We start from the raw sequence: 57671 nt of genomic DNA on the forward strand, positions 1-57671 counted from the left end.
GAAGCGGCTGAGAACGCAGGACAGGCGGCAGAAACCCACTGCCTGGCCGCGTTTATTGCCGAGGTCGCACATGCGGCTCAGATAGTTGCTCAGGTTAGAGGCGTAAGACTCACGGTTCTAGCGGTCGACAATACGCTCGCGTTCCGCGCGGATCGCGATGCCCTGTATTCGGCTCTTGGAAACCTTATCCAAATTGCGTTCAAGTTCACCCGTCCGCGAAGCACAGTCACCCTTAGCGCATACGCGATAGCGGATCGAATCCTCATCGACGTCAAGGACCATTGCGGCGGACTTCCGCCCGACGCGGCACGTGTTATGTTCGAACCCTTTACGCAGCAGTCCGCCGATAAGACCGGCCTTGGGTTAGGTCTATCGATTACAAAAAAGAGCGTTGAAACCTATCAAGGCGTCTTGAGCGTCAAGAACCGACCGGGCGTCGGTTGCATCTTCACCATTGACTTGCCGGGATATACAGCGTAGTTGCCAGAACTGCTCAACCGTGAAAATACCTGACGACTAGAAGCAGCCAAGCGGCCGCACGAGTAGGGGATGGCCATACGGTTGCGATAAAGTGCGATGGGCAACCGCAGTGTGACAGCAGCGCTATCGCCAGCGTCAGGGGTGACGAGTTCGCGCTCTACCTTTGCATTTATAAGTGAAGTTCCGCCGAGGAGCAGCTTGCTAGTCGCGACCTCGCCGTATAGCTGACCGGGCATTACGCCAATGCTCATTTGATTGACCTGGCCCATGCGTTCGCTCAGCGCGCGGCATACCCATTGCTCAATCGTGTTATGCATAACGGCGCTCATTCACGACAAAGAAAGCGCTCGACTTCCTAAGTCTAGGGAGAGAAATGAACACGTGCAGGCCTGTTCGAAACGCGGCGCTCATAAATTTTAAGGAGAACTACCATGGCTGTAGCAACGTTAAAAGATTTGTTTATCCACGCCTTGTCTGACGTTTATAGCGCAGAAAAGCAGTTGACGAAGGCGCTGCCGAAGCTCGCCCGCGCGTCGACCAACCCGGATCTTGCAGCCGCTTTTAAGACGCACCTTGAGGAGACGCAGGGGCAGATCGAGCGGATCGATCAGGTGGTAGCGAGCACCGAAATCAAGCTCCAGCGCGTCAAATGCGTGGCGATGGAAGGGCTTGTTGCAGAAGGTCAAGAGCACATCGAGGAAATCGAGAAAGGTCCGATCCTTGATGCAGCACTGATCGCCGCGGCGCAAAAGGTCGAACATTACGAGATTGCGAGCTATGGCACCCTCGCAGCCCTTGCCAAAAAGCTCGGGTACGCCGACGCGATGAATCTTCTTCTCGAAACCCTGGAAGAAGAAAAAGCCACAGACCAAAAGCTGACGATGCTCGCCGAGCAAGAGCTATCTGAGGAGGAGGCAGGCGCAAAAATCAGCAAGTGAAACGGGCGCGCCGCGTTTGACCTCAGACGCGGCGCCTGACTTGCACGGCAGTTGTAAGCGTCAGCCGCATTGGTTCTGGCTAGCCACGGGCTGCTCTCAGAAGCGCTCGTTGAAAGACCGCCGAGCAGCCGGAGGCACGACGTCCACGCATGACTGATTCCCTGTCACGGCACTGCTCCATCTTCTGGTTCGACTTCGCCCACTTTCTGTTGTTGTGCATGCGCGGGAGGAGCAGGTCCTACCGAGTTCACGGAGCATGAATGACGGAGCACGACAAGAATGAAGGGGGATTGGAGCGGGTTGCGCTCGCACTGCAGGGCGGCGGCGCCATCGCGCCTTAAAAAGCTGCTTTCCTGCAAGCGACGTGCGGCATTGCATCGTCCGAAGCTAATCCGATATGAGGTTTATATGGAACTTTATTATCGCCGTTATCGCCTTATCGTTTTGCAGCCGGTCGATCAGGAAGAAGTTGTGGTACTTCAGATCGTGGACCGGAGTGCGCAGTCGTGGACTCCAATCGCCTTCGGCCTTTCGGATGATATAGACGATGAATACAGGAGAGCGTTTGACTACGGCTTACAAGTCGTCGATGACGCGTGCGCAACCCGACTTGCATACCCAATAGACGAAACGCAACCACAGTATTAGGTAGCCCGGGAAAGCTTCAGTAAGCACCAATAGCTTCTAGCCGAGCGCGACGGATCGATCGGCCGAGCAAACGCAGACATGCTGCGACGATCACGGTGCACTCAAGACCGCTGGGAATGCGTCTCCCGTGGTGTCAACTGCCCGCCGTGCCCGCATGAACAGCGGCGAGCCATGCACGCTTAGCGGACTGTCGAAAGCTTCGTTGTAATGGCGGTAAAAGTAGACGAGAGTTGTGTGGCGAGTCCGCTCACGGAGGTCATGATGCCCAGCGCAAGTACGCCAGCGATCAGGCCGTATTCGATTGCGGTAATGCCGCGCGTATCGTTGAGATAGCGCTTGAAGAATTGCGTCATGATTCGATCCTCGGGGTCAACGTTGTAGTGTCGTTCGCCCGGTGTACTGATCGGTCGTCTGCATCGGTATGCGTCTCTCTCAGTTGACGAATCCGAGGGTTTTTGGGCGCAAAGTCTGATCGGGTACCCGGGCCTATTGCCAGCCTCTATGTATGAAGCATGCTTGGGCACTGCGCCTACGCGATACTCCACCTTCCCGCTATCGGCGCGGCGCGCCAAATCTTTAACGACCTCAACGAACTATTTTTGCTGTAACGCCGAACAACCGCCTCTAACACGAAAAATATCGATGCGTTGCTCAGTTCGCGCAGTATGATCCAACCCTGACCCCTAAAATCCGAGCAAAAGAAGTAATAAGAAAATGCTCGGAAAAGCAACACTGGCTATCGCCATTCCGAAAATAATCGCCAAGTCAGATCGGTATATGCGCGTTTCGGGTAGAGATGGCGGTCAAGAAGCGGATCAGGGGCTTCGATGAAGGAGCCGCCAACGTCGCCGTCAGCCTGCCTTAAATTTGACTCCTCTAGAAGTATTGTCATGTCTTGACCTCAATGCATTCCGTAATAAAAAGGAAACCGTCCGATGATTAAGCATGTCGTGTACCATCGCGGAACGGCTTTCTCAGATCGCAATTCTCGGCTGTGCGCTATCCACAACGACCGTGTTGTTCCGGAACACTTGGCGCCTTGAATGCCGCGTTACGTGACGTGGGTGCGCATCTAGCGACAATTTCGACTGGTTCGGCCCTTGGGCCTTAGCCCTGCGCCTCGCCTCTGCGCATCTGCGATGCCAAAAGAGCGTTTCCGCCGCTTCGCAGGATCGGCGGTTGCACACAAGAATAAAAGGCGAGATCGAATTTTAAAGACCCCTGGCCCGCGTCTGATAAACAGTCAGGTACCCGTAGCACGACGCCTCGCTCTTGTCTTGATGGCTGCCTAAGCGGCGCGGAAAACAAGGACAAGCACGCCCAGCGCTATCACCAAGCGAGGAACGTATGGAACGACGAAATATCGTAGTAGTAGCGGCGTCGACGGGCGGCTTGGAAGCGCTCAAGCAGTTGTTCAGCACGCTGCCGAGGGAGCTGCCCGCCTCGGTGTTCGTGGTGATGCATATCGGCGCCTATCCGAGCATTTTGCCCGCCATCTTACAAACCGTGTGCAATTTGCCGGTGAGACATGCCGCGGACAATGAGCCTTTTGCATTATCGACAATTTACATTGCGCCGCCGGACCGTCACCTGCTGCTCTTAAACGGCAGAACTTTGCTATCCAATGGACCGAAAGAGAACTTCACCCGCCCAGCGGCGGATCCTTTGTTTCGCTCGGCGGCCGTCACGTACGGCCAACGAGTGATCGGCGTGGTTCTGACCGGCGACCTCGACGACGGGGCCGCAGGGATGCGGGCGGTGCGCGCCTGCGGCGGGTACACCATCGTCCAGGATCCCGCTGATTGCCGCTCGCCTAGCATGCCCATCAATGCGCTGCGAGCCACCACCGCCGACGTCGTGGTTCCCATTGCGGAGCTAGGCACGGCCATCCGTCAAGCACTGGAGGCAACCATGACCACTCCAAAGGCACAAAATCAAGCGGACGCATTGGCGGCCGAGTCGGAAGACAGAATGATGCGTACCGGGAAGATCGAGCTCGCTGATCTCGATGCCATTGGCGTGCGCAGCTCGCTGACCTGCCCCGACTGCGGCGGCGTTGTATGGCGCATCGGTAGCGGGATGCCGCTGCGCTATCGCTGTCACACCGGTCACGCGTTTTCCGCGGTGGCCCTGGAAGATGAGCAACGCCGGCAATCCGAGAATGCAATCTGGCAGGCGATTCGGGCAATCGAAGAACGGATTTTCTTGGCACGCGAGCAACTCGAAGAGGGAAAAGTGGCCGGACTTGACGTCTCGCATCTAGTTGCCCGAGTTGCTAAGCTTGAGGAGGCAAAAGCGTCAACTCTGCGCGTCGTGCGAGAGGGCCTGATCGATAGCTGACAGTTGCAACCCCAACGCATTTGACGTGCGTCACCAATGCTCGTCCGCGGCCGGCTCGTCCAGGCCAGAAGCCTCGAAGAGTAAAAGATTGCGACGACGGAATGATCTGCGGCGCGGGCGAACCGACGAGAACGTAATTGAGGGTTTGTCCGTAAGGGGTACAAAACGGACGCGTCGCGCTGCAGGTACGTCCATCGAAGCCCCGCCGGCGATAGGGAAGGCTCTTGCATCGCCTGCTAGCGCCTTTGATTTCCCAAACAGGGACATGTTCCCGGGCTCACGCAATGCTGGGTTAAGTTGTCTTCACTTACAGGGCATACGTCGATGGCACACACTACAGGCAAGCGACCCAAACTAGTCCTCTATCCGACCAAGCCGGTGCCACCGAAAGCAGGCGCAGACAAAGGCGACTTCGTTGTCTATGCGTCGTACAGGGGCACACTGGCAAGCGGTTTTTATGGCACGTTAAAGGTCGTTCGTACCACAGACGGACGGCTGTTGTTTCCCTTTGACGGAGCAGGACCCATTGGTCCGTTTCCCACGAAACAAGAGGCATCGGTTGCCGCCGTAACGCTTGGGACCGAGATCGTCGCAGCAGATCTCGCTTATCCGGAGATATAGCGCACAGCAGCAAGGTAAGCGCGCCGTTGAAATCACGCGCCATCTGACTGACCTTCCAGCTATCGGACAGTGCAAGCACCGTCTGAGCTCGCTCCGACTTGATTATTTTAAAAGGCTGCCAGCATCCTGCCTTCAATTTTTTCCGACCCCGCCTCGGAGCAGTCGAGCAGTCGAGCTCGCCAGTCGACCGTTCGCACGGTGAAACCAACGCTATGATAGGTTGGCGGCTACGGAGTTCTTGGGACTGTCACGCACGCTTAAAAACCGCTTCATGATCGCGCTCGGGAACGTCGCGTAGGAGGACGCAGCATCAGGCCAGACCATAATCATTGGCGTTTGCGCCCGGGGCACGTCGCCGCAAAGGGAAGAGCACGCTGTCGCCCGACCGAGTCTTCCGACCGAGTGAGTCATGGAACAAGATCAACAAAATGCCGGTGATGGCCGCGCGGGGTCGCTTCCACTTCTTCCCGATGCTTCGGCGAGACCGCTGGTCGTAGGCATTGGAGGTTCCGCCGGTGGCTTGCAGGCCACGATGGCGTTGCTCGAAACACTTGGCGCCGAAGCTCCCTTGGCGATCGTCGTGGTGCTGCACCTCTCGCCTGACCATGAAAGCAGCGCGGCCGAGATATTGCAGCGGGTCACACCGCTGACGGTCAGCCAGGTCCGCGTCAGGACGCGCTTAGAAGCGGGACATGTGTACGTCATTGCGCCTGCGACCAAGCTGATCACTGATGACGGGCATGTGCAGCCGGGTGAGGCAAGCCGCAACAGGCCTTCATCCGTCATCGATCTTTTCTTCCGAACCCTAGGCGAAGTGCATGAGGAACGCGCGATCGGCATCGTCCTGTCTGGAACGGGCCAAGACGGTTCACTGGGGCTAGCTTCGATCAAGGAGCGAGGAGGGCTAACGATTGCGCAGGAGCCGGACGACGCCGAGTACGGGGAGATGCCGCAAGCGGCCATCAACACAGGAGCGATCGACCTGGTCTTGAGCGCGGAGGAAATCGGCCGGCGGTTGGTCGACCTCGCAAGAGCCCCCCGAAGCCGTTCGTCGGATTCCGATGCCGCGCTGGCGACGGACGCCGGTGCTGAAGCCGAGGTGGATGACGACACGTCCGACGAAAAAGCGTTGTACGACATTCTGGCGGCACTTCGAAATCGAAACAAACACGACTTCCGACATTACAAACGCGCCACGGTGCAACGTCGCATCGAGCGCAGAATGCGAGTCAACCGGCTGACCAGCATTGCAGAGTATCGCGACTTCGTGCGGCGCAATCCCGGCGAGTTGAGCCCGCTGCTGGCCGATCTCCTGATTAGTGTAACCAGCTTCTTTCGCGACCAGAGCTCCTTTTCCGCTCTGCAAAACGACCTCATTCCGAATCTGATGAATAGCGTCCCAGCGGGAGAAGAGGCGCGCATCTGGGTACCGGCTTGCGCATCGGGAGAGGAGAGCTACTCGGTCGCGATCCTGATTCAGGAATACGCGGACCGGATGCCGCAGCCCCCGCGGGTGCAGATTGTTGCAACTGACATCAATGAAGCGGCGCTTGAGGTAGCCCGAGCCGGCATCTACCCGGCGAACATCTCGGCCGACGTGACCGAATCCCGATTACTCGCCTACTTCGAGAAGGAAGAAGATCTTCGGTATCGCGTGCACCCCAGCGTGCGACAGATGATCGTCTTTGCGCAGCATAACGTGCTAAGCGACCCGCCCTTTTCACGGCTCGACCTGGTCTGTTGCCGCAATCTGCTGATCTACCTTGATCGCACCGCACAGGCGGTGGTTCTCGACATGTTCGCCTATGCATTGAAGCCGGGCGGCTATTTATTTCTCGGCAATGCGGAATCGATCGACGGGATCAGCACGGCGTTCGAGACGATCAGCAAGGAGCACCGAATTCTTCGACTACGCGGTGACGCTGGCGCGAACGCCCGGGGCAGAATCCCATCGAGGTTGATTGCCACCGAAATCCATCCGCGGTCTGGTTCGCGAGGCAAACCGGTGACCCACAGCTTCGATACGCGTCGCGGCAAGCCGCTCGAGGCGCTGCACGATCGTGCGCTCGCCGCCGCGTCGCCCCCGAGTGTGCTCATCAACGCGGATTACGAGATCGAACGAGTCTCGAGAGGCGCCAGTGACTTTATCGTTTTCAGTGCAGGCGTGCCCACGCGTAATCTTTTGAACAATGTGGCACCCGACATTCGGCTGGAGCTGCGGGCCGCGTTGTATCGCGCGAGTGCCTCCCAGCAGCGCGTGAAGGCCGTGTTCAGTCGACGTGACCAAGAAGGCCGCGCCACCGGTCCCGTCATGACGCTTACCGTGGACCCTGTGAAGTCGGCCGACGAGGAGTCGATGTACTGGCTGGTACTCTTTGACCAACCGCCTGAGGCCAGTGCACCTCTTTCAGAGGCAAGCGACCGTGATGTCACCACCTACGAAGCGGCCATCCAGCGCCTGGAAGATGAGAACCGGGCATTGAAGTCGCATCTGCAGGACACGCTTGATCGCTCAGCCGTATCGAACGAAGAACTGAAAGCGTCGAACGAAGAGCTCCAGGCGATCAATGAAGAGTTGCGTTCGGCCAAGGAAGAGCTGGAGACAAGTAAGGAGGAGCTGCAGTCCGCCAACGAGGAGTTGACCACGGTCAACTTCGAATTACGCATGAAGGTTGACGAGGCCGGGCGGAACAACGACGATCTGAGCAATTTGATGGAAGCGTCGGAGATCGCAACGGTCTTTGTTGACTCTGGGATGCGCGTGAAGCGTTTTACCCCGCAGGCGCGCCGCTTGTTTTCTCTCATCCCGTCGGATGTCGGCCGGCCTCTCATGGATGTGACGAACCGGCTTCGTTACGACGAAATCGTGGAAGACGCAACGGCTGCATTCAGGCAGTTGGTGCCCATCGAGCGCAGCGTCACGAGCGTCGACGACGAGCACTATCTTGCACGCATTCAGCCGTATCGCACGAGTCAGGACAAGATCGGGGGAGCGGTCTTGACCTTCATCGACGTGACCGAGCTGCGCGCGGCAGAAAGCCGCGTTCAGCGCACCGAAGAGCGCCTTCGGGATGCCATCGCGTCAAGCAAAGACTTTGCCGTGTTGAGCACCGACCTGCACGGCGTCATCACGACCTGGAACGAAGGCGCTGCAGTCATGTTCGGCTATCGTTCGGACGAAATTAAAGGTCAGTCGATCGACGTCCTCTTCACCCCGGAGGACCGTGCGGAGGGCGCGCCCAAGCAAGAGCGCAGCGCTGCGGCGCGAGCGGGCCGCGCTGCAGATGAACGCTGGCATCTTCGCAAGGATGGAACGCGCTTCTTTTGTAGCGGCGTCATGACACCCTTGAACACCAGCAACGGAGGAGGATTTGTCAAGATTGCCCGGGACGTATCGAATGCGAAGCGCCGAGAGTCGAAATACAATGAACAGATGACACAAGAGCGGCGCGCGAGCGCCCGGGTGAAGGCTGGCTCGGACTTGAAGGATCGCTTCCTGGCTGAGATGGCGCATGAGCTTAAGCAACCACTGAATCTCATACAGGTCAATGCCGAGCTCTTGATCCGTTTGCCGGAAACAAGGCACTCTGCTGCCGTTCAGCGGCTCGGCGGGACCATTATGCGTGCGGTATCGACGCAAGAAACAATCGTCAACGACTTGCTTGATTTTTCCCGGGTTCAGACCGGAAAACTACGACTGCATCGGCAACCGATAGATGTTGTGGAGATTGTCCGGCGCTTGAGCGAAGCCATGGCACCGGACGTGGCACGCAAGGACATCACGCTCCAGTTGCAGGCGCCTGACACGGTGGTGTGCGACTGTGACGCGGTACGATTCGAGCAGATTATCTGGAATCTGCTCGGCAACGCGGTGAAGTTCACGCCCGCAGGCGGCAGCATACGTGTCTCAGTCAGCGTTGATGAGCGCCACGCGACGCTCGAAGTTAGCGATACAGGCATCGGTATTTCGCCCGATTTCCTGCCTAAGGTCTTTGAGCTTTTTAGCCAGGGTGAAGCGGCGGAACCGATTAGTCCGCGCCGGATCGGACTGGGTATTGGATTGGCGCTCGTCAGGGAGCTGGTTCGGGCCCACGGCGGAAGCATTGAGGCAAGCTCGGCCGGTAAGGGCTTGGGCACGAGCTTTCGCGTCAGGTTACCGTTGTCCGCCGCCGGACTTAGACAACCCGACGACTCGCGATCCCCCATGTCCTTGCATCATCGCATCCTGCTGGTCGATGACGACGGCGACAGCTTATCCGCATTCGCAGAGCTGCTTCGCGGCGAAGGAGCTGATGTTGACATGACAAGCAGTCCCAAAAGAGCACTGACCATGCTCGAAGCCGGAGACTACGACGTGCTGTTGTCAGATATCCGCATGACGGAGATGTCCGGGTACGAACTGATCAAGCGGGCGCGAAGTCTAGAAACTCCGAAGCGTATTCGGGCGTTTGCAGTAAGTGGCGAAAGTGGCGAGGCCTCGGTGCGTGAGGCTTTAGCGGCGGGCTTTGACGGACACATCTCGAAGCCCGTGTCGCTTGAGCGGCTTCGGATGAGCTTGGGAGAGGCTTGACGCAATACTTCAAGCCTCCATAGTCACTTCCACCTACAGACGAATACGCTAAGCTGGCTATCAACGGTAACTGACCAGTACCGACGAATGCTCCACGAGCTCTACGCAAGCGCCAGGTTTCATACCGGGTTACGGTGGCGCACGCCGCTTTGCTCATTGCACGCGAGCGTCTGGCCTCAAGCTTTCTCGGCGCGCTTCAATGATCTCGTGGAGTCGGAAGAGCGCCATTTTTAGACTACCTTCCTGCGCTAGCCGATTCGCGATTAGCAAAACTTCATTCTCAAAATAATCCGCGTCGAGGAGGCGCTCCGTTTGAGCAATGAGCGCGATGACGTTGCCATAGAGCTGCTCCGGATATCGGCCAGGGTGCCGGTCCAAAACATTGAGCAATACGCTCCAGCGTTCCGAGACAACCTGCAAGGCTTGCGGTGATAACGCTTCCATAGTGGCCTCCACAACGAACGCAAGTTGTGAATGCTTCAACAATCGTCGTGCCATGAGACGCAGGCCCACTAGGTGAGGCCACATAGCCTTTACCCCTCGCTTCAACTCGGCGCGGCGCGATCACCGGATGTTGCCAGAGAACAGTCAGCTACGGTCACGACCTACCGACTTCGTGGTGTGGCGGACTGTTTCCACTGGCGCGCGATTTCGTGATCGCGAAGAGAGGCGGTCGGCCCGCCAAAGCGGGCCGACACCGTTGCTATCGTGACATGTGCCTAGACCTAGGACACTTGTTGATCTTAGGCTACCGCTTACTGAAAGCCAAAGAGAATTTGCGTCGAGTCAACCGCAGCGGGATCGGCGCAATCAAAGTTACAAATATACGCGAACGTACGTACCACTAAAAAAAGCCGATCGTTAGAGCGGGCTGAAGGAACGTGCCCTTGCGAGACACGATAATCAATCTGCTCTAATGTGACGAAGTCATACTGTTAGGTAACGAACGTGAGCCGTGCCGCAGCCAAAATTCCACACGTTGTAGGTGCCGAAAATGACGCCATTCGGAAGGCGCGAGTCTTAACGAAGCGATTGTCGCAACTCAGGTCTTTCAAGCGCTTAATTGGGCGTTCCAAAACACCTCCTCACGGTGCGCTGTACGGCTACCGCGGCGAGTGGTTCAATGCTCCCCAAACGCTTGCGACGTGGTGAATCGCGTTGAAGTATTCGGAAACAACAAGTGGCTTAATGATGTAAGCGTTCGCTCCTAGTTCGTAAGCCCGACGCACGTCTTCGTGTCCGTTGGACGACGTCAGCATCACCACCGGGACCCTCGAAAGTTCGGGAGCTTGCCGTATTCGGCGCAGGACGTCAAAACCATCGGAGCTCGGCATTTTGACGTCTAGGGTCTGTTTACATTCTCACTAGCGGTCCAAAGGCACAGGCAAGCGAAGCAAAGGCGAGATAGTTGCCGGCGAGCTTGTCGTAACGCGTGGCGACGCGACGAAAATGTTTGATACGGCAGAAAAAGCGCTCGACGATATTCCGAGTTCGATACAGCACTCGACTGTAACGGCGCTGGATCTTGCGATTCGAACGCGGCGGGATGACGGCCTTCGCGCCCGTCGCGCAGACGTTCTCGACAAACGTATTCGAGTCATAGCCCTTGTCGGCAATGACTGCTCCGGTACGCAGATGCTCTACCAGGGCATTCGCGTACGCGTGATCAGAGGCTTGCCCTTCGGTGACGATTAATCTCAGTGGACGTCCACCGTGATCGACGGCCACGTGCAATTTGGTCGTCAACCCGCCTCGCGAGCGGCCGATCGCTTGCGGACCGTTTCTTTTTCGAGCGCCTGATGAGTGCTGGTGCGCGCGTACGATGGTCGAATCGATCAACACATGTTTGATCTCGGAATCGTCGGCTACCGCGTGTATCACACTCTCCCACACGCCCTTGCGGCGCCATCTGGAGAAACGCATGTACACCGTATGCCATTTCCCGAACGCCTTGGGCAAGTCGCGCCACGGACAACCCGTGCGGCCGATCCAGAGAACGGCCTCGATAAACCATCGGTTGTCGGCCGCTGTTCGCCCAGGATCGCCTTCCTTGCCCGGCAACACCGACTCGATTCGTGCCCATATCTCGTCACTTAGTAACGTTCGGATCATCTTGCCCCGCTCGTGCAAAAGACAAGACGTAAAACATTTCATCGAATGTATACCGGCCCTAGCTTCTCTGACATTCGAACCTCCGTACAAACAGAAATTAGCAAATTTTCTGCTGTACGTGAAATCGAGGCATGGTAACTGTCAGGTTGCGTTTTAGGGCAGTATAGGTCAGACTAATGCCCCTCAAATCTGAATCACTGCCCCCTTTTTTGGTACGGCTGCGACTCAATCAAGAGAAGCCTATGAAACGTAAATATTCTGCTGCCATCCTCCCATCGAGCGGTCATCAATTCTGGTTCGCGCGACCAAGCGGCCAACGTTTGAACAGTCGGTGCGCTATCAATCATCGGTCTGAGGCCTCAGAAGGGCATGCTCTTCAAAAGTGCCTCGGTTCTGTCCTGTTTACGCGCGACTCTTCTCCTCGACGCTCTGAGCTTAAAGACGCTTTGCTTTCGCGGTGCGCGTCGCACGCAAGCTTTTGCTGATGTTTTGGCCCGATCCCACAGCACTTCGCGCTTCGTCGTCGGGCCTATTACGGTGAAAGTGCGCGATCGACCGTAATTGGGCTTGAAATTCCATTGGATTCTTGCCGCCGGACGCGACCAAGTCATCTCTGGGCAGTAGCAGCGCTGCCCTGGCTGATTCTACTGAGCTTCTTGACGGGCAACATGGACGGAGCGTTGCGCTTGCTGCGGGACGATGAAGCCGCAGTTTGTCGGCTAACGTGATGAGACGGTGGAAAGATTTCTCTAACCCAACAGCGCTATCGCGAGAGAACCTCTTTCACTATCATGTTTAAAAAGTTTGATTTATTTCTATGCGGACAGGTCAAATTCCGATTCATAAAATTCCAGTGTCTTACGCACTTGAACACACCATGTCGCATAGCCTTGAACGGTATGTAGAGCAAAAACTTCCCGCCGACTTACTGGAGCATGTTGCCGCGAATCGCATCCGCCTCGTAGTGGAGAACCAAGGAAGCGATAGATTTTTGCCGAACCAAATTGACTTTAGTTACAGGAAGACCCACAGAGTGGTTAATAGCTTAAGGCCCACTTGGCATACTCATGTTGATGATGATCAACATGAGTCCGTCATCCTTCGCATTCCATCCGGCTATGATTATATTCGTCATTTCTCATCACTGGTACTGCATTACCTTAAAGCCCGAATATCAAGTCCGCAGGATCTGATTACGATTAGATATGATATTCTCAACGATCGTCGTTATCCGGCCATGACTGGTCTAAATAAACTCGATATCGCGCGGGGTAGCCAAATTGTCATCGGTTGCTGTGATTTGTTAATTGCCGATATGCATGACAAGATCATTTCGTTTGAAGAAAACGATTTTTACATGTGCTGGAAAGCGAAGAATAATGTGGTTTTCCTCGGCTGTAAGTTCAGTTTCTGGGGCCGACTTTCTGGGAGCATCGCGCGTTCTATTTGCGAGAATTTTCGACCTGCTGAAATCATTTACTTCGGTAAACTGGGCGCACTTACAGTGCCTTCCGATATCTACGATAAAATTTTCACACCGTCGCAGTTCCACACGTACAGTTGTTTGACAAGGCTCGGCCCCTCCATCACGTTAAAAAACAGCATGGCACAGTTTAATGACAACGGTTTGATTGGTGTCCACGCGTCAGTTCCTACGATCATAGAAGAAACATTTCAACAGCGTCAGCATTTGGCGCAGTGCGGTGTAGAGTCAATTGACAACGAAATCGCCTTTATTGCCCGCGAGATCCATCGCTACAACGTTCGGACGTGCTCGCAGGTTACCTATTCCCCGATTCACTACGCCACCGATTACCTGAGAAGCCGTAGCGACTGGTCGCTACATGTACACCACGATCTTGCACGAGGGCGTTCCCCCTCATCCCTGCACAAGAAAAAAATCATCATCAGCAAAATTACACGTATCATGAAAAACTACTTGTGGTGATTCATGTATTGTCAGCTTATTTCCGTCCTTCTGAATGCACTCTCTGTGCTGTTGGCTAAGCTCGCCCTTAACCAGGTCAGTGAAAACGCGTTTCTCGCGATCTACGCCCTGACATTTATTTCTCTCGCGTTAATGTATGCTCGCGTAAGCGAATTGGCCCAATATCTCTGCTCCCGGAATGGTTTGGCTTCGGCTCTATTCAATTCGCTCGGTACTTGGTGTTTCTATAAAGGGCTGGAAAAATTGACGCCAGGAACGCACTCCTTTGTTGCGCGCAGCTACATCATTTTCGGCACGCTTATATCAGTGCTATGGTTCCGCGAAAAACTGACAACGACAAAGCTTTTCGTGTTGCTGGCTTGCATCACAGGGGTAGTACTTTCGTCGCTGCCTGCCGCCGCAGGGAGCGTCACCTTCGAGGCGGTGATGCTTACGCTGCTTTCTTCACTACTTTTTGCACTTAATTACGCCGTTTTGAAAAAGAAACCGACAGATATCCATCCCTGTGTACCTCTGGGAACCAACGGTTTTTGTCTTCTGATACTGCTTGGTTGCTTATCCGTTAGTCAAAAGGGATGGCCCTTCAGCGAGATTGCGATTCATGGGATAATTTACATCGTATTGAGTGCCGCATTTATATTCTACTCAATGTTTGCCTACATCAAATCAGCAGGAACCATTGATTTTCATGTTGCTACCGCGCTACGTGCGCTGTCGCCCGTGGTCGTAACGCTGATATCGCTGCCCTTCTTCGGCTATTCAGGGAGTCCGATTCAGATGAATGGTGAGGTACTAATCGTCGTTTCAATTGTTGCTATGGGAATTACACAAAAAATGAACACGGGAAGGTCAGTTAAATGACTATCGAACGCGAACGCCCCTATCTGGCGATTTACTGCATCGTCCGCAATGGCAATCATGTGCTTATGCTCCGGCGGGCAAACACCGGCTATGCTGATGGAAAATGGTCGTTCCCAGCCGGGCACGTTGATGAAAAAGAATCTTTAACCACGGCAGCCAGTCGCGAGTTAAAAGAAGAGACTGGTCTGTCCGTCTTGGAAACGGACTGGATATTTCATTCTATGATGCACCGAAGAACCGCAGATCGTCGGGTCATCGACGTGTTTATGGAAGCGACCAACTGGCAGGGGCAACCCGTCAATACCGAACCACATAAATGCAGTGCAATAAGATTCATGTCTCCGATGGGCCCTGATATTGACCTAATGGATTATATCGTTCCCGTGTTTCTTTCTTTGGCAGGTGATGGAACAGAGCCCTACCTTGAGTGGGGATGGAGCACTCATAATGATTAAGTCGACTGGCCCTCAACTCATCACTGACCAGACAGCAGAGGCATACAGGAGCAGTCTGCTGACATACCGCGACTATTCTGGCACTTCCACTGTGGTGCGTGAATACGAGAAAATGCTGGAAACGTATTTCCAGGTCAATCACGTTATCGCCGTCTCGTCAGGGACTGCGGCGATTCATGCCGGATTGGTAGCTATGGGCATCGGTAAAGGTTGTCGTGTCGCCGTACCAGCGATATGTGCCGTGATGACAGTAGTGCCGGTCGTTCAGCTAGGTGCTATACCCGTTGTTATTGATTCCGATGGCGATAGCTTTTGTATGGATCCGAAGCAACTGGAACGCGAGATGGAAAAGGGTCTGAAAGTGGTCATCGCCTGTGGAATGTGGGGAAATCCCGGTACGTCAAAAGCAATGCTGTCACTTTCTGAAAGGTTTAACGTTCCGATTTTGGAAGATGCCGCACAGTCTCTGGGCGCGTCAACGCCCTGTGGACGGGAAGGATTAAAAGGTCGAATTGGTTGCTTTAGCACTCACGAGTACAAGCTGCTATCAACGGGCGAAGGTGGTTTTATTACAACCAACGATGCTGATATCGCCGAACGCCTGCGGGCATTTATTAGACTCGGTTTTGACGGTAAGGCGTACGGTAATCAGTTTGGTGTGAATTACAAACTGTCTGGATTCCAGGCTATTGCGGGGATGAACGCCATCCGTAACCTTGCCAGCTATCTATCACGGCGCCAGGAGTTATGCGTGGCGTGGGAAGAACATCTATCTGGTGTAAAACATCTCGCACCGATTCAGGTCGCTGATAGCGGTACGAGTGCCCCTTATGCCTGCATCATGCTTTTTGATGACGATACGGATGGGGTGCGGTTTGCGGAGGAACTCGCTGCTAGAGAATTCCTGACTGATCCATACCGATATGAACTGAAACCAATTACGTGTTATCCGGTTTTCTCGGATTATCACCCCGGGAATGGACGGTTACCTAACGCAATATCCTTCCTTCACCGGCTATTGGTTTTACCAGTACATGACAATATCAGCTTGCAGGATATAACCAATGGCGCCCGGATAATAAAGAAAATACGAAGCATATAAGCCATCACAGGTAAATGCCGCTTTGACGCCAGTCCCGATAAGTGGCAACGCCGTAACCAAGCATTCCCACACAAGCATTCCGTGCCGCAGACAATAGGCGCTGTCAAGTTGAAGGCTGGGAATCAACTTGACAAATCCATTAATCGATAATTAGGGTCTGTTTTCATTCGATGAAATGTTTTACGTCTTGTCTTTTGCACGAGCGGGGCAAGATGATCCGAACGTTACTAAGTGACGAGATATGGGCACGAATCGAGTCGGTGTTGCCGGGCAAGGAAGGCGATCCTGGGCGAACAGCGGCCGACAACCGATGGTTTATCGAGGCCGTTCTCTGGATCGGCCGCACGGGTTGTCCGTGGCGCGACTTGCCCAAGGCGTTCGGGAAATGGCATACGGTGTACATGCGTTTCTCCAGATGGCGCCGCAAGGGCGTGTGGGAGAGTGTGATACACGCGGTAGCCGACGATTCCGAGATCAAACATGTGTTGATCGATTCGACCATCGTACGCGCGCACCAGCACTCATCAGGCGCTCGAAAAAAGAAACGGTCCGCAAGCGATCGGCCGCTCGCGAGGCGGGTTGACGACCAAATTGCACGTGGCCGTCGATCACGGTGGACGTCCACTGAGATTAATCGTCACCGAAGGGCAAGCCTCTGATCACGCGTACGCGAATGCCCTGGTAGAGCATCTGCGTACCGGAGCAGTCATTGCCGACAAGGGCTATGACTCGAATACGTTTGTCGAGAACGTCTGCGCGACGGGCGCGAAGGCCGTCATCCCGCCGCGTTCGAATCGCAAGATCCAGCGCCGTTACAGTCGAGTGCTGTATCGAACTCGGAATATCGTCGAGCGCTTTTTCTGCCGTATCAAACATTTTCGTCGCGTCGCCACGCGTTACGACAAGCTCGCCGGCAACTATCTCGCCTTTGCTTCGCTTGCCTGTGCCTTTGGACCGCTAGTGAGAATGTAAACAGACCCTAGAAGAACGAACGCAGGCGAAATCGACAGCCTGTCCTTCCAAGCTCCTCTGCACGTCAGGAAATCGAGCGCTTGCTGACCATCTTCCACCGCGATCATCTTAAGGCGCCGCTCGCTTTTCGCAAGCGCTGCCGTCGTCAACTCACGATCTGACGCGCTGCTATCAACGACAAGCACGGTCCGCACTTTAGCTTCCACTTTCCTGTCCATCTCCGGCACCCTGTTTTGCGGCCAAGAAAGTCTCGGTCGTCGCTCCGCTATTTTAGATGGGCCGACGTCCCCAGACCAACGGCTACTTAACACATCGGGCGAAGCGCTCTGATCGTGAGCATCAATCTTAGGGCGCGGCGGGTGCTGAAGACCCTATGCAAACTTGCTGCGAAAACCTTCTCCCAGCCACTAGTTCGCGTCTGGCGTTTGCAGAGGGCACATCGTTGTCCAGCGCAAAGAGGGGCTCATTCTCGCCGTCGTCATTGACGCGGATCAACGGATCAACACGTCAGCCTACGTGCCCAGATCCGCTGGCTTCGATCCACAATATGGGGATGAGATTACGCCGTCGAGTTGGTCTAAGTCGGCTACACGCAATCGCGCAAGCAGCGCCTCGTGCAACTCCTCCCATGCGCCGGCGGCTTGCCGGTCACGCGAACGACTTCAGGAACTCATGCCACTGCCGTCGCCCACCTCGCGAGGCATTGGTCCCACGCAGGCCCGTCTGTAAGACAAGGAGGATGCCTGTGAGCACCGCTCGATTATCAAGCGGCTTGCGTCCCGGGTAACGGATTCGTCGCGGTTTGGGAGGGGCAGCAGCCGTTCAATGAGTGCCCACAGTACGTCGTGGAGGATCGGCTTAGCCATTCTCGTCGTCGATACAATGGAAGGTTAGGGTGTTCATCGAGAGTAAGTAGCCTGTTCGCGCTTTTTTTTAGGGCTTCTTATAGAAGTGCTCGTACAATTCATTATCGAGAGCGCGAAGTCGGAGCACAGCCATCATCAACTCGACGAAACGTCGCTTGTGGCCGCAGACCGTTGTCGGGTCGAACAATCGGAGAGCGTATGAAGTGGGATGCAGAACTATCGCCTCGATGTGAATTCTGGACGATGCGAAAAAGACGGGGCGTCGCGATGCCTCGCGTGCTCGTGGTTGACGATTTTCGGGATACAGCTGATGCTATTTGTTGCGTGCTGAGCCTGTTTGATATCGACACGACCGTCGCCTACGGAGGGGAGTCAGCGCTTCGAAAAGCGCGCGACTGGCAGCCCGACGTCGCGTTGCTAGATATCTGGATGCCGGACATAAGCGGGCTGGATGTCTCCCAACAAATCCGGAAGTCAGCGCACCTTGCCGACACGATTTTAATCGCACATTCAGCCGCCGCAGAGAGCGCGGACCGTGAACGCGCAAAAAGCGCGGCGTTTGATGCGTTCTGTGCGAAGCCCACTGACGCCGAGCGGCTTGTTCCGCTAGTGCGGTATTTCGTGCGGGAGTCTACTTGAACAAGCACTGAGCGGTTGAAACGTCCCAAGGGTAGGTCAAGGGTCTCGGCAGCGTGGATCCTGAGGCAGCGAATCAGCTTTGCGCGTTTTGTGTCGACGATCGGGTGATTGCGTGACACCGATATCTCGTCCCCTTCCTTAGAACTGGCCAATTTCTTGTTCATCGCCGAAATCGTTTAGTGTGGCTGGGTTTGCGAAAGGCGAGTCGTTGACGTTGAATTCGCGCGGGTCTTCCGAGGTCCATTAGTCAAACTTGGCGTTAGTAAGGCACCTACATGCAACTATGGTGTTGTTGAGGACCATGGATTGCACTCGTGTCGTCGGACTCCTCACCCGGGAGGTGCTATGAATGCAACGCAACGGCGTCCGAGAACGACTCGCTTGCCGAGGAAAGTCGTGCCTCCTGTTGCGGGCACCAGCGAAAGCGACGTCGAGGTCTACGCTTCCTACCGCGGATCACCGTCTGGAGGATTCTACGGAACTTTGGCGGTCGTGCGAAAAACCGATGGTCGACTGCTTTATCCGTTTGAAGGCGCCGCAGAGATTGGGCCGTTCGGTAGCAAGCTAGATGCGGTAGACGCAGCGAAACGACAAGGGCTTGCGATCATCGATGGCGACCCGCTGAGGCCCGAGCTTTAGTATTTCGAGCCTGTCCTTGCACGATCGAATAATGCTGCCTGTTCCGGTAACCCGCTACTTCCACTGCCGTCCGTGTCGGGATCGGAATAGAGCAGGGCCGTGGGGCGGCCGTGCGTGCAAGAAGCGAAATGGCAAACAGCTTTCCGCATGACCGTCGTTTCCGATGTCGGCTTATTCAGGCTGCCAATCGCAGTCTTTGGCACCGTCGTTGCTGAGGGTGTGAAAGGTCTTGCCTCCAGGAAACCACATGTCAAGCGCCGCACTTTTTGCCATCCTCCCGCGTTTGGAGCACGCGCATCTTTAAGCCATTGAACAGGCCTGTCTGCGCTCTGGTCATCGACGACGACGAACGAATCGCCCAAGCGCTTGCTGCAGTACTCGAGGTCGAAGGCTTCGAGGTGAAAATAACCGACTGCGTTCATTGCTTCGAAATAGTCAAGAGATGGCCCCCGAACGTGGTGCTGCTCGACATCGAAATGCCTTTCATGAACGGCTTCGGCGTGGCCAAGGAGCTTCGCAAGCTGAGCCAATGTGCCGACACACCGATTGTCGCTCACACCTCGCTACCCGAAGACGCTGTACTCTTGCAAGGCATACCGGCAGGCATCGACGCCTATTGTCGAAAAGGAAACGCACTGGACGCTTTGATTGCTCTTCTTGGGGTAATGGCGCCGAGCACATGAGGAGGACCTCTCCATCGACAAAACAAGCTATTCGCGCTGCTCCTTTCGTTGCTCAATTGCTTCAAGAACGGCATCTGGATTGGTCGCCGCCTGTAGCGTTTCCGCATGTTGGTCGTGCCGATCAGGTACGTGAGGAAGATCCCGTCGAAGCTCCTCAAGCAACATGATGATCTTGGTGGTTTTCTGCTCGGCCAGCAGATTAATCTGGAGTTCAAGATGCGCGCGGTCTTCCTCGACACGCGCTAAGCGCTTTTGCCGAGTGAGCACCGCCATCGTGATTAGGACGCCGATGAAAGTGATAATGCCTTGCAACAGAGAAAATGGTGGTTCGTCGAAATAGCGATAGCCCAGGTGATGCAACAAGACGTCACTGACAATCCATGCCACGCTCGCACATAGGAAAGTCAGTAGGAACCGTGGTTCGCCAAAGAACACGCTCACTCGCTCAATCACTCTTTGGAGCACGGTGCGCTTCGCATCCTCGCGCTGCGCAAACTGCGAGACCTTCTCCAGATTTTCGTGAATCGCTTCAGAAATGCTCGTGGCGGTGCTGTTGTCGGCCCGTGGATCTAGTGTCATGTCAGCGCTGGAGTCTCGGTTGAAAGTGGCCAAGTCAGGTGGGGGTTCGTCCACCTCCAACATAACGCAATGGACGGACAACGTGTTGCCCTGGCATCGGCATCAAAAAACGCCCGGGAAGCTAAAGGCGGGCCTTTATCCGCTATGTGAGATCGCAAATGCGCTCGAATTCATGTCCAGGGTTCCGTTGTTCACGGCAACCTCCATTCTTTATCGATCGGGACTTGAATGCCTGCGGCTCACTGTATGGCACGGCGTTTGCGGCCACCATAGGCTTGGACAAAATTAAACAAACATCAGGAGGAGTTATGAAACTGCTTACAACCAGCGATGGACTACCACGCTTGTCTTGGGGGGCCGTCATCGCGGGCGTCATCCTTTCAATGATCGTTTATTTGATCATGAGCGTCCTAGGCGCGGCTGTCGGCGCTTCGCTCCTTTCGCCGATGTCTAACCCCGATGCGTTGCACGGCTTTGGATTTGGCTCTGGGGTGTGGGTTATCGTCACCACCGTCATTGCGGTTTTCGTCGGTTCCTATTATGCGGGGCGCTGCGCACCGGTGCTTGGCTGGCTGCATGGCCTGCTCTCTTGGGCAGTCATGACACTCCTGGTTGTCTACGGCATGACTTCGCTCATCTCTGGAGCCGTCAGTACGGCGGGCAGTGTTGCCGCGACAAGCGCGCAAGTCGGTGCGACAGCTGCAAATCAGGCCGGCAGCGGAAATCAAATGGTCGACTCGGCCAAGCAACAAATCCAGGCGGCAATGGCGTCGGCTGCGTCGGCGGCATCGGGCCCGGACGCCGAGCAGAATGCGCGTACGGCAGCGGATGCCGCCGCGCGAGGCGTTGCCCGAGCGAGCTGGTTCTCATTTGCCGCGCTGATCGTGGGCGCGATCATCGCCATCGTTTCGGGCGCGACCGGCTTCCGTCACCAGCCTCCGTTTGAAGAAGGCGGCGGATCGGCAGTCGATCGCGATGTAGCCCCCGCACGTGCTCGCACCGTTCAAGCGGGTCGTCGTACTTGATGGAACTTTCAATGAACTCAAAAATGCCTCCAAACGCTCCGCCGCCGCCTGCTGCCGTGTCTGACGAGGTTCGCCTCGCTGCCGTGCAGGAGGAACTTGCGGTGGACGTCAGAAAAACAGAAACCGGCGCAGTGCGCGTGCGTAAGGTCGTGCATGAGGAAATGCAATCCGTCGCCATGCGGCTGAGGAGCGAACAGGTCGAAGTCAGCCGCGTTGCGGTCAACCGCGCGGTCGACGAGCGCAGCGAACCACGGCAGGAAGGTAACACCCTGATCATCCCTGTCTACGAATACGTGCCTGTGGTCAGGATGCAACTGACCTTGAAGGAAGAGGTACACATTAAGACCACCGAGTCGCAAAGGGACATGGTGCATCAAGTGCTCGTCAACACCGAGGAGCTGATCGTGGAACGGCGCGAAGGTGCGGAGGGCGAGTGGAGGCGCGACCCGACCGTGGATTGACCGTAACCGGGAACAGCGGTTGCGGAACCAGCGCACGCGCAACATTCCCGGCTTAGCGTAGGCCTTTTTATGGAGATGCTGCTATGACTCAAACCATCATTGGGATATTCGATAGTTTTCAAGATGCCGAGGTTGCACAGAGTCGCCTCGAAGCAGAAGGCGTCGCCCGTTCCGACATGAGCGTGCACGCGAACGATGCCGGTTCCACTCTTGGTGCCGAGACGGCCACGCGCGATGTGACGACAGGCGCTACCGGCGAGCAGCACGAAGGGGCGATGGGACGCATCGAACACTTCTTCAAAAACCTCTTTGGCGACGACGATCGTCCCGAGGAAGTCGGCCACTATCAAGAAGCGGTTCGTCGCGGCGGCGCGCTCTTGTCGGTGGACGTGCAGGACGAATCCGCAAGCGAGCGTGTTCGCGACTCGCTGTATGCGGCTGGCGCTGTTGATATTGACTCGCGCGTTGCTCAGTGGCGCGGTGCCGGCTACACCGGCTACGATCGGAGCGCTCCTGCCTACACCGCTGACCAGGTTGCGGCCGAACGACAGGCGTTTCCAGTTGTGCAGGAGTCGTTGGAAGTCGGCAAGCGTGTCGTCCAGACGGGCGGTGTACGAGTGTACTCACGGCTGACGGAGACGCCAGTCAGTGAGTCCGTATCGCTTCACGAAGAGCACGCAAGCATTGAACGGCGGGCGGTCGATCGGCCTGCAACTGCGGCAGACTTGAAGGAAGGGTTTGTCGAGATCAAGGAAACAGCGGAACAGCCCGTCGTTGCGAAGACAGCGCGCGTGGTCGAGGAAGTGGTTGTCGGTAAAGAGGCATCAAATCGAACCGAGACCGTCAACGACACAGTGCGTGGGACTGAGGTAGAGGTCGAACGAACCGCGGGCCTTGAAGGCACGTCGACGACTACTTCTGATACCAAGAAAACACCGCTTTAACCTTGATGAGCCGGCTTGCTTCGTCCTGCACAGGCAGGCCAGGCGACTCAACTCTCGCGGGCGCATACCTAGCGACGCATGTTCCGTCTTAACGACGGAACAAGTTCCGTAACGAGTATGTCATCCAAGGAGTGAATATTCGCCCCAACACCGATCTCACCACATGCTTGGGCCCCAGGACAACGGTTGCGACCAAAATCACGGAAATCAGCTGTGCATAAGGCGACTGAAGAATCACCGGTCCCTGTTGAGCTGGACGTGGGCGCTCGCCGCGCCGGGCTTCGGCAATCGACGAGTTGATATGGTTGGCCGCGATCAATTCAGCCCGTGTCGCGCCCATTCGGACGAGGACCGTCTGTTGGGAGGTGCTAACGTCGTTTGCGCTCACTTCATCGACTCCTTAACTGCCGCGATATCTGCTTGCATTTCGGACCGAAGCGACCTGAATGGCGTTGTTGGTTTTTGTTTCCGCATCACGAGAAATGCGGCGATTGAAACAACCAGCCAAAGACCGGCGATTCCCCAAACGGAAGCAAGAAAGTAGGGCGTCTGCCAAGCGGTTGCGATAATTGCGAAACAAAGGAATGACAGCGTGAACAAGATTCCTATCGCAAGTGTTACCATTGCGATGAGCTCACGCATAACCTTGGCTTTGGCCTGTTGAAGTTCGCTGAGAAACAGCTCGCTGTAGTCCGCCACCCTCGCTGTACAGAACTGACCGACGTTGCGCCAACGCGTGATTTTAGAGTGGATCGACATATGGTTTCGCCCCTGTTCGGTGGCAAGGGGATGACGCCTTGCCGCCGCGCTGCTTGATGACTTTTATAAAGGATCAGTAGTTATCTTCGTCCCCGCGATATCTTGCCGTGTTGCGGCGGGGCGGCGCTGAGCTTGCACTCGCCCAGATTGCGCCCAATAAGAAACCTAGGCCGGCCACGATCGCAAGCGCGGTGAACGGGTTATCAGTTGTCTTATCGCGCACAATGTCGGCGGTGTCGGCGTACAGTTGTTGCGCCTTGCCGCCGAGTTCTTTCGCCTTCCCTGCGACCTGTGTTTCCGTGTCGGCCATTACTGAACCAACCGCATCCTGCACCTTACCGGTAATCTGCTGAACCGTTCCTTCCGCCTTATTCGTTTCCATGTTTCCTCCGCTAGTTGAACGGCGTGCAGCAAGCCTTTACGTTATTGTCTCCCACTCAGATCATGCCTTATGCGGCTAAGTGTTCAGTAAGTTAGGCACCTTCGCACAGGTGCAAGTTGTGTACCCGTAAAATGCTTTTCTTTGGCCTGGCCTCGCTTCCGCGCGAGTTCTCAAGGAGTGGTGAAAGCGGCTCGCCGTCGCACCCTTGTGATTGATGCACCAACCACGCGACTTACGCGACCGCTTCCGCTTCGTCGCCGCGATGCGCCGAGTATTTGGAAGTTTTGCCGATGCCCGGATTGAAGCAGTTGCACGGATCGAGCTTCTATAGAAATCCGCAAGTGCGGGCTTAGCTTCGTACAAGTGCCCCACGTTGGAGTTCAGCAGGATGTTCGGCACCGCGGACATCTGCCACTCGAGCATCTCGTGTTCGAGCGCCACGCAGTCGTGACCCTTCGCGACGATATAGTCCAGGTGAAACGCATGACATAGAAAGTTTCCGTAACACAGCTTGAGCATCACGGCCTGTTCGATTCCCCCGGCAAGCGCTCGAACCAGTTACGGTCGTTGCGTCGAAGCACAATATCCAGCGCGACGATATGTTCTACTTCACGGTAATGCACTGCGAGGTAACGCACCGCCGCGCTGGCCGCAGCGAACCGATGCAGAAACGCCTTGCGGCCTTCGTCGTCGGTACATTCGAAGTAGGCGCCATTCGCGTGCGCGAAGCGTTCCGACAGACACGCCCGCGCTTCATCGGTGCCCGCTGTCGGCACCTTCAACACTAGATGATGTTCGTACCGGCTGTGATACTCATCAAGACGTGCTGGGAGATGCTCCGGCGCTAGGCCGCTGAGCCATTGCAGCACACGATCGGTAAAATGCTTCGGCACGAAACTATAGCGATCAAACACGGCATCGAAACGCGTCTCAATGCAAAAAACATGGGCAAACGGGACGTGCCGAACCGGTCGATGATGACCAACAGGTCCTTGCCGTATCGCTTCGCGACGTCGAACGCATCGCGGTGCATGTACTCGCCTGCATTGGGTAAGTGCGTAGAGCTGGCGAGCCCGTGGCGTCGGATGTCGGTGAGCACGCTCGTGTCGTTGGTCCCTACGCAGAAGACCTTAGCGCCATGTTGCGCCGCAAACGTGTCGAGCCGCACGGCGAAGGTCATCAAAGCGGGTGAGCATTTCGACCCATTGTGCTAGCACCTGCTCCGGTTCGCCTACGTGACAACATTGCGCTTGCCGACGCATTCTTCCGCCCTACATATATCGTCGCAAGCGCGGACGCTTTCGAGCCGTGAAGGGCTACAACGACGGGATGGCAGAACGTAGGGCTTCATGCTCAGTCCGGCGGAATTCGGCGGAGGACAAATAGCTATGCCGGTCAAAACTTTTTGAACACTCCTCAAACAACGTTCTTGAACGCGTAGCTAGGCATCGGTTTTCCATCCTGACATGCAACGCCGTTGGATGATTGCATGATTTTTCTAATGCGAGGTTACCGAGCATGAAGAACTAGCCGCCGAAGCGCGAACAGACCGGCGAGCGTCATCCCCGTTCCAAGTCCTCGCTCGATTTGTTCAAAGGCACGCACAACAACGTCAAGGCGCGTCTCTCTAAGCTGGCGGTCATGCTCGTTGACCACCGCTGTCGCAATTGCCATCTCATCCGTGCTCAATCCCCAACCGCTTAAATTTCCCGACGCGAGGACGCCAGTAAGCGCAGCCTCGGCGGAGGCAAGGCTTCGCTCGTCGATCTCGCCGTGCCCGGCCGCTGCGATTAATCCCGTTAAGGCCACGGCTTGCGATAGGCAACGCAAAGTCGCCGCGTCGCCTTGCCCGGCACGGGCGACTTCAAGCGCCATGCGGACCTGGATGGAAATTTGTGCGACCGAAGCCGGATCGAGCGGAAGATAAAGGACCTTCTTATGCCTTGCCGCTTTTGCGACGCTACGGATCGGTTTTCGCGACTTTGGTTTAGGCACCATTGGGCATTCGAGTCAGAAGAGGATCGGGTATTAATCGGAGACAGCAAATCCCGTTCTCGATTGACTCGAAGAATGCATGAGGCCCAAGTCCGATGTCTCGTTCCAAACTTTTACGACAAGAGATCGCTCGCGCTCCCGTCGGCGCCGAAGCATTGGCGGCCATACTTACCGGCGAAGGACTTCAAAGCTCGTTCTCACTAAGGGCAGCGCCGTGTTCAATGCGCCGTCGGCCTGGACGCCGCATGTCGTCGTGCTCGGTATAGAAAAGCCGATCAGCGACGGCTTTTTCGTCGCTTTATTCATGCGCGGTTCCGCACGGTTCGCCCGGACGCCGATCATTGCGTACACCTCGCTCGCCGGGGCAGAGGTGATCGCGCGCGACAAGGAGGTGGAAATCGATGCCTTTTGCCGAAAGGGGCACTCGCCGCCTTCGCCAGTCGCGCTAATCGAGCATGTTGCGCCTCTCGGATTGTCTTAGCGAAGCGAAGCTTGGCCGGTTCGCCAAGCCGTCTTTTGCCAATGACCAACGATCGAGATGATCTTGCTCCCGCAAAGGCCGCCCGCTGGCGGAGTGCTAAATAACTAGAATATTGGTCAGTTTCCCACGCTTCGCTAGACGCGAGACAGTATCGGACCTCGCAAAAATAGGGACGCACCGCCCGTTGATTTGTCGGGCTAGAATAAGTATGTAGGATATGACGAATGCGGCTGCTGGGATTACCGTAGCTGGTCGACAAGGCAATGCCAGGCAATTCCCCGACGTATGGGGACAGCATGAAAGGACGAGGAACCGCAATACGAGGAGACGGTGAGGCAGGTACATAGATCCCATTGTCAATGGTCGACACGAACCTTTGACCATCGAGCCGTCCTTACGGCCGTCGTCGTTGATGACCAGGAGTTGGTCGCAGACAGCGTGGCGGCGGCGCTTGACACGGCGGGTCTTGAAGCGCACCCGGTGTACAGCGGTCCGGCGGCAGTCGCCTCATGCGCAATGCTGCGCCCACAACTTGTACTGTTAGATATCTCTATGCCGCAGCAAGATGGATTTGTTACCGCAGCAATCCTGCGCCGCACGCAGGCCGCCCGTGACGTCATCATTATCGCCTACACCGCATTCGATGAGACATTCGTTCGTGCCCGATCGGAAGTGGGCGACTTCGATGGCTATTTTCAAAAAGGTCAACCAATCGACGCTTTGATCGCCCTCATACACAGTTTTTCCTCCTCGCCGCGCGTTGCCTAGCGGTAGCGTTTGAGGCATTAACGCTTCACGTCAAACGCATGAAGTCGGTGACTTTCGGGCGCTGGCGGTTCTAAGCTTCCTGCTGTCTTGGAGTGCAGGATGGAATTTGCCGCGATCTTCTCCGACGTCAAAAAGATGATCACAGAGACAAGACTGTCTGCTGACTTCGAGGCGCCGAGCATTTCTTAAATAACGAGGCGTATGGCGTATCGCGTAGGGCTAAAGCGTAGGGCGCATTGCATAGGCCGTCATGGTTCGCTAGCTCGGTGCGAAGCCATCGCACCAAAGAGAGTGAACAAGCGATTCACATCGAGCGGTTTGACAAAATGATGGTCGAATCCGGCCGCCAGCGCTTTATCTTTGTCCTGAGGAAGTCCATATCCAGTCACGGCGATAAGCACCGCGTCGGCGGTCTGCGGCCGGCGGTTGAGCTTTGATGCAAGCTCATAGCCGTCCATATCTGGCAAGCCGATATCTAGAAGGCAGACATGTGGGTGCCAGTTTTCGGTTTCCGCCAGGGCGCCGGCGCCGCTTTGAGCCACGCGTACTTCGTTGCCTAGCGAGTCCACCAACATGGCGAGCGTCTCGGCGGCGTCAATGTTATCGTCCACAACCAGCACGCGTAGACGGCTAAGCGAGGGCGAATCAGTTGTCGGTGGCGAATTTTCGACCATTTGTTCCGAAGCCGTCTCGACATGTTTCAGGCAGACGATGAACCTGGTACCTTGTCCCGGTCCGTCGCTGGCAAGCGCGACTGTGCCGTCGTGGAGTTGCACGAGGCTTTTAACAAGGGCGAGCCCAATGCCTAGACCTCCTTGAGAACGATCCGAGCTTCGCTCTGCCTGAGCGAAAAGGTCGAACGCGCGGGCAGCGACCTCTGGCGTCATGCCAATTCCATTGTCCGTAACCGTGATCCGAACGAACTTCCCCCGTACCGCGACAGAGAAATCAATCGCGCCGCCGTCGGGTGTGTACTTCGCGGCGTTGTTGAGCAGGTTGGCAAAGACCTGCGTGAGCCGTTTCTCGTCCGCTCGAACAAGTGCTGCGGAAGATGCGGAATGGAAACTAAGACGGTGCCTTTTCAACTCAACCAGCGGTCGGACTTGTTCTATCGCGTCTGCCGCAACGCGGTTTGTATCCAAGACCTGCAGATTCAGTTTAATCAGCCCTTGCGTGACCCGTGACACCTCCAGGAGGTCATCGATGAGGCCGGTCATGTGTCGGACCTGTCGCGAGATGATCTCGGACGCCTTGCTTACGCGGCGGGCATTGCTTGGCGCGACTCTCATCAGTTCGGCAGCGCTCGCGATCGGAGAGAGCGGATTGCGCAATTCATGCGATAGCATGGCCAAGAACTCGTCCTTGCGCTTGTCCGCACGCCGCAGTTGCTTTTCTGCGTCTACGCGATCGGTGATGTCGAGTTGCGCCACTACGGCGCCGACGATTTTGCCGTGGTCGTCTTTTATGGGCGCCCCGGTGCTCAGCAGCGTTCGAGTGGCAGGCGGATCCTCAAAGTTCTCGATCGAAACGAGATCCCGCGTGTTTTCGGCACCTTGCAAAACACGCGCCGATGTCCAATCCGCGGCGTTAAGCAATTAGCCATGCTTGTCGGAATGGTCAGCCCAACGCGCTTTCCACATCTGGAAATCGTCGATCTCTGCTGGACGAGGATGTTCCTCCCCCCATAATTTGGCAAACGACCGGTTCACACGCTCGATAGCACCGTGCTCGTCGCTGACAACGATGCCGATTGGTGCGGCCTCCAATACGGCGTCAAGGCGACGTGTCGCTTCAAGTGCGGCGCGCGCAGCGGCGCGCGCGCTGCGCTCGCTTTGGAGCAGACGCTCTTCATTTCTGCGCTGTTCGATGATATCGGAAAACAAGACACCGACTTGGTTTGGGACACTCGCATCAGGGCAAAAGGCATAGATATCGAACCAACGTCTGAGCTGGGAAGCCTCTCGCTGCGCATGAATGGGCTCGCCATTCCTGGCGACTGCGCCATAAATGTCGAAGAAGTGCCGATCGTGGCCCGGGATCAACTCAGATATCGACTTACCCTGCGCATCGGCAAGACCGGTCTGCAACTCAAACGCGGGATTGACCGTGAGAAAGCGGTAGTCGACGGGCTCGTCGGCTTCGTCAAACGATATCTCGATCAAACAAAATCCCTGGTTGATTGCCTCGAAGAGCGTGCGGTACCGTTGCTCGCTCGCGGTGAGCTGCCGCCGTGTCAAATGAGATTCAGTGACATCGTTTGTCGTATGAGAGACGCACAGCATTGTGCCGTCCGCGTCGAAGATGGGTGTGTTGACGGCGCTCCAGAACCGCTCTTCATAACGCGTCGATCCATCCTCGGCGGTCACCCACAAGGGAAAGCGCTGTAGCGGCATCCTTTGCGTCTCGCCAGTCTGAACGGCGAGCGCGATTGATCGGCGCAACGCTTCAACGCCCGTGTCTTCTGCGTCAGCTTCGTTATGACGAAATACTTCAAAAAGGCTCCGCCCCACCATTTCTTCGCGAAGCAAGGAAGAGACATGAAGGAAGGCGTCGTTGACCGCAAGGACGGTCGCGTCTGCTGTGGGGGAGAGTAAGTAGCTGCCAACAGGAGCAGTGTTGAAGATTTCTTCGAAGATGTGAGAAGCCATAAGCGCGGGCGAATGTTGTACGGCAACATCGCTTGGAATGAGCATACGCAACCCAATTGCAACAACCATGCCCCGGCGGAGAGGCTTGCACAACGCCATATCCCATCCCCAGCACATCAAGCGCGCTGTTAATAACTGCGATCTATCAATAGTCTTAGCCCGATATGAGTATATTATCGGGATAAGGTCTTAGGGTAAAATTGGCTATTTCGCAGTTACCTGAGGCGAACGCCCCGTGGCACAAGCCAACCGCGGCCTTTCGGCCAAGAGATCGCCCGCGCGGTCCCTTAGCTTGACGACAGCGTGACGCTCTGGCGTCGTGCGGCCAGTGCATCGCTTTCCGATCCAGCCGCCTCGCCACCTTTACCCATTCGGCCGAGCGGCGTCGAACTCGCGGTGCTGACCGCGCTGGCCCAAAGCTGCGGGAACGCGATCGTGGAGGACCAGCGGTTTTTTGCGGTGCTGGATTTCATTGCGGAATGTCGTGGCGTCACGCTTGTACAGCAGGCGCTGTGGGGTGAGCAGTTTGAAGACTTGTGGCTCGCCGGGCAGTTGCGAAAGGCACGACTGGCGTTCGAATACTCTACTGGACGTGGCCCGCACGATGACTACGCATAGAGCACGACAGGGTGTGGGGCCGCTGACGTTGGCGTTTCGTCGGATAAAGAACGCGTTTCGTCCTCAGGTGCGTTTATATGAGATACCCGGGGGCATCCACGCGGATTGGGATGTTCCCGTGAAGGTTCGTGACGGTACGATCCTGCGCGTCAACGTGTTTCGCCCGTCAAGCGGCGAGCCGGCGCCGGTGATCATGTCGGCTCATCCATATGGCAAGGACAGGATTGCCGCGCATAGTCGAAGCGGCCGCGCCATCGACCTGCAGTATCGGCTGTTTCCTCAGCCGCAGCCGGTTACTATCTCCGAATGGACGAGCTGGGAGGCGCCCGACCCCGGCTTTTGGGTGCCGCATGGCTACGCGGTGGTGAACGTCGATTTGCGCGGCGGAGGCACCGCAGAAGGCGTCGGTGAACTGTTCTCCGATCAGGAAGCCCTAGACTACTTCGACGTGATCGAATGGGTCGGGGCGCAAACGTGGTGTTGCGGGCGCGTGGCGCTCAATGGCGTGTCGTACCTCGCGATCAGTCAATACAAAGTGGCAGCGATGCGCCCGCCGCATCTTGCGGCCATTTGCCCTTGGGAGGGGTTCAGCGATCTGTATCGCGACTTTGCCCGTCCCGGTGGAGTTCGCGAGGACGGCTTCACGATCGTCTGGGACAAGGGACTCAAGCGGGGCGGAGTGGCGACTTGCACCCGATTTCGAAAAGAGATCGTCGATCGTCCGGATCGAGACGAATGGTACGAATCGACGGTTCCCAATCTTGAGCGCATCGAGGTACCGATTCTGGTCTGCGGCAGCTTCTCGGACCACTCACTTCACACACAAGGTTCGTTCGAGGTGTTCCGACGCGCCGGCTCGGTTCTCAAATCGCTCTACACGCATCGCGACGGCAAGTGGTGTGCTTTTTACAGCGAAGAGGCATCTGCCGCGCGGCTGCGGTTTTTTGATCACACGCTCAAGGGCCTCGACAATGGCTGGGACCGCGAGCCTGCAGTACGTCTGGCGATTTACGATCATGGGCCGGAACCGGTCACCGTTGTTGGCGAGGATCACTGGCCGCCCGACGATCTGCAGTGGCGCACGCTTGCACTTGACGCGGGCCGTGGAACATTGATCGAAGGATCGATGCAGGAGCAGGCGACATCCGTATCGTTTGATACCCGACGAGGGGCGGTACATTTCGTGTGGACAGTGCCGGAGGATATTGATGTGATCGGCCCCATGGCGCTGCGTTTGCACCTTGAAGTGCTGGGCGCCGACGATATTTTCGTTTTTGCAGGCGTGCGCAAGTATCGCGATGGCGTGCAAATGCAGTTCGAAGGCTCATTCGGCTTCTCGGCTGACATGGTCTCCAAAGGATGGCAACGCGCCGCGCATCGTGAGCTCGATGAATGTCTTTCCACCCCGGTACAGCCCGTCCACACCCATCGTTTCGCTGAGCCGCTGCGTGCCGGCGAGATCATTCCAGCCGATATTGCGTTGCAGCCCCACGCGACGCGTTTTCTCAAAGGCGACGTGCTTCGCCTCGACATCCGAGGCACATGGCATTTTCCGAGGGATCCGCTTCGTGGCCAGTTCCCTTCTTTCTACGAACGTAGTCCTAAGGCGGTGTGCGTGCTCCACTCGGGCGGTGAATTCGACGCTCGACTACTGATCGGCACCAGGCCCATTAGCGCGACGTCGGCGAAGAGCAATGCCCCTCGTATGCGCGGTTGAGAGAGGTGGCCCCGTACGGTCGGACAGTTTTTTCGATTTTAAGTGGAACGCTGGGCGGTCACGCTGCCGTTTTCATCGCGGGCAGCATCGCGAAGTAAGCTTCATCCGGGGTCTTGTCCGACAGACTTGAATGAAGCCTTTGCTGGTTGTACCACGTCAGGTAGTTAGCGATCGACTGCCGTGCCTGGTCGACGGACTCATTGGCCTTCAAATATATCTCTTCGTACTTCACGCTGCGCAACAGTCGTGAGATAAAAACGTTGTTCCGCCAGCTTCCCTTGCCATCCATCTACAAAGCGACCCCGCGCGACAGGACCGCGTCGGTGAAGACTGTACTGGTAAATTGGCTACCTTGATCGGTGTTGACGATCTCAGGCAATCCATATTTCGCGAATGCTTCTTCAAGTGCTGCACCGCATGCTCAGCTTCCATCGTGATCGCAACCCAGAGCGCTAAAACACGACGGCTAGCCCAATCAATCACAGCAGTCAGATAGACGAAGCTCTGTACCATAGGCACGAAGGTCGTGAGTGCGAACACCTGGTTGCTGCGCTCGATCTTCCCGTGCCGACGTGCTTACGTCCAACCACTATGCCCTCTCGCTTGAGCAGGCGCATCAACATGCGCGCCCCAGCAAACGGATGCTCAAGGTGCAACTCGTCGATGCGGCGCATGAGCGCCAGACCTGTGGCACCGACCGGGCTCGGCGCGTAGTACGCACTGGATCGACTGATGCGGACCAGCTTGACCTGCCGGGAAACAGGTAGGGGGTGGGCACGATCAATCATTTCTTTGCGCTCAGCAGGCCTGCCTTGCCGAGCGCGCAGGACAAAAAATCATTCTCCAGCGCCAATTGGCCGATCTTTGCGTGAAGCGTCTTCAGATCCACCGGCGGCTCAATGACGGGCACGGCCGCCGCGCCGAACACATCGGCCGCTCGTTCTTGCAACTGCCGCTTCCATTCTGTGATCTAGTTCGGATGAACCTCAAACTGCTGCGCCAATTCTGCCAGCGTGCGCTCGCCGCGTACGGCTGCCAGTGCCACCTTCGCCTTGAACGCCGCGGAGTGCGTGCGCCGGGTTCTCTTCGTCATCGTCTGGTTTCCTTTGTAGGCATTATGCCTATTTCAGAACCCAGCGATTCCGCCTAACCGACTGTCCAGATTTTAGGGGCCACCTCTCTACTGCGGCCATTGAGCGTCAGGTGAAGCAGATGATTTCGATTGTCGAGAAGCGTCGATGGACTCGTTGCCGATGCCAATGCGTCATTTGTTCTCCGAATTGCAGCATTGTGCTCGGTGTAGCTGTCCTGCCTTACCCTCGTTCTCGCTTTCGGTACGTCCGACCCGTCAACGCTTAAGTAACGCTTGCCAACCGCTCACGTGCTTTTGAAATCGCCTTTTCGAGAATGATCCTGGCTCGCATCCTTAAAATGCTATTCGCTGCTCCTTGGGATTCGAATTGGTCGGTGGCACAAGCCATTGGCTGACTTTCGGCACTTAATCGTCGTTCAAGCAGATGATCGAAAACTCCCGGCAGCTGCAAAGGGGCGGATGGACGCGCGCGGCGGCGCGCCCTCGTCAGTTCAATACCGCCAGGTCAGATTGACGCTACCATTGAGCGGCGCGCCGTATGTTCCATAGTTGTATTCGGTCGTGGCCCAATATTTTCTGTTGAGCGCATTGTTCAATGTGCCGGTGATGGTAAAGTGCCGGTTTACGTCGTAGCGCGCCATGAAATCGACATCGACATACGAGCCTTGCTCGGCTGTGCCCAAGCCATCTTCGACATAGCGCGTCGCGCTCTGCCAGCGCACGCTGCTGCCGAGCGTGAGCCTGTGATCGAAGAAGGGCAGGCGATACGTCGTCGTCAGATGCGCCGATTTGCGCGGCACGAAGAGCTGTGTCGACTGACCGTTGTCGTCGTAGACGCGCAGGATCGTAGCGCCCGCGCTGACGTTCCAGTCATGCGTAATCTGCCCCGACACTTCGGCCTCGACACCTTGCGACGTTGCGTCGCCGCCGGTGTAGTAGTAATTCGCCGTGTCTGGATTGAAGCCCGCTTGCGTCGCAATATTTGATTGCCGAATGTGATAAGCCGTCAGAGACGTGTTCAGACGGTTATCGAAGAATGCGCCCTTGATGCCCATTTCGCCGCTGCGCCCGCGAGCGGGACCGAGCAAGTGATTGTTGGCGTCGAGATCGGTCTGCGGATTGAAGATCTTGGTGAAGCTCGCGTACGCGGTGATCTGCTTCGTTAGGTCGTACGTGAGACCGATATACGGCGCCGATCCCGACGACTGCTGGTTGTATCCCGCGCCGTTGGAACTGCCGCTGCTGGCCGACTGTGTGTAGTTGATGCCGAGGAGCAGATGCGCGCGGTCTGTCAGCGTCCATCGCGACGACGCATAGAGCGAGCGGCGCACATCGAGATAATTGACGTGCGAGGTCGCGTCTCCGAAGACCGGTTCCGGATAGTTACCCGCGAGCAGGTCGGCGTAGGCGACGGGCACGCCATCGCCGTCGCCTTCCGCTGACGGATTCGTAAATTGCGAGCGCGAGAAATTCGCGCCGACCACGATATCGTGCGTCCGCCCGAACAGATCAAGTTTGCCCGTCACGTTCGAATCGAGCACCAGTTGCCGGTTTGACGACACATACGACGACGTGTACGAATTGACGCCCGAGCCGTCGGAGTTCAGCGAACCGTACGGATAGAAGAATTTCGCATTGTTGTAGATGTCGTTGTAGTTGACCGTGGTCTTCCACGTCCAGCGCTGCCCGAGTTGCTGAGTGAGTTCCGCGAACGCGCGCTGTTCCTGCGTGTTGAAGTACGCCCACTTCGGTGCCAGGCTCGTGCCCACGCCGTAACTCAACTGATTGCCCGATGCATCGAGCAAAGGCAGGCCGCCCCAGCTCGCGCCTTTCAACTGGTTGTATTCGTAGCTGCCGCCCACGGTCAGGAGCGTGCTCGGTGTGACGTTGATATCAACGACGCCGTAGACGATATCCTTGCTCGGCTGCAGCCGGTCGGTGAACGAATTGCCATCCTGATGCACTGCGACGAGACGGCCCGCGATGGTTCCCGCCTTGTTCAGCGGCCCGGAGATATCGACGTCGATCCGTTTCGTGTCCCACGATCCGTACGACACGTCGCCGGACGCCTGAATCTCGTAAGTCGGGCGTTTGCGAACGAAGTTGACCGTCGCGGACGGATTGCCGGTTTCTGCGTTCAGCCCGTCCGCGCCGCGCAAGACTTCGACGCGGTCATACAGCGACATGTCAATATCGCCGTATTGCGATGTGTATTCCAACGGCGTGCCGACGCCATCAAACTGTAGATTCGTGATGTGAAAGCCGCGCGACATAAAATCGGTCGCGTAGGAATCGTACGGTTCGACGGTCACGCCGGTTACGTGACGCAATGCATCGTTCACGCTGTTGAGCTGGAAGTCGTTCATCTCGGCGCGTGTGAGCACGGACACCGACTGCGGCGTTTCCTTCAGCACAAGCGCGATCTTGCTGCCCGCCGTGGTCGAGTTGATCGTGTAGGAACCGGTCTTTTCGGTCGGCGGCTGAACGTTGCCGCCGCTCGCGGTCACGCTCACGGCGGGCAGCGCCGTTTCGGCGCGGTGGGCTGCTGCCGTGGATGCCGCCGATGCTTCGCGGATGGTGACGGTGTCGCCTTCGCTAGCCGCGACGAGACGGTTTCCATCAAGCATGCGCTCGAACGCCTGCTTCACCGACATGCGGCCGGTGACCGCAGGCGCGGTGCGATTCGCCACCAGCGACGGATCGACCAGCACTTGCACATGCGCCTCGCGCGCCAGTTCGTTCAAGGCGCTGCCAAGCGGCTGAGCCGGAATCGAGAACTCGAGGTTCGATGCGGGTGTAGCGACAGCGGCGGTTTGCGCGCGGGCGTCGGACGCATCGAGCGATGCGATGGCGAAGACGATGGCCGCGGTCATGGCGGACAACGGAAAGCGAGGGTGCAGCATCGACGGCCTCTCCAGCGAGTAATGAAATAAAGGTCATTCCCGAAGAAGACGCAGCGCAGCCGCTAAACCTGACATCGATCGTTCATGTTTTTTAGTGGGCGAATGCGAACAAATGCGTTCAACCCGCGCGCACGATTTCGACGCCGCTGCCGCATTTGCGCACGCGCACTGGCAGCACGCGCGGCAACGCACGGATGAAGCTCGTGGCCTGTCGCACGTCGAAGCTGCCGGTGAGATGCATCGCTGCGACCGTTGGATCGTCGACGACGACGTGCATCGGCGTATAGCGTTCGAACTCCTGCAACGCGCGCGCGAGCGACGTGTCGTCAAAACTGACGCGGCCTTCGCGCCACGCCCCGACATCGTCCGGCGAGATCGATGCAACGTGGCCGAGGCGGCCATCGGCATCGGTGGAAACGCTCTGGCCCGCGACGAGTTCGACGCCGCTCGCTGCCATCGCTTCCACACGCACGCGTCCTTCCTCAACGTCGATGCGCACGTTGCCGTGCTCAAGGCCGGTATCCGTGCAGCGCAAGGCGAAGCGCGTGCCAACGACCGTGACCGATACGCTTCGCGCGAACACACGAAACGGCACGTCCGCATCCGATTGCACGGCGAACATCACCTGACCGCGCGTCACGTGGACTTCGCGGCGGTCCTCAAAGAAACGCGCGCCGAGATGCGTGTCGGTATCGAGTTGCAACGTGCTGCCGTCGGGCAACGCAACGGTCTGCAACTCGCCGCGGCGCGTGTCGAAGCGCCGCGCGAAGGCCGGCGTGCGGCGTGATTCGTCGCGCAAGAACTGCCATCCGAGCGGGCCGGCCGCCAGCGCGACCGCCGTTCCCGCGACGGCAAAACGCGAAACGAACGCGCGTCGGGCCGGCGATTCCAGGGCCCTCGACGCATAGCCATTTTTTAGATGGGCGATGTCCTCGCCGCGCAAGTCGCCGAGCGCGTGCCATGCATCGGCCACTGCGTCGTACGCTTCGCGATGCGCTTCGTCCCGCGCGAGCCATTCCGCGAAGGCCGCGTCGCCGGATGCATCGCGTTCGTCGCGGCGTTTGACGAACCATGTCGCGGCTTGCTCGTCGATATCGCGTTCGGCCGACGATGCGTCGGAAGGCTGGATGGGTCGTCTCATTGTCCTGTTGTCATCGCGCATGAAGCAGTAGACGCATGACGAGGCCGATACCTGACCGTGGAATTGGATCCGTACGCGATCAATCGGCGGCCGTGCGCGGTGGGAAGTCCTCGCCATCCCAGACGGCCAGTTCACGCCGGGCAAGCCAGCACACCACGAATGATATGTTTTTCGACCATGTTGCGCGAGATGCCCATGCTTTCGGCGATCTGCGAATGGCTCAATCCGTCGAAGCGATGCAGCACGAACGCCTCGCGGCAACGCGGCGGCAATGATTCGATCGCCGCAATTAGCACCTTCGTCCGTTGTGCCGACTCGAAGGCGTGTTCGGGTTGGATGGATGCGTGCGCGGCGGGTTCGTCGTCATCGAATTCGCTGAGATGCTGAGTGCGCACTTGAGCGCGCCGGAACGTGTCGATAACCAGATTACGCGCGGTACGATAGAGCAGACCACGCGGGTCGGTGATCGACGTGCCCGACGCGTGCAGCGCCAACACGCGCGCGTAGCTTTCCTGTGCGATGTCCGCCGCCGTGTCGATATCCCTCACGCGATGTGAAAGAAAGCGTACGAGTTCGCGGTAATAGCGTTCGACCACTGGATGAGTATTGTGCTGTCCGACTCTGTCCAGCCGACGGAAGACGCACGCATTGTTCGTACTAAAGATGCGAATGATTATCGTTTAAATCGGAGGGATAGGCAAGCGAGGGCGGTGGCGTGAGTGATTTCGGTAAGACCGTGTAAGGAATACGGCGGTGTGCATTGTCTTTGAATCCGCCGCGCGATCGCTAACCCGGTACGAACATATAGCCCGCTTCGCGAATGGTTTGGATCAGACGAGGCGTGCCTGGATCCTCCTCGATCGCTTGCCTCAGTCGCCAGACGTGCAAGTCAATTTGTCGCTCCGCAAAATCCGAGTGTGTTCCGTGAAGGAGCGATGTAAGCTTGAGCCGGGAAAGGGCCGGCATTGGAAACGGACGAACGCGCAAAGAAGCGTGTATTGCGCGCCCGTCAGATTCAGTACCGCTTGGCCGCGAAATGCCGTACGTGTTCTCGGATCGATGCGAATCAGCGGCGACTCAAACACCTGATCGATGAACGTCGCTTTTTGGACGGGCTGCGCTGGCGTGCGAAGAACCGACAGAAGATTTGTGCAAACGAGCGGCGCGCTGATGCACGCGTCGTTGCCGAGTTCAAACGCGGCGGCGCGCTCCATGTCTTCATTGCACGTCGCCAGCAACACGAGGCGCGTGCGTCCACGGTGTACGCATAATCTCGCGAGCGTCGTCAATACGTCCAATGAAGGCATCGACAGATCGACGATGGTCGTCGTTCCGTCGATATCGAGACCCGACAGTTGATGCGCGTGAAGTTCGGTCTGAACGTGAAGCCGCACGTCGTGGCGCGCCAACTGGCGGGCCAATGAAACGTACTTTGTTTGCCGGTAGGTAATCAGAAAGACATTTGTTGCCGACGATTGCATCGAGTTGCTGTCTGTCATGTCCCTGCCAACGAGCCGCATTGCTCCATCAGATCTCCGACCACTCGCGCAACAGGTTGTGATAGTGATTGGACAGCGTCAGGCTCTCGTCGCTTTCGCCGTATTTCGTGCGCAGCGATTGAATGGTCTGGTCCAGTTCGAAGAGCATCGTGCGCTTCTGATCGTTGCGGATCATGCTTTGGATCCACAGGAAAGAACAGACGCGCGCGCCTTTCGTCACCGGAGAAACGCTATGCAGACTGGACGATGGATAGAGCACCAGGTCGCCCGCCGGAAGACGCACCTCATGTTCGCCATAGGTGTCGCGCACCGTCAGATCGCCGCCCTCGTAATCATCTGGCGCGCTGACGAAAAGCGTAGCTGACAAGTCCGTGCGCATCCATCCGGGCTGCGTCGGCGTCGCGCGCACGGCCCCATCAACGTGGAATCCGTAATGCTCGTGATGCGCGCCTTCGTAACGGTTGAACAGCGGCGGCGACACGCGTAAGGGCAGTGCGGCCGAAAAGAGAAGCCTGTGGCGCTTCAGCGCATTCTCGACGAGCAGACGCAGCGCCGGCATCTCGGGCGCATGTTCCGGCAACTGCTGGTTCTGCTTGACATGCGCACCTTGCGATCCAACCGTGACACGGCCATCGACCCACTGCGCGGCATCGAGCTTTTCACGCAGATGCGCGAGTTCGTCGGCGCTCAGAACTTCGGTTATGTGCAGCATCATGATGCGTGATTCCGTGTTGTATTGCGCCGCCCGCCGTGCGTGTTGTTGCCCATGATTCCACGCGGTGAGCGACCGTTCTCAGAAGCTGATGTTCGCGGTCACGACCGCCGTGCGCGGTGCGCCGGGGAAGTAGCGATAACCGCTCTTGTTGATCGACGCGACATAGCTGCGATTGAAGATGTTGTACACGTTCAGTTGCAGGTTCAGGTTCTTGGTCACATTGTAGGTGGCCAGGGCGTCGAAGACCCAGTATGCGTCGGTGTGATCCGGCGTGCCGACCGCGCCGTCCGTGCCCCTTTGCAAGCCGCTCACGTAGCGCGCGCCGCCGCCGAGCGTGAAGCCGTACGGCAGCTTGTACGTCGTCCACAGCGAAAGCGCGTTGCGCGGCGTGTAGGAAAGCAGCGTCGAGCCGTCCTGCGACACGGCGGTGCCCGCGGCGACCTTCGCGTCCTGATATGTATAACCGGCGATGACCGACCACGCCGGCGTGATCTGACCTTGCGCGCTCAATTCGACGCCTTGCACGCGTTTCTTGCCGATCTGTCCGTATGTGCCGTCATCGAGCAATTGCACTTCGTTGGTGATGTCCGTGCGGAACAGCGCGGCGGTCGCCAGCAGCCGATGCCCGAAGAGTTCCCACTTCGTGCCGAGTTCGTACGTCTTGGCTTTTTGCGGCGCGAAGTCAATGCGATTCACACTGTTGCCCGTGCCGCCCGCCGCGAGCGCGAAGTTCGATCCGCCCGGCGGCTGCTGCGAGATGCCGTAGTTGAAGTAGACGTTGCCGTTGTTTGTGATGCGATACAACGCGCCCGCTTTCCAGTCGATCAGATTGCCGTTGGTCGATGCATCGATCGTCGTGACCGGCGAGCCTGCCGATACGCCTGTCGGACACGTGACGACGGTCCGGCCTGTGCCGCCGCACGCCGTAGCGCTATTGTAATCGGTGTTGTAGTGATCCCAGCGCAGACCGCCATTCAGTTCGATACGGCTACCGATCGAGATCGTATCGAACGCGTACGCGGCGATGGTGTTCGTCGTGCCGGTGGCATTGGCGCCGTTGCGGCCGTAGTTGGTCGCGAACACGTCGCTGTTCGGCGCGTAGATGCTGACGGCCGGTTCCGTCGGCGTGTTGTGACCATAAATCGTCTGCTCTTCGCGCGTCAGTTCGAAGCCCGCGCTGACATCGTGCTTGACTGGTCCGGTATTGAACGTGCTCGTGACGTTGGTCTGATTGGTCAGGATGCGGTTGTTGCTGTCGCGCAGATTGGGCGTGCGCGTCATCGTCCACGTCGCGGGATTCGCGGGATTCGGAATCGTCAGATTGCTGGCGGCCGCCATAAACGACGTCAGCAGATAGTCCTGCTTCGTTTCGGCCCAGCGCGTGGTGTTGCGAATGGTCGTTGCGTTGTTCAGCCGATGCTCAATGCGCACCGTCGCCATGTCCGTAGTCGAATCGTCGTGATCGGATGCGGTGCCGTAGAAATTGTGCGTGTCGACCTTCGGCGCGGTCGCGAGCACGCCGAGCGCCGCGCTCGGCGCGGTGTAGCCGGGCAGACCGATGGTCGATACGCCGCCATCCGGAACGTTATCCTGTTTCACGTGCATGTAGTCGATATAGACCGTCGTCGGCGTATTCAGCCCGAACGCCAGCGATGGCGCAATCCCCCAGCGCTTGTTTTCGACTTCATCGCGGCCCGCGACGTCCGCCTTGTGGCCCATCATGTTCAGGCGGAACGCGGAGGTATCGTTGAGTTTATGATTCCAGTCGAGCGTGCCGCGCGCATAGTCCGACGTGCCGCCGGACAGACTCGCATCGAACGTGTTCTCGAGATTTGGCTGCTTCGTCACGAGATTAATGGAACCGCTCGGCGCGCTGCGTCCGTAGTCCGAGCCGGACGGTCCCTTGATGACTTCAACCTGCTCGTAGTTGAACATGTCGCGATACACCGTGCTCGTATCGCGGATGCCATCGATATAGATGCTATTCGACGTGTCGAGGCCGCGCATGTAGATCGCGTCGCCCGTGCTGGTGCTGCCGTTCTCACCCGCGTAGAACGTGCCGACGCCCGGCACGTTGCGCAGCGCCTCGGTGAGCGTGGTGGCCTGCTGATCGCGTATCACGTCCTTGTTGATGATCGTGATGGTTTGCGTCGTATCTTCGATCGGCTGCGTGAATTTCGGCGATGCAAGCGTTTCGCTCTTGTAGTCGCTGTTCGGCGACGCGGTCACGCGCACGGCGGGCAGCGTCTCGCTTTGCGACGCCGTCAGCGTCTGCGACTGAATTTCGGTCTGCGCGACTTGCGACGTTTGCGCGTCCGTGGTGGTCTGTGCCGCGACGGGCAGGGCGCAAGCCAGCGCGATACCGCCCACGATCGTTGCCCGTGCGGCGGCGCCGGTCAACGTTGTGCCAGCAGGAATGGCGCGACAAGGCGCGAGTTTTCGACTACGAATGTAGGCCATCTTCAGCTCTATGAAAATAGGAGTCCTGTATGAATACAGGCGCATGGACCGGTTACGCCCCGGTAATTAGCGGAGCTGGCTAGGCGATCGGGCGCATTGACATCGATGCGTTCCCGCGCATTGGCTGACGGTGATTTAGAGCAGTGAATCGACGCTCGAATAAACGAGGCGTGACCCCCGTGCGCAGGAGGTGCACGTCGAGCGGCCAGTGCGATTCGGCTACCGCGGTGCTCGTCGCGATTGCGCTGCACGCTCCTTCCAAAGTACAGGGAAAGCTTACGAAACGACCTTGTAAGAAAGCGTGACAAATGTAAATGGTTCGCATTCAGAAGTCAATGGCTTCTTAAAAGGACATTCTTAATATCCAGTCTTCCGTTCGCGTGGCTATACGGCGCACTACAGCTTTTGTACTGCGCGGGGATAGCGTTTTCAAACGCGAATCATTCATTGGCCCCGAAAGTGTTTTGACATCGGCGGCAGCGTGCCGCGAAAGCATAACCATGAACGTTCTCTCGGCACCTTCATCGACGCCCGGTCAGGCAAAGCAGCGACGCGGTTTCTGGCTCAGGCATCTGCATCGCTGGCATTGGATCAGTTCGGCAGTCTGCCTCGTCGGCATGATAGCGTTCGCCGTAACGGGCTTCACGCTCAATCACGCGAGCCAGATCGAGGCGCATCCGAGCGTCACACGGGCGTCTGCCCGGCTTCCCGATGCACTTCTAAAAATCCTCAGCGCTGCGCCGAAGCATGGCGCCGTGCCCGGTGCAATCGCTCGCTTTCTCGACGACCAGTTCAATACCGACACGGACGCGCGCGACGCGGAGTGGTCGAGCGGGGAAGCGTATATCGCGCTGCCACGCCCCGGCGGCGATGCGTGGGTCAGCATCGACCTCTCCAGCGGCAACGTCCAATACGAACTTACGAAGCGCGGCTGGATTTCTTATCTTAACGACCTGCACAAGGGCCGCAACACTGGCGGCGCGTGGAGTCTTTTCATAGACGTCTTCGCGTGCGCATGTGTCGTTTTCAGCATCACCGGGCTGTTTCTTATAAAGCTGCACGCGCGCCATCGCGGCGCGACGTGGCCGCTCGTCGGTTTGGGATTCGTCGCGCCGGTGTTGCTCGCGATCGTTTTCATCCATTAAATATCAACGATAAAAAGAGAGCCGACTTGCGTCGATTGCTACCCGTTACGCTCGTCAGCGCCGTCGCTGTGCCGCTCACGGATGCGGCACACGCGGCGGAAATGAACGTCACGGTGGTTATTCCCCGGCTCGATGTCGCCGAGTATCACAAGCCTTATGTGTCGATGTGGATCGAGAAGGTGGATCAGACGCCAGTCACGACGCTGGCCGTCTGGTACGACGGAAAGAAAAAGGACGGCGAAGGCACGAAGTGGCTCAAGGACATCTCGCATTCAAGAATTCGATATTCGCGTCCGCGCTTGCGCTGACGCTGGCGCCCGCCGCGTCGCACGCGCATCGCATGTGGATTCTGCCGTCGGCGACCGTGTTGTCAGGCACCGATCCGTGGATCACCGTCGATGCAGCGGTCTCCAACGACCTCTTCTACTTCGAGCATTTTCCGCTGTGTCTCGATGGTCTCGTCGTCACGGGGCCGGATGGCAATGCGGTCATGTCGGAGAACGCGAGCACGGGCCGCTATCGCAGCGTGTTTGATGTGCATCTGACGCAGGAAGGCACGTACAAGATCGCGGTCGAAAGCCACGCGCTGTTCGCGAGCTACAAGGTCAACGGTGAAACGAAACGCTGGCGCGGCAATGCCGAGACGCTCGACAAGAACGTGCCCGCCGACGCGCAGGATCTGAAGGTGACGGAATCCAACACGCGCGTTGAATCGTTCGTGACGCGGGGCAAGCCGACCTCCACCGCGCTTACAAACTCAGGGCGCGGACTCGAAATGACGCCGCTCACTCATCCGAACGATCTGGTCGCCGGGACGCCCGCGAGCTTCCGGCTTGTGCTCGACGGCAAGCCCGCAGCCAACGTGAAGGTCACGGTGGTGCCGGGCGGCATTCGCTATCGCGATCAGCTTAACGAGCTTGACGTGACGACCGATGCCGATGGCCGGTTCAGCGTCAAATGGCCAGCGCCCGGCATGTACTGGATGGAGGCCGGCGTGCAGGACGCGCAGACGAACACGAAGCAGGCGCAATCGCGGCGCGCGAACTACGGCGCGACGCTCGAAGTGATGCCTCAGTGATCCACGTCGAACCTATCGACGTCGCGTGCGCGCGCCGCGTCGTCGTGCCGTTAGGCTTGATGCCGGACACGCTGGCCGCCATGAGCGATGGCCGCCTCGCGCAGTTCGGCGGCGACACGATGGGCACGACATGGACCGTGGGCTGCGTACTGTCGCCACAACATGACGACGCACATGTCGATTCGACGATCCGAAACGCGCTTGACGCGATCATCGCGGAGATGAGCCATTGGCGCGCGGACTCAGACATCGGCCGCTTCAATCGCGCGCCGTCAGATACGTGGATCGACATGCCGCCCGCATGTTTGCGCGTGATCGACACGGCGCTGCAAGTTGCGCGTTTGACGGGCGGCGCATTCGATCCGAGCGCGGGTCCGCTGGTCGATCTGTGGGGCTTCGGTCCCGCCGGGCGCTGCGAGCGCGTGCCCTGCGCCGACGACGTCGAAGCCATGCGGCGGCGCTGCGGATGGCAACGCATCGAACTCGATCGCGATGCGAATCGCGTCAGGCAACCCGGCGGAGCGGTGCTCGATCTCGGATCGATTGCTAAAGGCTTCGCGGTCGATGCGATTGACGATGCGCTCGGCGCGCTGGGTATCGCGCATCGGCTGGTGGTGGGCGGCGAGTTGCGCGGCGAAGGCGTGAAGCCTGATGGCTCGCCCTGGTGGGTCGAAATCGAGACGCCGCCGTAGCAGGACCTCGGCGCGCCGCTTTTATCGCACGATCTGATCGCGCTGCATGGATTGTCGGTTGCAACTTCGGGCGACTACCGCCGCTATTTCGTCGATGCAACCGCGCGTCATCATGCGCATATTGTTGATCCGCGTACCGGCTATCCGGCGAGTCATGCGCTTGCTTCCGTGACGGTGCTGCATCGCGAATGCATGCGGGCGGACGCATATTCGACCGCGTTGATGGTGCTCGGCCACGATGCCGGCATGGCGTTCGCGCGGCGCGAGCGGATCGCGGCGCGCTTTGTCGTGCGGACCGTGGACGGCTTCATCGACAGTGTCAGCCCCGCGTACGCCGGGATGCTCGAATGAAGCGCGCGGCGCAGTGGTGGTCGGCGCTGTCCATTGGCAGCGCCTGCGCCGTGTGCTGCGGTGGCGCGCGGCCGATCATGGCGTGCGGCATTGTCGTGTCTTACGCGGCGATGTGTCTGGCGGCCCGCAGCGCGCGTCGTCATCCCACGGCGGCGAGCCATTTCGATACTGCGGACAAGCCGACGCTCGTCGCGTACGCGAGCCAGACCGGCTTCGCGGAAGAATGCGCCGCGCACAGCGCGCGTCTCTTGGGCGATGCGTGCATCGAGCTGAAATCCCTGGACGAAGTCGATGCCGAGGCGCTCAACCGTTATCGGCGGGCGTTCTTCATCGTTAGCACGACGGGTGAGGGAGATGCGCCGGACAATGCATCGCGTTTCGCCGGTCACGCCATGCAGTCGCTCGCGCCGAAACTTCCGTCACTTCCGACGCTGCGGTACGGTATTTTGGCGCTGGGCGATCGGCATTACCGCGACTTTTGCGGCTTCGGTCATCGCGTGCACGCGTGGTTGCGCGAACGCAGCGCGCAGCCGCTTTTCGACATCATCGAAGTCGATAACGGCGATCCTGCCGCTTTGCGCACATGGAACGCGCATGTATCGGCGATCGCGGGCGGCGATTCTAACGCGCCGATGCCCGCATTGAAGCCATTCGAGCGCTGGACACTAACGAATCGGACGTTGCTCAATCCGAGCAGCGCGGGACGTCCGGCTTATCACATTTGCCTTACGCCGACAGAAAGGGCCACGCTCGAGTGGCAAGCAGGCGATATCGCGCAGATCCGGCCGCGGCACGCGATTCAAACAGTTCGCACATGGCTGCAAGGTAAGCGACTCGGCATGACCGTTTCACAGTACTGAATTTCTCGATGCATGATAAGCGCGTTCAGATTGACGGAGACAGTCAGCCATGTCGAACGCAGCGGGCCGTACGCATCCCCGTCGCACGTATGCGCAAGAATTCAAGCAGCAGGTGATCAGGGAGACATTGGAACCCGGCATGTCAGTGTCGATTGTTGCGCGACGGCACGACATCAACGCCAATGTAGTGTTTGGATGGCGCAAGCAATACCGTGAAGGTAAGCTGCCTGTCCCTGCACTCGAAGCCGCGTCGAGCGTGCCCAGCATGAATTTGCTGAGCGTCGAGGTGGTTGACTCGGCATTGGTACTGCAGCCGCCGGAGTCGGCAATGGCGTCGCAAGCGCCACGCGGCGTACCGATGCCGCCCCCTGCGTGCGAAATCGAGGTGGAGATTGGCAAACGGCGTGTGAGGATTCGCGGCCTGTCTGCCGAGCGCGCCGAAGCGTTCCTGCAGGATTGTCTGAAGTGATCGCGCTGCCGGCAGGTACGCGCGTTTGGCTCGTGGCCGGTGCGACCGATATGCGCTGCGGCTTCCAGGGGCTGGCCGCGAAAGTGCAGACAGCGCTCAAGGAGAATCCGCTGGGTGGCAACGTATTCATCTTCCGCGGCCGCCGCGGCGATCTCGTGAAGTTGCTTTGGGCAACCGACGATGGCCTCTGGCTGCTCGCAAAGCGATTGGAGCGAGGCCGGTTCATCTGGCCACAGGCCGACGGTGGAAAGATCCATCTAACGAGCGCACAGCTGTCAATGCTCCTCGAAGGCATCGACTGGCGACACCCACAACGCACCGCCGCTCTGTCGATGTTGTAAACCACATCGAAGGCTCGTAAACTGCGACGCATGTCCAGAGATGCGCCGCTTCCCACCTCCGTCGCTGAGCTCCAAGCTTTGGTGCTCGAGCAGCAGGCGTCGATCGAGAACATGGTGCGGGAGATTGCCGCACGGGACGACGAAATCGAACGCTTGAAGGCGCAGATCGACAAGCTCAGGCGGATGTACTTCGGGAGCAAGTCCGAGAAACTGGCCCGGCAGATCGATAAACGGGAGGCGCAGCTGGAAGACCTGACGGCCGGTCAGGGCGCGGCCGAGAAGCGAGGACACCGAGACAAGACGTCGACGGCGCCGCCCGGTCGAGCGCCCACGCGAGAGCCGCTGCCGCCGCACTTGCCACGCGATGAAATCGAACTCACACCGAATCCGGCTTGCCCCAAGTGTGCGACAACGATGCAGCGACTCGGCGAGGATGCCTCCGAGCAACTCGCGCGCGTGGCGGCTGTGTTCAAAGTGATCCGCACGATCCGTCACAAGCTGTGCTGTCCTGACTGCGGCCACATCGAACAGCCCGCGATGCCCAGCCTGCCGATCGAGCACAGCATTGCGCATCCGAGCCTGCTGGCCGACATTGCGGTATCGAAGTTCGCCGATCATCAACCGCTGTATCGCCAATCGGAGATTGCGGCACGCGACGGCGTGACGCTGGATCGCGCCAGCATGGGCCGCTGGATCGGGCAGATCGCCGAGCTCTGCGGGCCGCTTGTGGAAGCAATCCAGCGCTACGTGCTCGTCGCCGGCAAAGTACACGTCGACGACACACCGGTTGCGGTGCTCGCGCCAGGCAACGGAAAGACGGTGACCGGCCGCTTCTGGGTCTACGTACGTGACGATCACCGCTCGGGCTCGAGTGCGCCGGCTGCGGTATGGTTCGACTTCTCGTCGAATCGCAAAGGCGTACATCCTCAGACCCGGCTCGCCGCATTCCGCGGGACCCTGCAGGCCGATGCTTACGCGGGTTTCGATCAATTGTATGCGAGCGGCGAGATCCACGAAGCGGCATGCTGGGACCACGCGAGGAGGTATATCTACGATGTTCACGCGCGCACACCGACTCCAGATACCCAGCGACTGCTCGAGATGATCGGCGAGCTCTACAGTATCGAAGCCGACATCCGCGGCAAGGCGCCTGACGAGCGTCTGCGCTTCAGGCAGGAAAAGACCAGGCCGTTGCTCACGAAGCTCGAAGCGACAATTAGGGCGAAACTCGCGACACTGTCGACGAAGTCCGCGCTCGCCAAAGCCATCAACTACTCGCTGAACCACTGGGCGGCGCTCGTGTATTACTGCGAGGACGGTCGAGTCGAGATCAGCAACGTGCTTGCCGAGAACGCGCTGCGCTGTGTCGCACTCGGACGCAAGAATTATCTGTTCGTCGGCTCCGACAGCGGAGGCGAGCGAGCCGCCGCGATGTATAGCTTGATCGGGTCGGCAAAGCTCAACGGGATCAATCCGCGCGCCTACCTGGAATACGTCCTAACCCATATCGCTGACCACAAGATCTCACGCATCGACGAATTGCTGCCCTGGAACGTGGCCGGCAAACTGAAGCCGGCCACTCCGCCTACGCCTTAACCGGATAGATCTGGATAGATTTGGATAGATCATGTCCACGATTGCTGATGAAGTGACCCCCGAAAGTTGGACGGTGTGACAGCTATGCTGTTGCGAGCAGAGACCGGTATGCGACCGGGCTCACGCCTCCTAGCTTCATCTTGATACGTTTGTGATTGTAGTAGTGAATGTAGTTTTTCAGTCCGGCGTGGAGTTCATCAACGTCTCGAAACTTGTTTAGGTGGAAGAATTCTGACTTTAGTGTGCCAAAGAAGCTTTCCATCGCCGCGTTGTCGAGGCAATTGCCCCGGCGCGACATGCTTTGTTTGACAGAATGCTTGTCCAAAGCCTTCCGATAGACCGGCATTCGGTATTGCCAGCCTTGATCCGAGTGGAGTATGGGTCTGTCGTTCGGTCCGAGGCGCGCGAACGCTCTCTTGAGCATGGTCCCGACCATGTCGAACAGAGGTCGTCGGGCTATCTCGAAAGCGATAACCTCGGCGTTGTACAGGTCGAGAACGGGCGAGAGATACAGCTTCTCGCCACCGACATTGAACTCGGTGACGTCAGTTACCCATTTGTCGTTCGGACGCTTCGCATCGAATCGCCGTTCAAGAATGTTCGGTGCCGCAAGGCCCACCTCGCCTCTGAATGCACGGTACTTTTTCAACCGGACGTACGACTTCAGCCGAAGTTCACCCATCAGGCGCTGAATTGTCTTGTGGTTGATCTTGGTGCCTTCTTGCCGTATCACGGCAGTGATGCGGCGATAGCCATACCGCCCCTTATGCTCGTCAAAGATCGAGCGAATCCGGACCTTCAGGCTTGCATACTTGTCGGCAATCCCGAGCGCCTTCTTCTGATAGTAGAAGGTACTCCGTGCCAGGCCCGCCACCTTGAGCAAGCCAGCGAGTGGATATTGTTGCCTTAGTTCAAGCACGATTCGCGCTTTTACTGCTGCGCTTCTTGCTTCTTCGCTTGAACTAAGGCGTCGAGTTTTTTTAGGTATGCGTTCTCCATTCGAAGATGGTCCAGTTCTGCCAGCAACTCTTTGCGGCTAGGGGAGCTGCCATCATATGACTTCGGCTGAGGCTTTTTAGTTGACGGCTTTTTCATTCTTGGGCGGCGCACGGAAGCGTACGGCGACAAGCCGGCCATGCCGCCTTCGTCGTATGCGTGTTCCCAGTTGCCAATGATGTTGAAATTTCGGATGTCAAAGAGGGCTGCAACTTGGCGGTAGGACAATTCGTCATCTCGCATACGTTGCAAAACCGATAGCTTGAATTCTAAGCTATAGGTCGCTCTACGCTTCTCCTGCACACCTTCAGCGCCATGTACGCGGTAAAGCGCTGCCCATCTACGCAGCGATTCTACGTTGATGCCATGACGTCGCGCGACGACCTTGAGCCCGTGATGGCCAGCGCAATAATCCTTAACGGCAGCGAGCTTCGCTTGTTCTGTATATTTTCCCAAGACATTCCCCAAAGATAGGTGCAACCTTCGGGGGTCAGTTCAGCTGATCATGGACACGATCCCCCGTCGTGATCCATATGAACGCCATCATGCCTCACGCGCGCACGAATGAGGAACTGGCCCAGCCGAGTCGCTTACGCTGCAAGCCGCAGACTTCGACGAAACCGAACGGGTCGAAAGTGATGGCGAATTCATGAGCGTGCTGGAAGCACTCGCTTCGCGTGTCCTGCCCTCGATGGAGGCGAAGCGAAACTTTCACACAACGAAATCGCTTGTTGAATCGTTGAGCCCTCTGCCTTCGCGCGAGTACTCGATATCTTCCTTGCCGTCCGATGGCCAGATCGAGCTTCTTGTGCGTCAGACTCATCAGGCAAGACAATCCGCGAACGGCGGCGCAGCGCTGGGTCTTGCATCAGGCTGGCTGACGCGCTTTGCACCGGTAGGATGTCTGGTCGAACTGCGTGTGCGAACGAACCGTAGGTTTCATGCGCCACCCGATGACAGACCACTCATTCTTATCGGTGCGGGAACTGGCTTCGCGGGTCTACGCGCGCACCTGAAAGCGAGGGCCCAGCGCGGTCATACTGCGAACTGGTTGATCTTCGGCGAACGCAATCGCGCATATGATCAGTTTCATGCGGAGGACCTGACCGATTGGCAAAGCAGAGGTCTGTTGCAGCGGCTCGACTATGCATGGTCTCGCGATCGCCTAGAAGGTCGGTACGTCGGAGACGTGGTGCGATTAGCCCCCGCGACGTTGCGACAGTGGATCGACGCAGGCGCCTCCATTTATCTGTGCGGGAGCGCCGAGCGAACGGGGCGTTCCGTACATGCGGCTCTTTGCGACGCAATCGGTGAGAACCGGCTCGAAGCGCTAGATAAGGAGGGACGTTACCGGCGTGACATCTATTAGTGAGTCCGGCGCGACGTTTTGGCTTCGGAACAGACGGTCTGCCTCCGAGTCGCTTGGCCCAAATGTGCGCTATGTGACAAGTAAGGATGCCTCGGCGCATTTCTAATAGAAGTCGCTCGGGCGGCCGGAGAGGCCATTGAAACCGGTAGGACTTTTTTGACGAGTTCTGCACAAGCGTGTCTGTATTGGAGAGCGATCCTGTCGCGCCAGCCGAAGCCCGCAGTTCCCGTGGCGTGAGGTTAGGCTTCCTCACAGTCACCGCCATATTTGGTTCAGGCAATCAGTCAGCTGAAGCAGCACCGGGCATTGAAGTGTGAAGTCCGGTGCGCTTCAATCGTCCCGTCGAGTACATGATCATCATCGAATCGAGGACGTCGCATCATTTCAGCAAAAATGCTGCGCGACACTTCGGCTTGGATCCGACTGGTGCCGTATGCGGCGTCTGGATGCTTCAGTCGGAGGTCTGACTTGCTTCTTTCTCATCTTGGGGACGTTTCTCCTCTCCACATGCAGAGATGGTCAGGAAGAGTTGCCCACCGCGACGTTGAATCTGCTTTTCTAGCGCCAATGGATCTCGCGCTGCACTGTAAAGGAAGCCTTGAGCTACTTCACATCCTTTTTTGCGTAACCGTTCTGCCTGTTCTTCCGTTTCCACACCTTCAGCGATGACCTCAAGGCCGAAGCTATGCCCCAAAAATAGAATCGCTCTGATAATCGCCGCGTCTTCTGAAGAGGCAAGCATCGCACTGACGAAGCTTTGGTCTACCTTCAGTCGGGTGAGGGGATAGCGCTTTAGCATGCTTAGAGAGGCGTAGCCCGTGCCATAGTCGTCGAAAGCGATGCTCACTCCAAGATCATGCAGATCCCGAAGCGGTTCGATCATTTGTTCATCGTGTCGAAGAATGATGTTCTCCGTGATTTCCAACTCCAGACAGGAAGCAGGTAGTTCGTAGTCGCTGAGTGCCTGACGCACTTTGCGGGCGAGATCCCCGGTGCTGAATTGAGCCCCGAAAAGGTTGACACCCACTCTCAACGGCAGCCCGAACCGCTCTCGCCACGCACTTGCTTGGTGACATGCCGACCGGATGATCCATTCACCAATCTGCGGCGTCAATTGTCCGGCCTCGACGGCTTCTAGAAACGCACCGGGCGTAAGCAGACCCTTTTGCGGGTGGTCCCAGCGCAACAATGCTTCAACGCCGACGAGCGCGCCGTCTGCAAGTCGTACCTGCGGCTGATAGAAAAGTTTAAATTCACCCTGCTCAAAAGCCCGTAAGAGCTCCCCTTGATATGCTCTACGCGCACTTGCCACCTCGCGCAGCGGGGCAGTGAAGAATCTCCAGCATCTACGTCCCTCAGATTTAGCCTGGTAGAGGGCAAGATCGGCGTTGCCTAACAGTTCGCGTACCGTTGAACCGTGTTGTGGCCAGAGGGCGATGCCAACGCTTGCGCCGACGCAAACAGATTCGCCTTCAATCACTATCGGATTCGCGATCGAGTTGATGATGGCAGTCGCCACGCGGGCAGCTTCTTTGCTGCTTGACAATCGAGGAAGAAGTACCGCGAACTCATCCCCGCCCATTCGGGCGACGGTATCTGCTTCACGTACGCAGGAAGTGAGGCGCTTAGCGACAGCGATAAGCACAGCATCTCCACCGAGGTGTCCTAGGCTGTCGTTCACGTCCTTGAAACCGTCAAGATCGACAATCATCACGCAGGCGCACGCGTCGTGCGCGAGCGAGTCTTCCAGCCGGGTGCGCAGCAACGCCCGATTAGGCAAGCCGGTCAGCGCATCGAAAAGGGCGAGGTTGACCAGGCGTTCCTCGCTACGCCTGCGTTCAGTAATGTCGCGTAAGATCGCTCCGAAGCTCGGTTTTCCATGGTCGCGCCACATGGAACCTGATAATTCGACGTGTTTTTCGGTTCCGTCGAGGGCGCGCACTACGGTTTCAGTGGTACGTCCCGCTGCGAGCGTTGCGTCATCGGAAGCTAATTGTCGAACTCTTGCGGCAAATTCATCGGAAGCGATAAGCTCCACGCCGCACCCTGTGACAGACTCTGATGTGTATCCGAGTAAGGCGTGGGCCGCTTCGTTCCAGAACGTGATGCGGCCGCATTCATCGAGACACAGGATGGCATCGGGCGATGTCGCCGCAATCTTCTCGAATCGAAGTTGACTTGCCTGCCGCGCCAATTCCAAACGTCGCATCTCGAGCCGGTCTAAAACGAGGGCTGCGAGGTCTTCGAGATTCCGGCAATCCGACTGGCTGAAATCGTCGCGGGGCACACGATCGATTACGCAGAGAGTGCCCAGTGGATGCCCGTCGACGGTAAGTAAGGGCGCACCCGCATAAAAACGGATGTGGGGAGCGCCGGTGACAAGAGGATTCTCGCAAAAACGCGGATCCTTAAGGGCATCTGCGACAACCGTAACACCAGGCTGCAACATTGCGTAGGCGCAAAAGGAGACGTCTCGCGACGTTTCGCAAACGTCGAGTCCCTTGCCTGCCGCGAACAGTTGACGCTCTCCGTCTACGAGCGATACGAGCGCGACAGGAACCTTGAATATGTTCGACGCCAGTTGAACCAGACGGTCAAAGGCCGGCTCCGACAGTACCTCGTCGACGCCGAACTCCGAGAGCGCTGCGAGTCGTGCCTCCTCATCCAATTCGCTGCAATCCCGTTGCATCTGATTTCTCAAAAAGTTTTCTTGCGTGACTAAACAGTTATCGACCTTTCGCCGAAAGACTTGATGCCCGTTTGTCCCAGAGGACTGGGCAATGAGTGTAATGGACGGCCCCAATTAAGGTTTCTCTCTCGTCTGTCGTAAACCAGATACGTCAACCTTTCGCGAGACTAGAATGCCGATAGTTCGCTGCCTGATTCTGTGGACTTTCCTACCCTTCCTCGGAGGATGCCACGTTGCGGACGCCGACAGGGACGAAACCATCGCTCAACAGAGCAGTCCTCGCAATGTGGACCGAAGCGCTGCGCGTGATCTTGGTCGGGCCAATGGATTAGGCGAGCCGACAGTCAACTTGACTGCTCGAGAACGTCAGGTATTCAAGCATGCTGTCAGGTCGGAAATACTCGCGTATGTAGACGGTCAGCAGTCTTCTTATGCAGACGACCCGGACATGGTAGATCGTCCGGATGCCATTACTTCGGACATGTTGCAGCTGAAGTATGAGCGCGACACGCACCGTGCGGATGGCGAGTTCCGTGGAAGACATCTGATTGTGACGGGGCGCGTCGCCTCATTTAAACGCGTGCATGGTGTGCTCGTCGGTGTTCGTCTGAGTGGAGGCTCGACCATCTTCCAGAGACCCACAGTCACGATGGTGCCTGAGAGCCAAGCTTACGTGACGACCTTGACGAAAGGTGCGAGGGTCTCATTTTACTGCCGCGGCGTAGGCATGCATTGGGGATCTGCACGTCTCGGTGGTTGCATGCCAGCGGACGCGTGGATAGCCGCAGAGACGGAGCGCTACGAAGCGAGCTTCTTTGGACTGCATGATGATGCGTCTAGCAAAAAAGTGTTGGCGGTTTTGGCAGTGGCGAGAATCGCGCAACTGCTTTCTGACAACAGTGCTTGCTTTGCAGAAGCAGAAACGAAGAGGTGTGCCGCCGAGTTGAGCGATTACAGCGAGGAAGTGGTCATGGCGCGCACTACTCCTGCGCAATGGGCGGCTTTGAGTCAACGGGTGATCGGGTCTGCTTATCTTGAATAAAGTCTGCCGATTACGGCAAACCGCTCTGCTCTCGGTTCTCATCGAAAACTACTGAGAAAGGTGTGCGTAGTCGACAAGGATTTGGCGACGCATTCCGCTTCGTGCATGCGGCTCCGTATTTAGAGATGCGCGAGAGCAGACTGATGATCTTGAAGACTGGAAACGATCGAGATAGGCGAATCCTTCGCTCGAAAGTACGAGGTAGGTTATTCCCCAAGGCGTCGCGCGTATGCGAAACTATGGCAACATTCTGGACGAGGAAGGGCGATGCTTGAGCTCTCCCTGAAGACGCTCTATGGACGATAAAAAGACTGAAAAATCCGAGTACCGACCTTCAATCTTCGCGGCACCCTTCCGGCGAGATGGCGACGGATCAGCCGTTGAGCTTCTCTCTGTTGCGGAGCAGGAAGCATTAATGGAGGTTTCGCGGCTTGTCAGCATTCGGCGGAATACCGTGCTTTATCCGGAAGGGGGAGAGGCCCGCTTCGTCTATAACGTTGTCAGCGGCGTGGCAGAAACGTACCAGCTTGTTTCGAATGGCGAGCGAAGAATCACCGCATTCCTGTTCCCGAGAGACCTGATCGGTCTTAGTGAGAATGGCGTCTACGTTTCGACTGCTCAAGCGCTTACGCCGCTTGTCGCCTATCGAATTCCGGTCGAAGCACTCGAGGCGATCCTCGAGCGTAATCCCCGGCTTGATATCGGTCTGCTTTGTAAGCTATGTCACGAATTGCGTCGCTCCCAGCATCATGCCATAACCATCAGTAAGAACGATGCCGCCGCTCGGCTGGCGTCTTTCCTTCTATGGATTGACCGTGCATACGTGCCCCCGACCCGTAGGATTGGCGAACTCATCTTGCCGATGGCTCGACACGATATTGCCGATTACGTGGGACTGTCTGTCGAGTCGGTGAGTCGCGCCCTGCATCATCTGGAAGCCCAGGGCGCAATTCGGCGTCATGGCCCGCGTCTGATCACGTTGCTTGACCCGGCACAGCTCGCAAAACTGGCGATCGAGGATTAACACGCGTGTGACCACGAATGCTTCTGCACTTCGCAGACGAGCTCAGCGTGACGAACGGGACGTGAGCCGAGCCCTGCCGTCGCTCGAGCCGCCCGCGGCCAATTCGACGAGTCCCGCCGTGATCTGTTCCTGCCGCAACCGGCGAAAGTCTTCGGTCAGTTGGTCGAGCGTATCCCGTACGTGGGTGCGCGCCGCGATCATCGCGCGCATGCGAGCCTCGTTTTCCGCCGCGAAAGAAAGCATGAGCGCTTCGCACAGTTGGGCGTAGACATACTCCTCCGCAAGCGTCGCCAGCAGGCGGTACGGCGGGAGCGTGACGAGCGGCGACACGCGGCGCGCAGGCGCGGCAAAGCGCTTGAAGTCGAAAGGCAGCAACGATGTGCGCGCGACATCGAAGCCCGCCGACGGCTGCGGTACTGCATGTACGAGCGTCACGCGCTTCGCCAAGCCTTTCTCGAGACGCCCGTACAGCACTTCGGTGATCCGGCTGCCGAGGGCGGCGACTTCGGCCGCGTGGGCGACCATCGGTGCGGACCAGCCAACGGAGAGCCCGCGCGTTGCGGCAACCATGGCGCCACGGCCGCCGATCACGAAGTAATCGGGCGGCTCTCTACCGGGAACATGCTCCGCTTCCGCGATCATGTGTTCGTTGAAGGCACCGACAAAGCCCTGCTCCGAACAGATCACGATGACCACATGTCTTTCGCCATCGTTCGGGGTGGGGCCGTCATGCGCGGGCCGGTCGTCGAGCATCAACGCGTCGCCGATGGCCGAGCCGATCATCGCGGCGCAGGCGCGGATGCCGTCGAGCCGGCCGCGCGCTTCCTGCGAACGCGCCGCCGCGATGCCGCGCATGGCGCCGACGACGGATTCCAGTTCGTGAACGCTCGAAATGCGCGCTTCGACCTCGCCGAGTTTGTTGCTCACGGCGAGATGGCTCCGATAGGCGTCGACAGCTGCGCTGCGAGATCGCGGACAGCGGCAACGAGCGCCGTGCGCGTCGCCTCGTCGAGCGCGCCAGTCGTCACCGTCGCGCTGTGATGCGCATTCAGATGCGCGGCAAGCCGCGCGCGCAAGAGCGGAATGGAGTCGACAGGCAGTGAGTCGAACACGCCGTCGTCGAGGGCGGCGAGCAGAGCGATTTCATCGACGGGTCGAAGGCGCGCGAAACGGGGTTGCGTGATCAGCGCGCGGATGCGTTCACCACGCGTCACCTGGGCCTGGACGCGTGCATCGGTGAGACCGCCGAAGCGCGTGAACATTTCCAGCTCCAGGAACTGCGAGTAATCGAGCCTCAAACGCCCGGATACACCCCGCAGCGCGGCGGTCTGCGCCTTGCCGCCGACTCGGCTCACGCTTAGTCCGACATCCACGGCGGGCCGCTGGTTTGCCGCGAACAGACTGGCGTCGAGCACGATCTGCCCGTCGGTGATCGAGATCAGATTGGTGGGGATATACGCCGACAGATTGCCGGCGTCCGTCTCCGCGATCGGCAGCGCGGTGAGCGAGCCGCCGCCCAGCGTTTCCGACAGCTTCGCCGCGCGTTCGAGCAGCCTCGCATGCAGATAGAAAATGTCGCCGGGATAGGCTTCGCGGCCGGGCGGTTCGCGCGTCAACAGCGCAAGTTCCCGGTGCGTGGCGGCGTGTCTCGTCAGATCGTCGATGACGACGAGCGCGTGCTGGCCCCGGTCGCGAAAGTATTCGGCGATCGTCATGCCGGTGAACGGCGCGATCCATTGCAGACCGGGGGACGCTGCCGCGGACGAAACGACGAACACGCATCGTTCGGGCGCGCCATGCTGGCGTACGGCGTCGATCGCTCGCTGTACCGCCGTCGCCCGCTGGCCGACCGCCACGTACACGCAGATCATGTCCGAGTCTTTCTGATTGATGATCGCATCGAGGGCGATCGAGGTCTTGCCGGTGGCCCGGTCGCCGATGATCAGTTCGCGCTGGC

49 protein-coding genes and 6 pseudogenes (1 of these 55 running past the window's edge) are annotated in these 57671 nt (G+C 57.9%); 30 read left to right on the top strand and 25 right to left on the bottom strand.

Translation table 11 applies throughout. The features are described 5' to 3' along the window. On the top strand, positions 1-480 hold a 480-nt coding region (locus tag P9292_RS00005; RefSeq protein WP_309957733.1), incomplete at its 5' end, for a HAMP domain-containing sensor histidine kinase. A 431-nt stretch (positions 481-911) separates the two neighbouring features. Beyond that, the gene (locus P9292_RS00010) at positions 912-1418 is read left to right on the top strand and encodes a DUF892 family protein (protein WP_309957735.1); all 507 of its coding nucleotides are present in this window, start codon (positions 912-914) and stop codon (positions 1416-1418) included. Between the two features lie 827 nt (positions 1419-2245). On the opposite strand, the gene P9292_RS00015 is transcribed toward P9292_RS00010, so the two are convergent. Beyond that, positions 2246-2419 carry a Flp family type IVb pilin gene (locus P9292_RS00015; RefSeq protein ID WP_309853086.1) on the bottom strand — a complete coding sequence of 58 codons (174 nt, stop codon included), beginning with the start codon at positions 2417-2419 and terminating at the stop codon, positions 2246-2248. A 994-nt stretch (positions 2420-3413) separates the two neighbouring features. On the opposite strand from P9292_RS00015, the gene P9292_RS00020 reads away from it, so the two are divergent. The 3 genes from P9292_RS00020 to P9292_RS00030 all read left to right on the top strand — a co-directional run bounded on the left by P9292_RS00020 (position 3414) and on the right by P9292_RS00030 (position 9597). Then, on the top strand, positions 3414-4406 hold the full coding sequence (locus tag P9292_RS00020; RefSeq protein ID WP_309853082.1) for a chemotaxis protein CheB: 993 nt from the start codon (positions 3414-3416) through the stop codon (positions 4404-4406). Positions 4407-4730: 324 nt separating this feature from the next. After that, on the top strand, positions 4731-5027 hold the full coding sequence (locus P9292_RS00025) for a DUF6723 family protein (RefSeq protein ID WP_309853080.1): 297 nt from the start codon (positions 4731-4733) through the stop codon (positions 5025-5027). A gap of 409 nt (positions 5028-5436) precedes the next feature. Continuing rightward, positions 5437-9597: a CheR family methyltransferase gene (locus P9292_RS00030; protein ID WP_309957737.1), complete on the top strand. Its 4161-nt coding sequence runs from the start codon at positions 5437-5439 to the stop codon at positions 9595-9597. Positions 9598-9750: 153 nt separating this feature from the next. On the opposite strand, the gene P9292_RS00035 is transcribed toward P9292_RS00030, so the two are convergent. The 3 genes from P9292_RS00035 to P9292_RS00040 all read right to left on the bottom strand — a co-directional run bounded on the left by P9292_RS00035 (position 9751) and on the right by P9292_RS00040 (position 11709). Further along, positions 9751-10041, bottom strand: coding sequence for a hypothetical protein (locus tag P9292_RS00035; protein ID WP_309854530.1), 291 nt, complete (start codon positions 10039-10041; stop codon positions 9751-9753). Between the two features lie 659 nt (positions 10042-10700). After that, positions 10701-10931, bottom strand: a complete 231-nt coding sequence (locus P9292_RS43010; RefSeq protein WP_404989517.1) for a response regulator — start codon at positions 10929-10931, stop codon at positions 10701-10703. A 19-nt stretch (positions 10932-10950) separates the two neighbouring features. Next, positions 10951-11709, bottom strand: a complete 759-nt coding sequence (locus tag P9292_RS00040) for an IS5 family transposase (RefSeq protein WP_309851706.1) — start codon at positions 11707-11709, stop codon at positions 10951-10953. An 877-nt stretch (positions 11710-12586) separates the two neighbouring features. Between P9292_RS00040 and P9292_RS00045 the strand changes: the two genes are divergently transcribed. The 5 genes and pseudogenes from P9292_RS00045 (at position 12587) to P9292_RS00065 (ending at position 17047) form a co-directional block, all read left to right on the top strand. Beyond that, complete coding sequence (locus tag P9292_RS00045; RefSeq protein WP_309854404.1) at positions 12587-13657, top strand: hypothetical protein; 1071 nt, start codon at positions 12587-12589, stop codon at positions 13655-13657. A gap of 3 nt (positions 13658-13660) precedes the next feature. Next, positions 13661-14518 carry a DMT family transporter gene (locus P9292_RS00050; protein ID WP_309854407.1) on the top strand — a complete coding sequence of 286 codons (858 nt, stop codon included), beginning with the start codon at positions 13661-13663 and terminating at the stop codon, positions 14516-14518. After that, entirely contained in the window at positions 14515-14973 is a 459-nt protein-coding gene (locus P9292_RS00055; RefSeq protein WP_309854410.1) for an NUDIX domain-containing protein, read from the top strand. The genes P9292_RS00050 and P9292_RS00055 overlap by 4 nt, the downstream gene beginning before the upstream one ends. Continuing rightward, a complete protein-coding gene (locus P9292_RS00060; protein ID WP_309854413.1) occupies positions 14966-16075 on the top strand; it encodes a DegT/DnrJ/EryC1/StrS family aminotransferase in 1110 nt (369 codons plus the stop codon). Before P9292_RS00055 ends, P9292_RS00060 begins: the two co-directional genes overlap by 8 nt. 212 nt (positions 16076-16287) lie before the next feature. Further along, a pseudogene (locus tag P9292_RS00065) lies at positions 16288-17047 on the top strand (IS5 family transposase). 581 nt (positions 17048-17628) lie between these two features. On the opposite strand, the pseudogene P9292_RS00070 reads toward P9292_RS00065, so the two are convergent. Continuing rightward, positions 17629-17913 (bottom strand): annotated as a pseudogene (locus P9292_RS00070) (transposase); the annotation flags it as partial. A 198-nt stretch (positions 17914-18111) separates the two neighbouring features. Between P9292_RS00070 and P9292_RS00075 the strand changes: the two are divergent. Both P9292_RS00075 and P9292_RS00080 read left to right on the top strand, forming a co-directional pair. Continuing rightward, entirely contained in the window at positions 18112-18552 is a 441-nt protein-coding gene (locus tag P9292_RS00075; RefSeq protein WP_309854451.1) for a response regulator, read from the top strand. A 345-nt stretch (positions 18553-18897) separates the two neighbouring features. After that, entirely contained in the window at positions 18898-19191 is a 294-nt protein-coding gene (locus tag P9292_RS00080; RefSeq protein WP_309854448.1) for a DUF6723 family protein, read from the top strand. Here the strand turns inward: P9292_RS00080 and P9292_RS00085 are convergent. Then, the gene (locus P9292_RS00085; protein ID WP_309854453.1) at positions 19188-19613 is read right to left on the bottom strand and encodes a hypothetical protein; all 426 of its coding nucleotides are present in this window, start codon (positions 19611-19613) and stop codon (positions 19188-19190) included. The genes P9292_RS00080 and P9292_RS00085 overlap by 4 nt on opposite strands. Between P9292_RS00085 and P9292_RS00090 the strand changes: the two genes are divergently transcribed. Next, a complete protein-coding gene (locus P9292_RS00090) occupies positions 19500-19874 on the top strand; it encodes a response regulator (RefSeq protein ID WP_309854445.1) in 375 nt (124 codons plus the stop codon). The two genes, P9292_RS00085 and P9292_RS00090, sit on opposite strands and share 114 nt — an antisense overlap. Positions 19875-19901: 27 nt before the next feature. On the opposite strand, the gene P9292_RS00095 is transcribed toward P9292_RS00090, so the two are convergent. Further along, entirely contained in the window at positions 19902-20453 is a 552-nt protein-coding gene (locus P9292_RS00095; protein WP_309854442.1) for a DUF1003 domain-containing protein, read from the bottom strand. A 308-nt stretch (positions 20454-20761) separates the two neighbouring features. Between P9292_RS00095 and P9292_RS00100 the strand changes: the two genes are divergently transcribed. The 3 genes from P9292_RS00100 to P9292_RS00110 all read left to right on the top strand — a co-directional run bounded on the left by P9292_RS00100 (position 20762) and on the right by P9292_RS00110 (position 22883). Beyond that, complete coding sequence (locus tag P9292_RS00100; RefSeq protein WP_309957906.1) at positions 20762-21478, top strand: YrzE family protein; 717 nt, start codon at positions 20762-20764, stop codon at positions 21476-21478. An 11-nt stretch (positions 21479-21489) separates the two neighbouring features. Continuing rightward, a complete protein-coding gene (locus P9292_RS00105) occupies positions 21490-21939 on the top strand; it encodes a YsnF/AvaK domain-containing protein (RefSeq protein WP_309851687.1) in 450 nt (149 codons plus the stop codon). 83 nt (positions 21940-22022) lie between these two features. Further along, entirely contained in the window at positions 22023-22883 is an 861-nt protein-coding gene (locus tag P9292_RS00110) for a YsnF/AvaK domain-containing protein (protein WP_309854591.1), read from the top strand. Positions 22884-23267: 384 nt separating this feature from the next. Here the strand turns inward: P9292_RS00110 and P9292_RS00115 are convergent, their stop codons facing one another. From P9292_RS00115 to P9292_RS00150, 5 genes and pseudogenes are all read right to left on the bottom strand, one after another. Then, a complete protein-coding gene (locus tag P9292_RS00115) occupies positions 23268-23642 on the bottom strand; it encodes a phage holin family protein (RefSeq protein WP_309854594.1) in 375 nt (124 codons plus the stop codon). A gap of 73 nt (positions 23643-23715) precedes the next feature. Continuing rightward, positions 23716-24024: a CsbD family protein gene (locus tag P9292_RS00120; protein WP_309854598.1), complete on the bottom strand. Its 309-nt coding sequence runs from the start codon at positions 24022-24024 to the stop codon at positions 23716-23718. Between the two features lie 75 nt (positions 24025-24099). Continuing rightward, positions 24100-25204: pseudogene (locus P9292_RS43015) on the bottom strand (hypothetical protein). 329 nt (positions 25205-25533) lie between these two features. Further along, positions 25534-26022 carry a hypothetical protein gene (locus tag P9292_RS00145; protein WP_309957743.1) on the bottom strand — a complete coding sequence of 163 codons (489 nt, stop codon included), beginning with the start codon at positions 26020-26022 and terminating at the stop codon, positions 25534-25536. Between the two features lie 165 nt (positions 26023-26187). Beyond that, positions 26188-26325, bottom strand: coding sequence for a hypothetical protein (locus P9292_RS00150; protein ID WP_309957746.1), 138 nt, complete (start codon positions 26323-26325; stop codon positions 26188-26190). A gap of 505 nt (positions 26326-26830) precedes the next feature. Here P9292_RS00150 and P9292_RS00155 point away from each other — a divergent pair. Next, positions 26831-27268, top strand: coding sequence for a response regulator (locus tag P9292_RS00155; RefSeq protein WP_309957748.1), 438 nt, complete (start codon positions 26831-26833; stop codon positions 27266-27268). A gap of 248 nt (positions 27269-27516) precedes the next feature. Here P9292_RS00155 and P9292_RS00160 read toward each other — a convergent pair whose 3' ends face one another. Both P9292_RS00160 and P9292_RS00165 read right to left on the bottom strand, forming a co-directional pair. Continuing rightward, positions 27517-28863: an ATP-binding protein gene (locus P9292_RS00160; RefSeq protein WP_309957750.1), complete on the bottom strand. Its 1347-nt coding sequence runs from the start codon at positions 28861-28863 to the stop codon at positions 27517-27519. After that, positions 28864-29985, bottom strand: a complete 1122-nt coding sequence (locus P9292_RS00165; RefSeq protein WP_309957752.1) for a PAS domain-containing protein — start codon at positions 29983-29985, stop codon at positions 28864-28866. A gap of 234 nt (positions 29986-30219) precedes the next feature. Here P9292_RS00165 and P9292_RS00170 point away from each other — a divergent pair, with 234 nt between their 5' ends. Both P9292_RS00170 and P9292_RS00175 read left to right on the top strand, forming a co-directional pair. Next, positions 30220-30534 carry a hypothetical protein gene (locus P9292_RS00170; RefSeq protein ID WP_309854070.1) on the top strand — a complete coding sequence of 105 codons (315 nt, stop codon included), beginning with the start codon at positions 30220-30222 and terminating at the stop codon, positions 30532-30534. A 118-nt stretch (positions 30535-30652) separates the two neighbouring features. Continuing rightward, positions 30653-32251: a CocE/NonD family hydrolase gene (locus tag P9292_RS00175; protein ID WP_309854067.1), complete on the top strand. Its 1599-nt coding sequence runs from the start codon at positions 30653-30655 to the stop codon at positions 32249-32251. Positions 32252-32309: 58 nt separating this feature from the next. Here P9292_RS00175 and P9292_RS00180 read toward each other — a convergent pair. The 7 genes and pseudogenes from P9292_RS00180 to P9292_RS00210 form a co-directional block, all read right to left on the bottom strand. After that, a pseudogene (locus tag P9292_RS00180) lies at positions 32310-33344 on the bottom strand (DDE-type integrase/transposase/recombinase). 491 nt (positions 33345-33835) lie between these two features. Beyond that, entirely contained in the window at positions 33836-36247 is a 2412-nt protein-coding gene (locus tag P9292_RS00185; protein ID WP_309854064.1) for a TonB-dependent siderophore receptor, read from the bottom strand. A 118-nt stretch (positions 36248-36365) separates the two neighbouring features. Then, positions 36366-37388: a FecR domain-containing protein gene (locus P9292_RS00190; RefSeq protein WP_309957754.1), complete on the bottom strand. Its 1023-nt coding sequence runs from the start codon at positions 37386-37388 to the stop codon at positions 36366-36368. Positions 37389-37519: 131 nt separating this feature from the next. After that, positions 37520-37984 (bottom strand): sigma-70 family RNA polymerase sigma factor, encoded by a 465-nt coding sequence (locus P9292_RS00195; protein WP_309957756.1) that lies wholly within the window; start codon positions 37982-37984, stop codon positions 37520-37522. Between the two features lie 190 nt (positions 37985-38174). Continuing rightward, entirely contained in the window at positions 38175-38354 is a 180-nt protein-coding gene (locus P9292_RS43020) for a winged helix-turn-helix domain-containing protein (RefSeq protein ID WP_404989476.1), read from the bottom strand. Between the two features lie 561 nt (positions 38355-38915). Beyond that, complete coding sequence (locus P9292_RS00205; RefSeq protein WP_309957760.1) at positions 38916-39602, bottom strand: Fe2+-dependent dioxygenase; 687 nt, start codon at positions 39600-39602, stop codon at positions 38916-38918. A 78-nt stretch (positions 39603-39680) separates the two neighbouring features. Further along, positions 39681-42062 carry a catecholate siderophore receptor Fiu gene (locus tag P9292_RS00210; RefSeq protein WP_309854112.1) on the bottom strand — a complete coding sequence of 794 codons (2382 nt, stop codon included), beginning with the start codon at positions 42060-42062 and terminating at the stop codon, positions 39681-39683. Between the two features lie 500 nt (positions 42063-42562). Between P9292_RS00210 and P9292_RS00215 the strand changes: the two genes are divergently transcribed. From P9292_RS00215 to tnpC, 8 genes and pseudogenes are all read left to right on the top strand, one after another. Next, positions 42563-43207, top strand: coding sequence for a PepSY-associated TM helix domain-containing protein (locus P9292_RS00215; RefSeq protein WP_309854115.1), 645 nt, complete (start codon positions 42563-42565; stop codon positions 43205-43207). Positions 43208-43233: 26 nt separating this feature from the next. Then, positions 43234-43473: pseudogene (locus P9292_RS00220) on the top strand (DUF2271 domain-containing protein); the annotation flags it as partial. A gap of 74 nt (positions 43474-43547) precedes the next feature. After that, complete coding sequence (locus P9292_RS00225; protein ID WP_309854125.1) at positions 43548-44285, top strand: DUF4198 domain-containing protein; 738 nt, start codon at positions 43548-43550, stop codon at positions 44283-44285. A 119-nt stretch (positions 44286-44404) separates the two neighbouring features. Further along, positions 44405-45328, top strand: a pseudogene (locus P9292_RS00230) (FAD:protein FMN transferase). Continuing rightward, the gene (locus tag P9292_RS00235; RefSeq protein ID WP_309854118.1) at positions 45325-46188 is read left to right on the top strand and encodes a flavodoxin domain-containing protein; all 864 of its coding nucleotides are present in this window, start codon (positions 45325-45327) and stop codon (positions 46186-46188) included. The pseudogene P9292_RS00230 and the gene P9292_RS00235 overlap by 4 nt, the downstream one beginning before the upstream one ends. 49 nt (positions 46189-46237) lie before the next feature. Further along, positions 46238-46657, top strand: coding sequence for an IS66-like element accessory protein TnpA (tnpA, locus tag P9292_RS00240; protein ID WP_284503555.1), 420 nt, complete (start codon positions 46238-46240; stop codon positions 46655-46657). Then, positions 46654-46998, top strand: coding sequence for an IS66 family insertion sequence element accessory protein TnpB (gene tnpB, locus P9292_RS00245; protein WP_250469971.1), 345 nt, complete (start codon positions 46654-46656; stop codon positions 46996-46998). The genes tnpA and tnpB overlap by 4 nt, the downstream gene beginning before the upstream one ends. A 30-nt stretch (positions 46999-47028) precedes the next feature. Further along, a complete protein-coding gene (gene tnpC / locus P9292_RS00250; protein WP_309957762.1) occupies positions 47029-48594 on the top strand; it encodes an IS66 family transposase in 1566 nt (521 codons plus the stop codon). An 82-nt stretch (positions 48595-48676) separates the two neighbouring features. Here tnpC and P9292_RS00255 read toward each other — a convergent pair. Continuing rightward, a protein-coding gene (locus tag P9292_RS00255) for an IS3 family transposase (RefSeq protein WP_309957764.1) occupies positions 48677-50046 on the bottom strand; the annotation gives its coding sequence in 2 pieces (ribosomal slippage) (positions 48677-49569 and positions 49569-50046; 1371 coding nt in all). Positions 50047-50281: 235 nt separating this feature from the next. Between P9292_RS00255 and P9292_RS43025 the strand changes: the two genes are divergently transcribed. Continuing rightward, entirely contained in the window at positions 50282-50959 is a 678-nt protein-coding gene (locus P9292_RS43025) for a hypothetical protein (protein ID WP_409015111.1), read from the top strand. A gap of 451 nt (positions 50960-51410) precedes the next feature. Here P9292_RS43025 and P9292_RS00260 read toward each other — a convergent pair whose 3' ends face one another. Continuing rightward, complete coding sequence (locus tag P9292_RS00260; RefSeq protein ID WP_309957766.1) at positions 51411-53660, bottom strand: EAL domain-containing protein; 2250 nt, start codon at positions 53658-53660, stop codon at positions 51411-51413. A 436-nt stretch (positions 53661-54096) separates the two neighbouring features. Here P9292_RS00260 and P9292_RS00265 point away from each other — a divergent pair, with 436 nt between their 5' ends. Next, positions 54097-54690 carry a hypothetical protein gene (locus tag P9292_RS00265; RefSeq protein WP_309957768.1) on the top strand — a complete coding sequence of 198 codons (594 nt, stop codon included), beginning with the start codon at positions 54097-54099 and terminating at the stop codon, positions 54688-54690. A 295-nt stretch (positions 54691-54985) separates the two neighbouring features. Further along, a complete protein-coding gene (locus tag P9292_RS00270; RefSeq protein WP_309853619.1) occupies positions 54986-55714 on the top strand; it encodes a Crp/Fnr family transcriptional regulator in 729 nt (242 codons plus the stop codon). A gap of 42 nt (positions 55715-55756) precedes the next feature. On the opposite strand, the gene P9292_RS00275 is transcribed toward P9292_RS00270, so the two are convergent. Further along, complete coding sequence (locus P9292_RS00275; protein WP_309853622.1) at positions 55757-56641, bottom strand: FoF1 ATP synthase subunit gamma; 885 nt, start codon at positions 56639-56641, stop codon at positions 55757-55759. After that, positions 56638-57671: the 3' portion of a F0F1 ATP synthase subunit alpha gene (locus P9292_RS00280; RefSeq protein WP_309853626.1), read on the bottom strand. The gene runs 496 nt beyond the window's last position; 1034 of the gene's 1530 nt are visible here — the last part of the coding sequence; the start codon falls outside the window, past its right edge — the gene reads right to left on this strand; it ends in the stop codon at positions 56638-56640. Before P9292_RS00280 ends, P9292_RS00275 begins: the two co-directional genes overlap by 4 nt.

This window comes from Caballeronia sp. LZ001 (assembly GCF_031450875.1).
Classification (GTDB): Bacteria; Pseudomonadota; Gammaproteobacteria; order Burkholderiales; family Burkholderiaceae; genus Caballeronia.

Coding starts and splice junctions, on each gene's coding strand:
- P9292_RS00020 (WP_309853082.1), top strand. CDS start 3,414: ATGGAACGACGAAATATCGTAGTAGTAGCGGCGTCGACGGGCGGCTTG.
- P9292_RS00105 (WP_309851687.1), top strand. CDS start 21,490: ATGAACTCAAAAATGCCTCCAAACGCTCCGCCGCCGCCTGCTGCCGTG.
- P9292_RS00015 (WP_309853086.1), bottom strand. CDS start 2,419: ATGACGCAATTCTTCAAGCGCTATCTCAACGATACGCGCGGCATTACC.
- P9292_RS00115 (WP_309854594.1), bottom strand. CDS start 23,642: ATGTCGATCCACTCTAAAATCACGCGTTGGCGCAACGTCGGTCAGTTC.
- P9292_RS43020 (WP_404989476.1), bottom strand. CDS start 38,354: ATGCCGGCCCTTTCCCGGCTCAAGCTTACATCGCTCCTTCACGGAACA.
- P9292_RS00165 (WP_309957752.1), bottom strand. CDS start 29,985: ATGGTTGTTGCAATTGGGTTGCGTATGCTCATTCCAAGCGATGTTGCC.
- P9292_RS00270 (WP_309853619.1), top strand. CDS start 54,986: ATGGACGATAAAAAGACTGAAAAATCCGAGTACCGACCTTCAATCTTC.
- P9292_RS00225 (WP_309854125.1), top strand. CDS start 43,548: ATGTGGATTCTGCCGTCGGCGACCGTGTTGTCAGGCACCGATCCGTGG.
- P9292_RS00150 (WP_309957746.1), bottom strand. CDS start 26,325: ATGAATAAAGCGACGAAAAAGCCGTCGCTGATCGGCTTTTCTATACCG.
- P9292_RS00010 (WP_309957735.1), top strand. CDS start 912: ATGGCTGTAGCAACGTTAAAAGATTTGTTTATCCACGCCTTGTCTGAC.
- P9292_RS00030 (WP_309957737.1), top strand. CDS start 5,437: ATGGAACAAGATCAACAAAATGCCGGTGATGGCCGCGCGGGGTCGCTT.
- tnpC (WP_309957762.1), top strand. CDS start 47,029: ATGTCCAGAGATGCGCCGCTTCCCACCTCCGTCGCTGAGCTCCAAGCT.
- tnpA (WP_284503555.1), top strand. CDS start 46,238: ATGTCGAACGCAGCGGGCCGTACGCATCCCCGTCGCACGTATGCGCAA.
- P9292_RS00185 (WP_309854064.1), bottom strand. CDS start 36,247: ATGCTGCACCCTCGCTTTCCGTTGTCCGCCATGACCGCGGCCATCGTC.
- P9292_RS00215 (WP_309854115.1), top strand. CDS start 42,563: ATGAACGTTCTCTCGGCACCTTCATCGACGCCCGGTCAGGCAAAGCAG.
- P9292_RS00040 (WP_309851706.1), bottom strand. CDS start 11,709: ATGATCCGAACGTTACTAAGTGACGAGATATGGGCACGAATCGAGTCG.
- P9292_RS00060 (WP_309854413.1), top strand. CDS start 14,966: ATGATTAAGTCGACTGGCCCTCAACTCATCACTGACCAGACAGCAGAG.
- P9292_RS00045 (WP_309854404.1), top strand. CDS start 12,587: ATGTCGCATAGCCTTGAACGGTATGTAGAGCAAAAACTTCCCGCCGAC.
- P9292_RS00120 (WP_309854598.1), bottom strand. CDS start 24,024: ATGGAAACGAATAAGGCGGAAGGAACGGTTCAGCAGATTACCGGTAAG.
- P9292_RS00235 (WP_309854118.1), top strand. CDS start 45,325: ATGAAGCGCGCGGCGCAGTGGTGGTCGGCGCTGTCCATTGGCAGCGCC.
- P9292_RS00100 (WP_309957906.1), top strand. CDS start 20,762: ATGAAACTGCTTACAACCAGCGATGGACTACCACGCTTGTCTTGGGGG.
- P9292_RS00110 (WP_309854591.1), top strand. CDS start 22,023: ATGACTCAAACCATCATTGGGATATTCGATAGTTTTCAAGATGCCGAG.
- P9292_RS43010 (WP_404989517.1), bottom strand. CDS start 10,931: ATGCCGAGCTCCGATGGTTTTGACGTCCTGCGCCGAATACGGCAAGCT.
- P9292_RS00190 (WP_309957754.1), bottom strand. CDS start 37,388: ATGAGACGACCCATCCAGCCTTCCGACGCATCGTCGGCCGAACGCGAT.
- P9292_RS00145 (WP_309957743.1), bottom strand. CDS start 26,022: ATGGTGCCTAAACCAAAGTCGCGAAAACCGATCCGTAGCGTCGCAAAA.
- P9292_RS00050 (WP_309854407.1), top strand. CDS start 13,661: ATGTATTGTCAGCTTATTTCCGTCCTTCTGAATGCACTCTCTGTGCTG.
- P9292_RS00210 (WP_309854112.1), bottom strand. CDS start 42,062: ATGGCCTACATTCGTAGTCGAAAACTCGCGCCTTGTCGCGCCATTCCT.
- P9292_RS00055 (WP_309854410.1), top strand. CDS start 14,515: ATGACTATCGAACGCGAACGCCCCTATCTGGCGATTTACTGCATCGTC.
- P9292_RS00035 (WP_309854530.1), bottom strand. CDS start 10,041: ATGGAAGCGTTATCACCGCAAGCCTTGCAGGTTGTCTCGGAACGCTGG.
- P9292_RS00080 (WP_309854448.1), top strand. CDS start 18,898: ATGAATGCAACGCAACGGCGTCCGAGAACGACTCGCTTGCCGAGGAAA.
- P9292_RS00265 (WP_309957768.1), top strand. CDS start 54,097: ATGGTAGATCGTCCGGATGCCATTACTTCGGACATGTTGCAGCTGAAG.
- P9292_RS43025 (WP_409015111.1), top strand. CDS start 50,282: ATGGAGGCGAAGCGAAACTTTCACACAACGAAATCGCTTGTTGAATCG.
- P9292_RS00075 (WP_309854451.1), top strand. CDS start 18,112: ATGAAGTGGGATGCAGAACTATCGCCTCGATGTGAATTCTGGACGATG.
- P9292_RS00085 (WP_309854453.1), bottom strand. CDS start 19,613: ATGAACGCAGTCGGTTATTTTCACCTCGAAGCCTTCGACCTCGAGTAC.
- P9292_RS00095 (WP_309854442.1), bottom strand. CDS start 20,453: ATGACACTAGATCCACGGGCCGACAACAGCACCGCCACGAGCATTTCT.
- P9292_RS00205 (WP_309957760.1), bottom strand. CDS start 39,602: ATGATGCTGCACATAACCGAAGTTCTGAGCGCCGACGAACTCGCGCAT.
- P9292_RS00025 (WP_309853080.1), top strand. CDS start 4,731: ATGGCACACACTACAGGCAAGCGACCCAAACTAGTCCTCTATCCGACC.